The sequence below is a fragment of the Mesorhizobium sp. P2_E7 genome (assembly GCF_056403855.1).
Genome location: NZ_JBFUER010000005.1, coordinates 1 through 57,671, shown reverse-complemented (window position 1 = coordinate 57,671; position 57,671 = coordinate 1). Strand labels below are relative to the sequence as shown.

General features: G+C 62.9%; 50 protein-coding genes (1 of these 50 running past the window's edge). 27 read left to right on the top strand and 23 right to left on the bottom strand.

All coding sequences use genetic code 11. The features are described from left to right. The 3 genes in view from AC1DYC_RS23285 to AC1DYC_RS23275 are tightly spaced (at most 29 nt apart) and all read left to right on the top strand, a layout consistent with a single transcriptional unit that may run on beyond the window. Positions 1–488 carry the 3' portion of a class I SAM-dependent methyltransferase gene (locus AC1DYC_RS23285; RefSeq protein WP_477410160.1) on the top strand. 394 nt of this gene lie to the left of the window's left edge, so 488 of the gene's 882 nt are visible here — the last part of the coding sequence; the start codon falls outside the window, past its left edge; the stop codon is at positions 486–488. Positions 489–517: 29 nt separating this feature from the next. Continuing rightward, a complete protein-coding gene (locus AC1DYC_RS23280) occupies positions 518–2,125 on the top strand; it encodes a glycosyltransferase (protein ID WP_477410159.1) in 1,608 nt (535 codons plus the stop codon). Between the two features lie 5 nt (positions 2,126–2,130). Next, a complete protein-coding gene (locus AC1DYC_RS23275) occupies positions 2,131–3,600 on the top strand; it encodes a glycosyltransferase (RefSeq protein WP_477410158.1) in 1,470 nt (489 codons plus the stop codon). A 26-nt stretch (positions 3,601–3,626) separates the two neighbouring features. Here the strand turns inward: AC1DYC_RS23275 and AC1DYC_RS23270 are convergent, their stop codons facing one another. The 3 genes from AC1DYC_RS23270 to AC1DYC_RS23260 form a co-directional block, all read right to left on the bottom strand. Then, positions 3,627–4,094, bottom strand: a complete 468-nt coding sequence (locus tag AC1DYC_RS23270; RefSeq protein WP_477410157.1) for a VOC family protein — start codon at positions 4,092–4,094, stop codon at positions 3,627–3,629. A 38-nt stretch (positions 4,095–4,132) separates the two neighbouring features. Further along, on the bottom strand, positions 4,133–4,660 hold the full coding sequence (locus AC1DYC_RS23265) for an SRPBCC family protein (protein WP_477410156.1): 528 nt from the start codon (positions 4,658–4,660) through the stop codon (positions 4,133–4,135). 114 nt (positions 4,661–4,774) lie between these two features. After that, the gene (locus AC1DYC_RS23260; protein ID WP_477410155.1) at positions 4,775–5,119 is read right to left on the bottom strand and encodes an ArsR/SmtB family transcription factor; all 345 of its coding nucleotides are present in this window, start codon (positions 5,117–5,119) and stop codon (positions 4,775–4,777) included. Between the two features lie 199 nt (positions 5,120–5,318). Between AC1DYC_RS23260 and ilvD the strand changes: the two genes are divergently transcribed. Next, positions 5,319–7,163 carry a dihydroxy-acid dehydratase gene (ilvD, locus tag AC1DYC_RS23255; protein WP_477410154.1) on the top strand — a complete coding sequence of 615 codons (1,845 nt, stop codon included), beginning with the start codon at positions 5,319–5,321 and terminating at the stop codon, positions 7,161–7,163. Between the two features lie 163 nt (positions 7,164–7,326). Here ilvD and AC1DYC_RS23250 read toward each other — a convergent pair whose 3' ends face one another. Continuing rightward, the gene (locus AC1DYC_RS23250; protein ID WP_477410153.1) at positions 7,327–9,084 is read right to left on the bottom strand and encodes an ABC transporter ATP-binding protein; all 1,758 of its coding nucleotides are present in this window, start codon (positions 9,082–9,084) and stop codon (positions 7,327–7,329) included. A gap of 177 nt (positions 9,085–9,261) precedes the next feature. Between AC1DYC_RS23250 and AC1DYC_RS23245 the strand changes: the two genes are divergently transcribed. Then, positions 9,262–10,557, top strand: coding sequence for an amidohydrolase family protein (locus AC1DYC_RS23245; RefSeq protein WP_477410152.1), 1,296 nt, complete (start codon positions 9,262–9,264; stop codon positions 10,555–10,557). 110 nt (positions 10,558–10,667) lie between these two features. Continuing rightward, the gene (locus tag AC1DYC_RS23240; RefSeq protein WP_477410151.1) at positions 10,668–10,922 is read left to right on the top strand and encodes a hypothetical protein; all 255 of its coding nucleotides are present in this window, start codon (positions 10,668–10,670) and stop codon (positions 10,920–10,922) included. Positions 10,923–10,967: 45 nt separating this feature from the next. Here AC1DYC_RS23240 and AC1DYC_RS23235 read toward each other — a convergent pair whose 3' ends face one another. Further along, entirely contained in the window at positions 10,968–11,516 is a 549-nt protein-coding gene (locus AC1DYC_RS23235; RefSeq protein WP_477410150.1) for a hypothetical protein, read from the bottom strand. A 226-nt stretch (positions 11,517–11,742) separates the two neighbouring features. Here AC1DYC_RS23235 and AC1DYC_RS23230 point away from each other — a divergent pair, with 226 nt between their 5' ends. After that, entirely contained in the window at positions 11,743–12,660 is a 918-nt protein-coding gene (locus AC1DYC_RS23230) for a DMT family transporter (RefSeq protein WP_477410149.1), read from the top strand. 63 nt (positions 12,661–12,723) lie between these two features. Here the strand turns inward: AC1DYC_RS23230 and AC1DYC_RS23225 are convergent, their stop codons facing one another. Beyond that, on the bottom strand, positions 12,724–13,626 hold the full coding sequence (locus AC1DYC_RS23225) for a phosphotransferase (RefSeq protein WP_477410148.1): 903 nt from the start codon (positions 13,624–13,626) through the stop codon (positions 12,724–12,726). 107 nt (positions 13,627–13,733) lie between these two features. Between AC1DYC_RS23225 and AC1DYC_RS23220 the strand changes: the two genes are divergently transcribed. Continuing rightward, positions 13,734–14,366 carry a class I SAM-dependent DNA methyltransferase gene (locus tag AC1DYC_RS23220; RefSeq protein ID WP_477410147.1) on the top strand — a complete coding sequence of 211 codons (633 nt, stop codon included), beginning with the start codon at positions 13,734–13,736 and terminating at the stop codon, positions 14,364–14,366. Positions 14,367–14,378: 12 nt separating this feature from the next. Here the strand turns inward: AC1DYC_RS23220 and AC1DYC_RS23215 are convergent, their stop codons facing one another. Both AC1DYC_RS23215 and AC1DYC_RS23210 read right to left on the bottom strand, forming a co-directional pair. Next, positions 14,379–16,832, bottom strand: a complete 2,454-nt coding sequence (locus tag AC1DYC_RS23215; protein WP_477410146.1) for a GcvT family protein — start codon at positions 16,830–16,832, stop codon at positions 14,379–14,381. Further along, entirely contained in the window at positions 16,829–17,713 is an 885-nt protein-coding gene (locus tag AC1DYC_RS23210) for a phosphotransferase (protein WP_477410145.1), read from the bottom strand. Before AC1DYC_RS23210 ends, AC1DYC_RS23215 begins: the two co-directional genes overlap by 4 nt. A 422-nt stretch (positions 17,714–18,135) precedes the next feature. Here AC1DYC_RS23210 and AC1DYC_RS23205 point away from each other — a divergent pair, with 422 nt between their 5' ends. From AC1DYC_RS23205 to AC1DYC_RS23160, 10 genes are all read left to right on the top strand, one after another. Further along, a complete protein-coding gene (locus AC1DYC_RS23205) occupies positions 18,136–18,900 on the top strand; it encodes a DeoR/GlpR family DNA-binding transcription regulator (protein ID WP_477410144.1) in 765 nt (254 codons plus the stop codon). Positions 18,901–19,054: 154 nt separating this feature from the next. Beyond that, positions 19,055–19,654, top strand: a complete 600-nt coding sequence (locus AC1DYC_RS23200) for a class I SAM-dependent methyltransferase (protein ID WP_477410143.1) — start codon at positions 19,055–19,057, stop codon at positions 19,652–19,654. Next, positions 19,651–20,268 carry a DedA family protein gene (locus AC1DYC_RS23195; protein ID WP_477410142.1) on the top strand — a complete coding sequence of 206 codons (618 nt, stop codon included), beginning with the start codon at positions 19,651–19,653 and terminating at the stop codon, positions 20,266–20,268. The genes AC1DYC_RS23200 and AC1DYC_RS23195 overlap by 4 nt, the downstream gene beginning before the upstream one ends. 84 nt (positions 20,269–20,352) lie before the next feature. After that, positions 20,353–21,264 (top strand): LysR family transcriptional regulator, encoded by a 912-nt coding sequence (locus tag AC1DYC_RS23190; protein ID WP_181056415.1) that lies wholly within the window; start codon positions 20,353–20,355, stop codon positions 21,262–21,264. 269 nt (positions 21,265–21,533) lie between these two features. Then, positions 21,534–22,688, top strand: coding sequence for an ABC transporter substrate-binding protein (locus AC1DYC_RS23185; RefSeq protein WP_477410141.1), 1,155 nt, complete (start codon positions 21,534–21,536; stop codon positions 22,686–22,688). A gap of 172 nt (positions 22,689–22,860) precedes the next feature. After that, on the top strand, positions 22,861–23,859 hold the full coding sequence (locus AC1DYC_RS23180; RefSeq protein ID WP_477410140.1) for an ABC transporter ATP-binding protein: 999 nt from the start codon (positions 22,861–22,863) through the stop codon (positions 23,857–23,859). Next, a complete protein-coding gene (locus AC1DYC_RS23175; protein WP_477410139.1) occupies positions 23,856–24,824 on the top strand; it encodes an ABC transporter permease in 969 nt (322 codons plus the stop codon). The genes AC1DYC_RS23180 and AC1DYC_RS23175 overlap by 4 nt, the downstream gene beginning before the upstream one ends. Next, positions 24,814–25,629, top strand: coding sequence for an ABC transporter permease (locus AC1DYC_RS23170; protein WP_477410138.1), 816 nt, complete (start codon positions 24,814–24,816; stop codon positions 25,627–25,629). Before AC1DYC_RS23175 ends, AC1DYC_RS23170 begins: the two co-directional genes overlap by 11 nt. 20 nt (positions 25,630–25,649) lie before the next feature. Beyond that, positions 25,650–27,077, top strand: a complete 1,428-nt coding sequence (locus AC1DYC_RS23165) for a gamma-aminobutyraldehyde dehydrogenase (protein WP_477410137.1) — start codon at positions 25,650–25,652, stop codon at positions 27,075–27,077. Between the two features lie 155 nt (positions 27,078–27,232). Further along, on the top strand, positions 27,233–27,931 hold the full coding sequence (locus AC1DYC_RS23160; RefSeq protein WP_477410136.1) for a hypothetical protein: 699 nt from the start codon (positions 27,233–27,235) through the stop codon (positions 27,929–27,931). Positions 27,932–27,950: 19 nt separating this feature from the next. Here AC1DYC_RS23160 and AC1DYC_RS23155 read toward each other — a convergent pair whose 3' ends face one another. The 10 genes from AC1DYC_RS23155 to AC1DYC_RS23110 form a co-directional block, all read right to left on the bottom strand. Next, entirely contained in the window at positions 27,951–28,265 is a 315-nt protein-coding gene (locus tag AC1DYC_RS23155) for a hypothetical protein (protein ID WP_477279241.1), read from the bottom strand. A gap of 11 nt (positions 28,266–28,276) precedes the next feature. Continuing rightward, positions 28,277–28,639, bottom strand: a complete 363-nt coding sequence (locus AC1DYC_RS23150; protein ID WP_023688799.1) for a nuclear transport factor 2 family protein — start codon at positions 28,637–28,639, stop codon at positions 28,277–28,279. Positions 28,640–28,716: 77 nt separating this feature from the next. Continuing rightward, positions 28,717–29,196 (bottom strand): carboxymuconolactone decarboxylase family protein, encoded by a 480-nt coding sequence (locus AC1DYC_RS23145; RefSeq protein WP_477410135.1) that lies wholly within the window; start codon positions 29,194–29,196, stop codon positions 28,717–28,719. A 109-nt stretch (positions 29,197–29,305) separates the two neighbouring features. Next, positions 29,306–30,859, bottom strand: coding sequence for an alpha/beta fold hydrolase (locus AC1DYC_RS23140; RefSeq protein ID WP_477410134.1), 1,554 nt, complete (start codon positions 30,857–30,859; stop codon positions 29,306–29,308). 134 nt (positions 30,860–30,993) lie between these two features. Next, a complete protein-coding gene (locus AC1DYC_RS23135) occupies positions 30,994–31,308 on the bottom strand; it encodes a formate dehydrogenase subunit delta (protein ID WP_477410133.1) in 315 nt (104 codons plus the stop codon). Next, positions 31,298–32,128, bottom strand: coding sequence for a formate dehydrogenase accessory sulfurtransferase FdhD (fdhD, locus tag AC1DYC_RS23130; RefSeq protein ID WP_477410132.1), 831 nt, complete (start codon positions 32,126–32,128; stop codon positions 31,298–31,300). Before fdhD ends, AC1DYC_RS23135 begins: the two co-directional genes overlap by 11 nt. Positions 32,129–32,130: 2 nt before the next feature. Beyond that, positions 32,131–35,043, bottom strand: a complete 2,913-nt coding sequence (fdhF, locus tag AC1DYC_RS23125; protein ID WP_477410131.1) for a formate dehydrogenase subunit alpha — start codon at positions 35,041–35,043, stop codon at positions 32,131–32,133. Positions 35,044–35,053: 10 nt separating this feature from the next. Further along, positions 35,054–36,610, bottom strand: coding sequence for a formate dehydrogenase beta subunit (locus AC1DYC_RS23120; RefSeq protein ID WP_477410130.1), 1,557 nt, complete (start codon positions 36,608–36,610; stop codon positions 35,054–35,056). After that, positions 36,607–37,086, bottom strand: a complete 480-nt coding sequence (locus tag AC1DYC_RS23115; protein ID WP_477300416.1) for a formate dehydrogenase subunit gamma — start codon at positions 37,084–37,086, stop codon at positions 36,607–36,609. The genes AC1DYC_RS23120 and AC1DYC_RS23115 overlap by 4 nt, the downstream gene beginning before the upstream one ends. 134 nt (positions 37,087–37,220) lie before the next feature. Then, positions 37,221–38,120 (bottom strand): LysR family transcriptional regulator, encoded by a 900-nt coding sequence (locus tag AC1DYC_RS23110; protein WP_477410129.1) that lies wholly within the window; start codon positions 38,118–38,120, stop codon positions 37,221–37,223. A 157-nt stretch (positions 38,121–38,277) separates the two neighbouring features. Between AC1DYC_RS23110 and AC1DYC_RS23105 the strand changes: the two genes are divergently transcribed. Further along, positions 38,278–39,456 carry an Mrp/NBP35 family ATP-binding protein gene (locus tag AC1DYC_RS23105; RefSeq protein WP_477410540.1) on the top strand — a complete coding sequence of 393 codons (1,179 nt, stop codon included), beginning with the start codon at positions 38,278–38,280 and terminating at the stop codon, positions 39,454–39,456. A 176-nt stretch (positions 39,457–39,632) separates the two neighbouring features. Here the strand turns inward: AC1DYC_RS23105 and AC1DYC_RS23100 are convergent, their stop codons facing one another. Continuing rightward, positions 39,633–40,082, bottom strand: coding sequence for an SRPBCC family protein (locus AC1DYC_RS23100; RefSeq protein ID WP_477410128.1), 450 nt, complete (start codon positions 40,080–40,082; stop codon positions 39,633–39,635). A gap of 145 nt (positions 40,083–40,227) precedes the next feature. On the opposite strand from AC1DYC_RS23100, the gene AC1DYC_RS23095 reads away from it, so the two are divergent. Continuing rightward, the gene (locus AC1DYC_RS23095) at positions 40,228–42,033 is read left to right on the top strand and encodes an IlvD/Edd family dehydratase (RefSeq protein ID WP_477410127.1); all 1,806 of its coding nucleotides are present in this window, start codon (positions 40,228–40,230) and stop codon (positions 42,031–42,033) included. Positions 42,034–42,171: 138 nt separating this feature from the next. Next, complete coding sequence (locus tag AC1DYC_RS23090) at positions 42,172–42,579, top strand: hypothetical protein (RefSeq protein ID WP_477410126.1); 408 nt, start codon at positions 42,172–42,174, stop codon at positions 42,577–42,579. A 17-nt stretch (positions 42,580–42,596) separates the two neighbouring features. Here the strand turns inward: AC1DYC_RS23090 and AC1DYC_RS23085 are convergent, their stop codons facing one another. Next, a complete protein-coding gene (locus AC1DYC_RS23085) occupies positions 42,597–44,219 on the bottom strand; it encodes a trimethylamine methyltransferase family protein (protein WP_477410125.1) in 1,623 nt (540 codons plus the stop codon). Positions 44,220–44,427: 208 nt separating this feature from the next. Further along, positions 44,428–45,921 carry a MocR-like pyridoxine biosynthesis transcription factor PdxR gene (gene pdxR / locus AC1DYC_RS23080; protein ID WP_352496882.1) on the bottom strand — a complete coding sequence of 498 codons (1,494 nt, stop codon included), beginning with the start codon at positions 45,919–45,921 and terminating at the stop codon, positions 44,428–44,430. Positions 45,922–46,284: 363 nt separating this feature from the next. Here pdxR and pgi point away from each other — a divergent pair, with 363 nt between their 5' ends. From pgi to AC1DYC_RS23050, 6 genes are all read left to right on the top strand, one after another. Then, on the top strand, positions 46,285–47,928 hold the full coding sequence (gene pgi / locus AC1DYC_RS23075; protein ID WP_477410124.1) for a glucose-6-phosphate isomerase: 1,644 nt from the start codon (positions 46,285–46,287) through the stop codon (positions 47,926–47,928). Next, positions 47,925–48,656 (top strand): HAD family hydrolase, encoded by a 732-nt coding sequence (locus AC1DYC_RS23070; RefSeq protein ID WP_477410123.1) that lies wholly within the window; start codon positions 47,925–47,927, stop codon positions 48,654–48,656. The genes pgi and AC1DYC_RS23070 overlap by 4 nt, the downstream gene beginning before the upstream one ends. Before the next feature lie 182 nt (positions 48,657–48,838). Next, positions 48,839–48,982, top strand: a complete 144-nt coding sequence (locus tag AC1DYC_RS23065; protein WP_477410122.1) for a hypothetical protein — start codon at positions 48,839–48,841, stop codon at positions 48,980–48,982. A 487-nt stretch (positions 48,983–49,469) separates the two neighbouring features. After that, positions 49,470–53,024, top strand: a complete 3,555-nt coding sequence (locus AC1DYC_RS23060; RefSeq protein WP_477410121.1) for an adenylate/guanylate cyclase domain-containing protein — start codon at positions 49,470–49,472, stop codon at positions 53,022–53,024. Between the two features lie 52 nt (positions 53,025–53,076). Then, the gene (locus AC1DYC_RS23055) at positions 53,077–53,337 is read left to right on the top strand and encodes a DUF4242 domain-containing protein (RefSeq protein WP_477410120.1); all 261 of its coding nucleotides are present in this window, start codon (positions 53,077–53,079) and stop codon (positions 53,335–53,337) included. Positions 53,338–53,786: 449 nt separating this feature from the next. Beyond that, positions 53,787–55,976, top strand: a complete 2,190-nt coding sequence (locus AC1DYC_RS23050) for a FlgO family outer membrane protein (protein WP_477410119.1) — start codon at positions 53,787–53,789, stop codon at positions 55,974–55,976. Positions 55,977–56,021: 45 nt separating this feature from the next. On the opposite strand, the gene AC1DYC_RS23045 is transcribed toward AC1DYC_RS23050, so the two are convergent. Beyond that, positions 56,022–56,534: a YHS domain-containing (seleno)protein gene (locus AC1DYC_RS23045; RefSeq protein WP_477410118.1), complete on the bottom strand. Its 513-nt coding sequence runs from the start codon at positions 56,532–56,534 to the stop codon at positions 56,022–56,024. Between the two features lie 25 nt (positions 56,535–56,559). Beyond that, the gene (locus AC1DYC_RS23040; RefSeq protein ID WP_477410117.1) at positions 56,560–57,213 is read right to left on the bottom strand and encodes an ankyrin repeat domain-containing protein; all 654 of its coding nucleotides are present in this window, start codon (positions 57,211–57,213) and stop codon (positions 56,560–56,562) included. Positions 57,214–57,671: the final 458 nt, after the last annotated feature.

Here is a 57,671-nt window from a genome sequence, read left to right as displayed (position 1 = left end):
AAATCGACGCCGAGGCGATTGAATGGGTTTCGGCGAATATGCCATGGGTTGAAACGAGCCTTACCGAGGGCAAGCCGCCGCTGCCCTACAGCGATGGCTCATTCGACTTGATCTTCAATCACAGCGTGATGTCCCACTTGGATGAGGACTATCAGGATGCCTGGCTTGCTGAGCTGGCGCGTGTCCTTCGCCCCGGCGGCGTCGTTACGCTCACGGTCCACGGACAGAATGCCTTCGATCAGTACTTCAATGCGATCCCGGCCGAAGCCCCTCTCAAAAAGCAGGTCGCTGATAGTTTCTACGGCCGGGGGTTGTACTACACCAAGGACGATCAATGGGGTCCCGATTTTCCGGACTTCTACCACTCCGCCTTTCACAGCACCCGCTATGTCTTCGACCATTGGTCGAAATTCTTGCGAGTGGCCCAGTACATCCCGCGCGGCGCGCTCGACTATCAGGACATGGTCGTCCTAAGGAAGCTGGAATAACAATCGTCCTTGGAGAAGGGCTGGACGGCATGAATGAAGGGGAAGCCCTGCTGGCGGGCTATAGCGATTGGCGTCAGTCCAGGCTTGCCGAGAGGATGGGATCGTCTGGCGAGCGGCCCGTATGGCACCATCTGATCACGGTTCTGGTCTACGCTGGAGTGTCAACGAACGCCGATGCCATGGCCCGCACGCTCTCGACATTGCTTGGCCAGACCCATCGCAACATCGAGATCGTGGTTGCAGGCGTCAGTGAGACGGAATTGCCGGATTCGGGTGACTTTGTCACGCTGCGCGGCCTGTTTGCAGAGCCTGCGCTAGATCCTCTGCACGTGTTGTCCGATCCCACCGTTGATCGCCTATGGCGCGGCACCCACATCGTCTTCGCGCCTGCCGGCACCACTTTCGATCCCGACGCCTTTGCACTTCTAAATCGCATGCTTTCGCCTTCGCGCGGCGCGTCTGCGCCGGATCTGATCATCTGTGATCACGATCGCTCATCCGAAACCGGGACATCCGCGCAGCCCTGTTTCCTACCGGGTTGGGATCCCGACCTGATCGTCGCAATGGACTACGTCGGCACCGCCTTCATGGCGTCGCGAAAGCTTCTTCACGATCAGCGTTCGGGGCGGCGGCCGGACTCCCTGCATGGCTGGCTGTGCAACCTGGCTGAGACACCGTTTGCGGTGGGTCATCTCACCGAGACCGTCATGCACCTTCCCATCGGTCTGCCGCGTCCTTTGACAACAAGTGCTGCCGTCACTCAGTCCCCGCGATCGGTGGCCATCGTCATCCCCAATCGTGACCAGCCGCAACTTCTTGAACGTTGCGTGCGGTTGATGAATTTCCTCGACGATCCCGCGCCGGAGCTGGTGATCGTGGATCATGCCAGCACCGACCTCGCGACATTGGCGCTCTATGCGCAACTTGAGGAGCGACACGGCGCTCGCATCGTCAAGGTCGGCGGCCGGTTCAACTTCTCGCGTATGGTCAATCTGGGCGTGGCGGCCACGAGTGCGGAAGTTGTGGTGCTGGTCAACAATGACGTCGAGGTTACGGATCCCAGCCAAGTGAAAATGATGCTCGGACATGCGATTCGGCCGGAAGTTGGTGTCGTGGGAGCGCGCCTGTTGTATCCGGACGGCACGGTGCAGCATGCCGGAATCGTCTTGGGAGCCGGCACTCCAAGTGAGCATCCCGTGGTGGCGGCGCTGCACATGTTGCGAGGCGCTCCGGGAGATGAGAACGGCTATCTCCATGTGCAGCGTACCTTGCGCAACTATCAGGCTGTGACAGGTGCCATCATTGCCACGCGACGGGCCGTGTTTGAGCAGATCGGCGGTTTCGACGAGGTCAGCCTGCCTGTCGAATACAACGATATCGACTATTGTTTGCGCGCGCGCGCAATGGGCCTTCGGGTTATTGCAGTGCCGACCGATGGGATCATCCATCGCGAGTCTGCGACGCGAGGATTCGCGCAGACGCCGGAGGTGCAACGGATGCGCAGCGCAGCCATGCGCCTCATTGCCGAGCGTTGGGGCGAGGCGGTGAAACACGATCCCTTTCGCAATCCGCATGTCGATATGGGCGAGCAGCCGCAAGCTCTGTTTCCCTGGACAGATAGGGCAAGCATTCCGTGACGATAATGGGTTTGATTAGGCGGCTTGCTCGGCGCATTCGGCGGCTCATCCCGTGGCGCAAGCAATTGCGGGCCGTACTCGGCCTTGAACTCAAACAGAACAACCTTCGCACACTGGCTGAATCGGCCGGGATCTTCGATGCTCAATGGTACCTGAACACTCACAGGGACGTCGCCGCCAGCGGCATTGATCCCTTCGCCCACTATATGAGCGATGGCTGGCGAGAAAAGCGGAAGCCTGCGGACGGGATCGACATCGAAAGCTACGCCGCGATGGTTCCCGGTTTTCGGCCCGGCCACGACAATCCGATGTCCTGCCTGCTTCAAAGCGGCGTGCAGCTCAACGCCATACGGGTGAAGCTGTCCGGACACGACCCTGTTCCACGTCCTCGCAATCTGGAGGATGGTTTGTGCGTAAGCGGATACCTGTGTTCGGAGATCGGACTCGGCCAGGCGGCGCGCAACATCGTATATGCTTGCGACGCAGCGCGTCTGCCGGTTTCTTCCCGTTCCCTTGCTTTGCCCGGGCGTGAAAACGAGGCGGAGTTCACAAGCAAGTGCAATCAGCTGGTTGATCGCAAGGCCCAGCTGGTCGTTACCGGCCTGGCTGCCACCGATCATTATCGCCAGGATATTGCCCCGGGTCGGTTGAACGTCCTCTATCCCTTTTGGGAGCTTGGACGCGTCCCTCGGGAGTGGCATGGCGCAATCCGTGACTTCGACGAGGTCTGGGCTCCTTCGCGGTTTGTCGCCTCTGCCCTTGCGGACGTTTCCGGCGTAACCTTGCACCATGTGCCGCAGCCCGTGCGCCTTCCCCTCCAGCAGCCGGCGCCGCGCACGGACCGCACAACCCTGCGCTTCTTCACCTATCTGGATTTTGACTCCTACGTCGCGCGGAAGAATCCGCAGGCCGCCGTCAATGCCTTTCGGGCCGCCTTTCCCGCGGCGAAACGTGACGTCGAACTCATCGTCAAGACGCGTGGTGAGCGCGACGATGGGTTGCGGAACTGGCTTGGTGAGATCGCGGCGAAGGATGATCGTATCCAGATTGTCGACCGCACCGTGGATCGCATCGGCATAGATGCGCTGATGGCGGGATGTGACGCGTTCATCTCGCTGCATCGGTCCGAGGGGTTTGGGTTCGGCGCCGCCGAGGCTCTGGCGGCGGGCAAGGCCGTCGTCGCCACGGACTATGGGGGCACGACCGATTTCATCGATGAGCTGACTGGCTACCCCGTGGCCTACAGGCTGGAGCCGGTTCGCCGCGGCGAGTACGTTCAGACCAAAAATCAGGTCTGGGCGACCGCAAACGCGGACGCCGCAGTTGATGCCTTGCGCGCCATCCACGCTTCTCCCGGTGAAGCCGAGGCACGCGCCCGGCGCGGTTTTGCCTTGCTCCGGCAACAAAATGCGCTGGCCGTCGTAGGCCAGCGCATTGCGCATATCCTTGGCGAGCACGGCCTGATCCAGCGATAGAGCCGGCCGCAGCAGGCGAGAGCAGCCTATCCCTTCGCCGCCGCTTCGATCTTCGCGATATCGATCTTGCCCATCTGCATCATCGCATTCATCGCCCGGCTTGCCTTGGCCTGGTCCGGATCCTGCAGCAGGCGCGGCAGCTGTTCCGGCACGACCTGCCAGGAAACGCCGAACTTGTCCTTCAGCCAGCTGCAACGCCCGGGTTCGCCGCCTTCGGTTAGCCTGTCCCAGAAATGGTCGACCTCTTCCTGGTTCTTGCAGTCGATCGAAAGCGAGATCGCCTCGGTGAATTTGTATTGCGGGCCGCCGTTGAGCGCCAGGAACGGGACGCCGTCGAGCTCGAACGAGGCCACCAGCACTTTGCCTTCGAGAGCGTGGCCCTTGGGCCAGCGCGTCACGCTCAGCTGCTTGGAATTCTTGAAGATGGAAATGTAGTGGTTCATCGCTTCTTCAGCCTGGTCGTCGAACCACAGGAAGGTGGTGATCTTTTGCATAAGTCTGTCCTCGTTTTCTCTGGGGGATGATGGGAGGGTCAGGCCGCGCCCTTGGCGGCGTCCCGCACGGAAGCAAGATAGGCGTCGAGCTGGGCGTAGCTTTCGGCCATGCCGCTGGTCATGCCGGTGCCGAGCGCGCCGTCACGGGCTGCCTGCGAGGCGTAAAGCACCGTCTGCGTCAAAAGGGTCTTGCCGGTCTGCTCGGCAAAGGTCACCGTTCCGATCGTCTCGCCACCGGTCCAGTCCTTGTCGAACAGTTCGGTGGCGACGATCCGGCTTGGCCGCACGATCTCGCGATAGGCGCCGCTCATGCCCATGCTGCGACCGTCGCGATGCTGCCAGACATAGCGTGTCGCACCACCCACTCTGAGGTCGATTTCGCACACAGCCAGCCGCCAGCCGTCCGGCCCGTGCAGCCAGCCTTTCAAAAGCTCCGGTACGGTCCAGCAATCGAACACCATCGGCCGCGGCGCGTCGAAGATGCGGGTGATCTGGACTTCACGGTCGCTCGGCGTGGTCACGGTCAATGTCGCAACGGTCGAGCCGGGCAAGGTGGTGGTGCTCAAGATGGTCCTCCTGCGTTTGTCTGTTTGCCCAAGGACGTCCGGCCGACTGGCGATCCGACACGGGCTTCTGATCTTTTCGGCGAGCGTTCGAGCGCTCGCCCCACCCGCCTCCGGCTATTGGTCCGCCGCGTCGGGGTTCTTCTCGGCCTGCAGGGCACCCAGCAGCGCGTCGAGGCGCTGAAAATTGGCTTCCCAGATCTTTCGGTAGCGTTCCAGCCAGTCATTGGCTTCGGCCAGTGGCCGCGCTTCCAGCCGGCACGGCCGGCGCTGTGCGTCGCGGCCGCGCGAAATCAACCCGGCGGCTTCCAGCACTTTCAGATGCTTGGAGATCGACGGCTGGCTCATCGCGAACGGCTCGGCCAGTTCCATCACCGAGGCCTCCCCCTGGATGAGGCGGGCAAGGATGGCGCGCCGCGTCGGATCGGCAAGCGCGGCAAAGGTGGCGTCGAGCTGGTTCATTTCGCGTCCATAGCCAATAAGGTATATACCCATTTGGCTATATACAGCGGAGTGACGCTCGTCAACCCGCTTGCGCCTAGCGTTCTGGCGCATTGCAAAAATCTGGCCAGACCATACTTGCCGGTCTATAAACCCTGCGATCCAAATTCAGCGCCGCCACGCTCCGCACTGGGCGAAGCCAGCCACCTAAGGAAAGTTCATGCCCGCCTACCGTTCCCGCACCACCACCCATGGCCGTAATATGGCCGGCGCACGCGGCCTGTGGCGCGCCACCGGCATGAAGGACTCGGATTTCGGCAAGCCGATCATCGCGGTGGTCAACTCCTTCACCCAGTTCGTGCCCGGCCATGTGCATCTGAAGGACCTCGGCCAACTGGTGGCGCGCGAGATCGAGAAGGCCGGCGGCGTCGCCAAGGAGTTCAACACCATCGCCGTCGATGACGGCATCGCCATGGGCCATGACGGCATGCTCTATTCGCTGCCGTCGCGCGAGCTGATCGCCGATTCCGTCGAGTACATGGTCAATGCGCATTGCGCCGACGCCATGGTCTGCATCTCCAACTGCGACAAGATCACGCCTGGCATGCTGATGGCCTCGTTGCGTCTCAACATCCCGACCGTCTTCGTCTCCGGCGGCCCGATGGAAGCCGGCAAGGTGGTGCTTGCCGGCAAGACGCAGGCGCTCGACCTCGTCGACGCCATGGTTGCCGCCGCCGACGACAAGATCTCCGACGAGGACGTCAAGGTCATCGAACGCTCGGCCTGCCCGACCTGCGGTTCGTGCTCCGGCATGTTCACCGCCAATTCGATGAACTGCCTGACCGAGGCCCTCGGCCTGTCGCTGCCCGGCAACGGCTCGACGCTGGCCACGCATGCCGACCGCAAGCGGCTGTTCGTCGAGGCGGGCCATCTCATCGTCGATCTCGCCCAGCGCTATTACGAACAGGATGATGAGAGCGCGCTGCCGCGCAGCATCGCCTCGAAGGGCGCCTTCGAGAACGCCATGACGCTCGACATCGCCATGGGCGGCTCGACCAACACCGTGCTGCACATCCTGGCTGCCGCCCATGAAGGCGAGGTCGATTTCACTATGGAAGACATCGACCGGCTGTCGCGGCGGGTGCCGGTGCTCTGCAAGGTGGCGCCGGCCAAGTCGGACGTGCATATGGAAGACGTCCACCGCGCCGGCGGCATCATGGCCATCCTGGGCCAGCTCGACAATGCGGGGCTGCTCAACCGCGACCTGCCGACGGTGCACACGGCAAGCCTTGGCGAAGCGCTCGACCATTGGGACATTTCCCGCACCACGAGCCAGAACGTTCGCGATTTCTTCCTCGCCGCCCCCGGCGGCGTGCCGACGCAAGTGGCCTTCAGCCAGGACCGTCGCTGGGACGATCTCGATCTCGATCGTGAAAAGGGCGTCATCCGCTCGGCCGAGACGCCGTTCTCCAAGGATGGTGGCCTTGCCGTGCTGAAAGGCAATCTGGCGCTCGATGGCTGCATCGTGAAGACGGCGGGCGTCGATGAATCGATCCTGAAGTTCACCGGCCCGGCACGGGTGTTTGAAAGCCAGGACGCTTCGGTCAAGGCGATCCTGTCCAACGAAATCAAGGCCGGCGACGTCGTCGTCATCCGCTATGAAGGACCGCGCGGCGGCCCCGGCATGCAGGAGATGCTCTATCCCACGAGCTATCTGAAGTCGAAGGGGCTGGGCAAGGCCTGCGCGCTGGTCACCGACGGCCGCTTCTCCGGCGGCACATCCGGCCTGTCGATCGGCCATGCCTCGCCGGAGGCCGCGGAAGGCGGCATGATCGGACTGGTTCAGGAGGGCGACACGATCGAGATCGACATCCCCAACCGCACCATCCGCCTGGCGGTCAGCGATGCTGAACTCGACGCACGGCGTGCGGCGATGGAGGCCAAGGGCGCCTTGGCTTGGAAGCCCGAGGAAAAGCGCAAGCGCAAGGTGACGACGGCCCTGCGCGCCTACGCCGCCTTCGCCACCAGCGCCGACAAGGGCGCGGTGCGGCACGTGCCGGAGTAGCGCAGTTCTTCCCTTCTCCCCTTGTGGGAGAAGGTGTCGCCGCAGGCGACGGATGAGGGGTGTTCCAGCGGAGTGAGGCGTCGGTGTTTCCTGGAACACCCCTCATCCGTCTCGGCGCTGCGCGCCGATCCACCTTCTCCCACAAGGGGAGAAGGGAGGAGCGCTACGGCATCAACTGATATTCATAAAGCTTCTGATACAGCCCGCCCTGGTTGAGCAGCGTGTGATGCGCGCCGCTTTCAACCACCTTGCCGGCTTCCAGCACCACGATCGTGTCGGCCTGGTGCACGGTCGACAGGCGGTGGGCGATGACGATGGTGGTGCGTCCGACCGTTAGCTGCTGCAGCGCGTCGCGGAACAGCGCTTCCGACTCGGCGTCGAGCGCGCTGGTCGCCTCGTCGAGCAGCAGAATCTCGGCATTGCGCAGCATGGCGCGGGCGATCGAGATGCGCTGGCGCTGGCCGCCTGAAAGCAGCGCGCCGTTCTCGCCGACATCCGTGTCGTAGCCTTTCACCTGGGCGCTGATGAAGTCATGCGCATTGGCGGCCCTTGCGGCGGCCGTTACTTCCTCGTCGGTGGCGCCCTCGCGTCCGAGCCGGATGTTGTGCATGATAGTGCCGGCAAACAGGAACGTGTCCTGGCTGACATAGGCGATCTTTTCCCTCACCGAGGCGAGCGTGGCGTCGGAGATGTCCTGGCCATCGAACAGCACTTTGCCGCCCTGCGGGTCGTACATGCGCATGATCAGGTTCAGGATGGTCGACTTGCCGCTGCCCGAAGGGCCGACCAGCGCCGTCATCCGGCCGGCCGCGAGCGTCAGGTCCAGTCCCTGGAACACCGGCTGGCTGTCTGGATGATAGGCGAAAGTAACATTGTCGAAATGGATCTCGCCCGGCCCTGCCTGCAGCGGCTTGGCATCGGGCTTTTCGGCCAGCGTCAAGGGCCGGTCCGCGAGCTCAAACATCATCCGCACGCCGACAATGCCGCTTTCGAGCGAGATGCGTACGCGCGCAACACGCTTTGCCGGCTCATAGGCCAAAAGCAGCGCCCCGATGAAGGCCATGATGTTTCCCGGCATCTGGCCACCCTGCAGCACCAGGAAGCCGCTGATGAAGACGGCCCCGGCGATCGCCAGTCCGGCCAGCGTTTCCATCACCGGGCTGGTGGCGGCCTCCAGCGTGGCGATGTTGTTGGCGCGGCTCTCCACGTCCGACACGGCCTTGTACATACGCTTGCGCATCGCCCCTTCGAGACCGAAGGATTTGACGACGCGCACGCCAATTGCCGTTTCCTGCATCACGTGCACGATCTGGCCGAGCGAGCGGAATTCCTGCTTGGAGATCTGACGCACGCGCTTCAGGATGCGGTTGACACCGTAGATCGCCACCGGCCCGATGACGAAGCAGATGACGGACAGCGCCGGCTGCTTCCAAACCATGACCGCCAACAGGGCAATCAAGGTCACCAGATCACGCACATAGGATGTGACGATCTGGTCGAGCACGTTGCGTGCCGCCTGCGCATTGTTGGTCATGCGGGTGATCAGGTCGGACGACGAGGTGGCGTGGTAAAACTCGATGCCCTGCGCCAGGATGCGGTCATAGATTTTGCGCTGCCGGTCGGCGATGATGGCGTTGCCAACGCGGCTCATGAAATAGGCCTGGATGAAATTGGCGATACCCTTGGCGATGAAGATCCCGGCGACCGCCAAGGCAATCCAGTTGACGCGCTCGACCCTCTTGTAGATCACGAACTCATTGGTGATTACGCTCAGGATCCAGGCGCTGCCGGCTGTGGTGGCAGCCACCACGAGCATCGACAGGATCGCGGCGCCATAGCCGAATTTGTGCTGGTGAAAGGATTCCCTGAGTAGCCTTGCGATAAGGCGCTGGTTTTCCGTCGAACGGAAGAAGCGAAACAAATGGCCGATCCCATGCCTGACTGAGACGAATTTCGGATTCGCCACGGGGGCGAAAGGCGGCTTATAGAGCGAGTTGTGGTCGGATGGAACCTTTCGCTGTCGCGGCGACAAACCGCTGCGGCACGGTGTCTTTTGCGCCACGATTGTGACGATTGATCTGCAGGGAGATGACGACAGATGGATTTCGACCTTGTTGTGCGCGGCGGAACGCTGCCCGACGGCACCGTCGCCGATCTCGGCATTGTCGGCGAGACGATCATTGCCATCGAGCCCGAACTGCATGTCAGCGCCGGCTCGGCGATCGATGCCTACGGCAATTTGATCTCGCCGCCCTTCGTCGATCCGCATTTCCATATGGACGCCACGCTGTCCTACGGCATTCCGCGCATTAACGCCTCGGGCACGCTGCTCGAGGGCATTTCGTTGTGGGGCGAGCTGAAGCCGCTGCTGACGCATGAAGCGGTGCGGGAGCGCGCGCTCGCCTATTGCGACTGGGCGGTCTCAATGGGCCTGCTTGCCATCCGCACCCATGTCGATGTCTGCGACGACCGGCTGCTGGCGGTCGAGGCGCTGCTCGACGTCAAGAAGATTGTCGCGCCCTATATCGACCTGCAACTGGTCGCCTTCCCGCAGGACGGCTTCTACCGCTCGCCGACGGCGCGGCAGAACACGCTGCGCGCGCTCGACATGGGCGTCGACATCGTCGGCGGCATCCCGCATTTCGAACGCACCATGGCCGACGGCACGCGCTCGGTGACCGAACTGTGCGAAATCGCGGCGAAGCGCGGGCTGATGGTCGACCTGCATTGCGATGAGACCGACGATCCGCTGTCGCGCCATATCGAGCAGCTTGCCTATGAGACGCAGCGCCTTGGCCTGCAGGGCAAGGTGGTGGGGTCGCATCTCACCTCCATGCATTCCATGGACAATTACTACGTCTCCAAGCTCTTGCCGCTGATTGCCGAGGCCGGGGTGTCGGCCATCCCCAATCCGCTGATCAACATCATGCTGCAGGGCCGCCACGATACGTTTCCCAAGCGCCGCGGCCTGACGCGGGTGAAAGAGATGCTGGCGCTCGGCATCCGTGTCGGCTGGGGCCAAGATTGTGTGCTCGACCCCTGGTATTCGCTGGGCACCGCCGACATGCTCGACGTCGCCTTCATGGGGCTGCACGTCGCGCAGATGTCGAGCCCGGCCGACATGGCGCGCTGCTTCGACATGGTGACCAATGTCAACGCCGCCATCATGGGCCTCGATCATCTCGGCCTTGCCGTGGGCAAGCGGGCCAGCTTCGTCATCCTCGACGCCGGTAACCCGATTGAGGCCCTGAGGCTGCGCGCCGAACGGCTCTACGTTGTCGCCAGGGGCAAGGTGGTGGCCGAGCGCACGAAGCAGGAGACCCGGCTGTCGATTGCCGGGCGGCCGCGCGAGGTCAACCGGCGGCACAACGCGGCAAGTGCGTCGGCGTCCTAGGCAAGCCAGGCAGGCCCAACAGGCCATTGCATCTGCATCAAGTTTCCATGCTTCGTCCGGCGATGATTAAGTCTACAATAGGCCTCCACTTTTTGTTTGAGGAGGATGGCATGTGGCAAAAGACAGTGATGGCGCTGGGATTGGCGGCGGTTTGCGCGGGCTGCACGACCGTAGAAGACCGCCGTGCCGCCGATGAGGCGAAATGCCGGTCCTATGGCTTCACCAAGAAGAACGACGCCTTTGCCGAGTGCCTGCAGCGCATCGACCTCGATCGGCGCGCCGAACTTCGAAGGGTTTCTGCTTTCGATCCCTGGGACAGGCCGATCATCTATCGCCCGATCATCATCCGGCCGCGGCCCAAATAGTCCAAAGTCAGGCCAACACAGCCGAACTAGTGGTACCATATTACGTCAGTCCGGCAGCGCGGCTAATAGGCGCTCAAGATTAACCCCCTGGCCTCCTTGGGCTGTGTCTGCCGAAGTCGTCTTACTGCGCCCGACTTCCTTTTGAGCTAACGAAACAAATTGCCTGACGTTCTCGTAGGCGAGTCGCCTCAGCCGATCTCGCCTCTGGGCGTCAGATTTGAACCAATCTTTGGAGATTTCATGCGCGACCACCAGTGGGTCTAGAATCTTTGGGCGGTAACCTCTGTAGGCTGGTGGCTTTGCGGCCCCGTGTTCGTTAAGAATCTGATTCTTAAAGAAAATCCTTCCTTGTTCGGTCAAAATAGATGAATTAAAGCACAACTCAGTCAATCGCTCTCTTTTTTGTTTTTCGCTAATAATGTCGGTGGATGTAGAAATAACTAGATAGACCTCTTGAAGGTTTGCAATAACGTCATTGCTCCATGTCGTAACATGGTCGATCCTGTACTCGCCCTTTTTGAACTGACTCCAAGCAACGAATATCGCCAGCGCAGATAGAACTGCTGAGGCCACTGCAGCGTAGGCTTCCATCATTAATCCCCCCAAAATAGCAACGCACTGTTAGCATATTTCTTCACAAACGAGACCATGACGTTTTCAGACATGCCAACTTTGCGTGTTCGAATTCGATGAATCGCAGGTCGGTCGAATTCGCGGAGCTGGTCCTGTCGGGTCGTTTGATTCCGCTCGCCACGCTGCCGCTGCAGCTGTACCAACCGCCTTACCCGCCCACCATCGCCGAAGGGAACTGATATCGGTCATGGCAGTCACCGAGAAACTTACGATCAGGAACGTGCTTCTGGCCGGCATTCTCTTGATGCTGGCCGGCGACTTCATGTTCGCGCTGAACGACGCGATGGGCAAATGGCTGGTTGCCAGCTTCTCGGTGGGGCAGGTGGTGCTGATCCGCTCGATCGGCGCCTTCATCGTGCTCGGCCCGATGATCGCCAACCAGGGCACCGCAAAACTGTTCCAGATGGAGCGACCGGTCCTCCAGCTTCTGCGCGTTCTGGCGACGACGGTCGACACCGCTCTGTTCTACGCCGCCGTGGTCTACCTGCCGCTCGCCGATGTGATGAGTTTCTACATGGCCGGGCCGATCTATGTGGCCGCACTGTCGCATTTTCTGCTCGGCGAAAAGGTCGGCTGGCGCCGCTGGGCAGCCATCCTGGTCGGTTTCTGCGGCGTGCTGATCATACTGAAGCCGTCCTCGGCGGCGTTCTCGCAGTCCTCGCTATTCGCGCTGGTCGGCAGCATTGCCTTCGCCTTCGCCATCATCCTCAGCCGCCGCCTGCGCGGCACCAGCGACACCACATTGGTCACCTGGCAGACCATCGGCACGCTACTGGTCGGCGCCGTGATGACCATCGGCGCCTGGAAGACCCCCTCGGCGCTCGATTTCGGCGCCATGCTCCTGCTCGGCATCGTCTCCTGCAGCGCCCATCTGATGATCACAAGAGCGCTGAAGCTGGCGCCGGCCTCGACGCTGGCGCCGCTGCACTACTCCCTGCTTCTATGGGCCGTGATTTTCGGCCTGGCCTTCTTCGGCGACGTGCCGGGACCGCGCATCCTGATCGGCTCGGCCATCGTCGTGCTCGCCGGCCTGTTCATCTTCCACCGCCAGAAGGTGGTCGAGACAGTGGTGCCGCCGGAGAACGTGCCGAAAGGCGTGAACTGACCATCTTCTTGTTTTGACGCAATTCCGGACGGAAAACCGCTTCGCACTTTTCCTGGAATTGCTCTAACCCTTTCGCACAGCCGCCAGGTGCCGTGAAAACTCCGGTGTCTCCATCAGCGCCTTGCAGCGGGCGAAACGGCCGTCGGCATAGGCGCGGAAATCCTCGACCGGATTGTTGTTGGCAAGCTGGATCAACCCCCAGAGCGTCCACAACAGGTCGCACATTGCCTTGTAGATGACGATACGGCCGCGCTCGGCCGGTTTCGCCTCGCCGCCGAAATAGGCGCGCATCATCTCTTCCTCTTGCGCTGTGTCGAACCTGCCTTCGACCGAGAGGTCGCCGAGATCCCAGAGCGGATCGTTCATCCCCGAATATTCCCAGTCGACGATCCACATCCGCTCGCCCGTATCGAGAAAATTCTCGCACAGCGGATCGCAATGGCATGCGGCAATCGGCAAAGGGTGGGCGGCAAGCGCGGCCCGCACCGTCTCGGATTCGCGCACAACGTCGTGGTAGCCGGGCGGCAAGGCCACGTCCTTGGTCGATAAAACCTTGAGATAGTCGTCGATCATCGCAAACAGTTCGAAGTGGAACGGAAACACCGCGCCGGAGGAATGCAGCTTGCGGAAGGCTTCGCCGGCGCGGGCCGGGCTGCCGGCGCGCAGCTTGAACTTCTCCGGCGACATCGTCTCGGCGCCGGCAACGAAGCGGCTCGCCATCACGCCCGTCTTGGGGTCGACATACAGAACTTCTGGACTGACGCCGGCTTTGGCTGCCTCGCTCGCGGCGACGGCTTCGTTGGCGCGGTTGATGTACTCCTCGGTGCCTTTGCCGGGGATGCGCAGGCAGATATCGCCGGCCCGGAAAACGAGATTGGTCATCCCGCCCAATCGCTCTAGCGGTCCGCCATAGCCGGCCAGTGCCGGAATCGCCGCAAGTGTTGCGCGTGCCTCGTCCGTCCCCATGCCTGTTGCCCCTGGCGGTGTTATTTCTTGCGACAACGGTTCCACAGTTTTCGCCGTTTGGCTATCATCCGATCGACAGTGAGCAGCGAGCTGGCGGAGAAACAGCGATGGCGGGGAACAAGGATCATGGCGGGCTCGGCGCCGCCTATGCGGCGCAACGGCCCGAGGACGTGGCCGCGATCTATGACAACTGGTCGGAAACCTACGATGCGGACATGTCGGCCGCCGGCTACCGCCATCCGACGATCTGCCTGGCCCTGCTTGCCCGCCATCTGCCGCGTGGCGCTGCCCCGCTGCTCGATGCCGGCGCCGGCACCGGGCTGATCGGCGAATGGCTGGCCATTACCGGCTATCCCCAGGTTGAGGCGCTCGATATTTCGCAGGGCATGCTGGCCAAGGCGGCGGCAAAGGGCGTTTATTCGGCGCTGCATTGCCTGGCGCTTGGTGGGTCGCTGCCCTTTGCCGACAATGCCTATGCCGGCATCATCTCGGCCGGCGTCTTTACCTCCGGCCATGTCGGCGCCGAGGGGCTGGACGAACTGATCCGCATCTGCCGGCCGGACGGCGTCATCGTGCTGACGGTCAAGAACACGCTGTGGAACGCCGGCTTTGCCGAACGCATCGCAGCATTGGAGGCCGAGGGCAGGGTCGTTCGCGCCGAGGAGACTGTGCCCTATGTCTCGATGCCCGGCGAAGCCGACACGGTGCCCAGTCGCGGCCTTGTGTTGCGCGTGAGGTGATCCAGGGTTCGTCTAAGCTTTGATCGTGCTCATCGACGGATCATACATCGGCTCGAGATGGATCTTGGCCGGCGTCCGCTCCATCGCCACCACCAGCTCATAGTCGCCCGAGATGAGGAAGTCGTCGCTGACGCCATCGGCGTTGCGCACATAGCCATAGCCGATGTTCTTAGCCACCGTGTAGCCATAGCCGCCGCTGGTGAGGTAGCCGACCTGTTCGCCATTGCGCAAAATAGTCTCGCGTCCGACCAGCACGATATCGGGATCGTCGACGGTGAAGCCGGCAAAGCGTTTCTTCAGGTCGGCACCGCTGATCTTTTCAAGTGCCCTTCGGCCGACGAAATCGGTGTTCTTCCTGAGTTTCACGGCCCAACCGAGGCCTGCCTCCTGCGGCGTATCGTTGGGCGTGATGTCGGAACCCCAGGCGCGATAGCCTTTCTCCAGCCGCAACGATTCCAGGGCCCGGTAGCCGATCGGACGGATGTCGTGTTTCGCGCCCGCAGCCATCAGCGCATCGAAGATTTCGCCGGTGGCGGCGATCGGCACATGCAGTTCCCAGCCGAGCTCGCCGACATAGGTGACGCGCAACGCCCTTACCGTGTGACCGGCGATCTTGATCTCGCGCACATGGCCGAATGGGAAGGCGGCATTCGAGACATCTGCCTCGGTGACCGCTGCCAGCACATCCCGGGCCCGCGGGCCCATCAGCGACAGCGTGCCGAACTCCTCGGTGACATCTTTCAGCGTCACGTCGAGGTCCTCGCCGACATGGTCGCCGATCCAGGACAGATCATGCGTGCGGAAGCCGGTGCCGGTGACGATGTAGAATTTGTCTTCGGCGAGCTTGGCCACGGTCAGGTCGGCTTCGATGCCGCCGCGCGTGTTGAGAAGCTGCGTGTAGGTCAACCGTCCCACAGGCTTGGCGACATCGTTGGCGCAGATCCAGTCCAGCGCCTTCGCGGCATCGGCGCCCGTCATCTCGTATTTGGCAAAGGAGGATTGGTCGAAGATGCCGACCTTTTCGCGCACATGCCGGTGCTCGTCACCGACGGCTGAGAACCAGTTCTGCCGGCCCATCGAATAGATATCTTCAGGCTTGGTGCCCTCGGCCGCAAACCAGTTCGGCCGCTCCCAGCCGAGTTTCGAACCGAACACGGCGCGGTGAAGCTTCAACCGGTCATAGAGTGGCGAGACGATGCGCGGCCGGCCCGAGACGTACTCCTCATGCGGGAAGCCGATCGTGTAGTGCTTGCCATAGGCTTCCAGCGTGCGGTCGCTGACCCATTGCCGGTCGCGATGCAGTCCGGAAAAGCGCCTGATGTCGACCACCCAGAGGTCGAGCGGCGCCTCGCCATCGACCACCCATTGCGCCAGCACCCATCCGGCGCCGCCACCCGACGCAATGCCGAAGGCGTTGAAGCCGGCGCCGACGAACATGTTGGCGCATTCGGGCGCGACGCCGAGGATGAAATTGCCATCCGGGGTGAAGCTCTCGGGCCCGTTGATCATCTGCTTGACGCCGGCCCGCTCCAGCGCCGGCACGCGCGCGATCGCCTGGCTCATATGCTGTTCGAAATGATCGTAGTCGTCGTCGAACAGCCGGAACTCCCACTCGTCGGGGACATCGCCGCCGGGCAGGCCGGTCGCCCAGGCCTGCGGGTTCGGCTCATAGCCGCCCATCACCAGCCCGCCGACCTCCTCCTTGAAATAGGTGCGGCGGTCGGGATCGCGGATGGTCGGCGCGTCGGTCGCCAGCCCGTCGATCTTTTCGGTGATGATGTATTGGTGCTTGACCGGCTGCAACGGCACGGAAATGCCGGCCATCGCGCCGACCTGGCGCGCCCATTGCCCGGCGCAGTTCACTACCTTGTCGCAGGCGATGTCGCCCTTGTTGGTCTTCACCGCGGTGATGCGCCCGTCCTTCATGTCGAAGCCGCTGACGCGGACGTCCTCGAACAGTTTGGCGCCATGCATGCGCGCCCCCTTGGCCAGCGACTGCGTGATGTCGGAGGGGCTGGCCTGGCCGTCGGTCGGCAGCCAACTCGCGCCGACGAGATCGCTGGTTTCCAGCAGCGGCCACATTCTTTTCACCTCGTCCGGCGACAGCAACTGCATGTCCATGCCGAAGCTTTTTGCCGTCGTCGCCAGTCTTTTGTATTCGGTCCAGCGGTCGCCGTTGGTGGCAAGCCTGAGGCACCCGGTCATCTTCCAGCCGGTGGCGAGCCCGGTTTCGGCCTCCAGCCCCTTATAGAGCTCGACCGAATATTTGAGCACGCGGGTGATCGAGGCCGACGAGCGCAACTGGCCGACCAGCCCGGCCGCATGCCAGGTCGAACCGGAGGTCAGCTTGCCCTGCTCCAGCAGCACGACATCGGCCTTGTGGTCGCGCGCCAGATGATAGGCTGTCGAACAGCCGATAATGCCACCGCCGATGACGACGATGCCGGCATGGTTGGGCAAGGTCATGGCTGTGTCCCGTATTTCGTGCGGTAATTGTCGAGCGCCGCGTCGAGCCGCGTCAGATTCTCTGCGGTGTAAGCGACGTAATCGATGCCCGGCGCATCGAGATAAAGCTCGGAAACCATGCTCCACATCGCCTCGCGCAGCAGCGACGCGCATTGCATGGCGGCGTGCGAGCGGCGGATCGCCTCATCCGGCTCGCGCATGAAATAGGCGGTGAGGAAGGCGAAGGACTCGGCGTCGCTCATCTCGGCATTGGAGGCAACGCCGGCAAGATCGAACATCGCGGTGTTGAAGCCGGCATATTCGAAGTCGATCAGCCACAGCCTCTCACCGTCGTCAAGAATATTTGCCGGCAAAAGATCATTGTGGCCGAACACGATCGGCAGCAGTTTTTGCGCCCGCTCCAGCTCGTCGGCCAGCGCCAGCAACCGTGGCAGCTCGTCTCGCTTGCGGCTGCCGCCTTCGCTCAGTGTGCGCGCATAGTCGCGGATGACATGGAAGACCCAGAACATGAAGCCGGCGCCGGAGATGTGATTGGGCATCTCGCGATGGAACCCGCGCATAAGGGCGGCGACGCGGCCGATATTGGCGCGCACGTCTGCGGCGACATAGGTTTTTGCGCCGAGAAACTCGGTGACCATGATGCCGGGCTCGGAATATCGGACCGCCGGCGCGAAGCCCGCTTCATGCGCAGCCCGCGATGTCATCACCTCGCGGTCGCGAAAGACGTGGTGGAACGGATAATCCTGGCCGAACCGCACGACGTGCCGCCCGGCCGCGTCCTTGACCAGATAGTTGGCGTTGCTGAGGCCGCCCGGTAGCGGTGCAATGTCGACGCTGCCGTTCCAGCAGGGCAAGGCCCGGATGCGATCTTCAGCAGTCACGGGGCACCCCTGATTTGGCGGAGACACAACAAGACGGAGGGAACAGCGCAATCAGGGCGGAGGAAACACAAAAACCTCGTCGGTGCGGCTCGCCGGAATTTCTATCCAGCGCCGCACCGACGAGCCCCTTTGGCCAGGTTTTGATACCCGGTCTCCGCCCCCGCGGATTTGAAAAACCTTTGTGCCAGATCAATCCTAGACGGTCTGGCCAGACGGTCCGGTCCGTGAATTGCGGCTCTGCCATCACCCTCCCGTGGCAGTTCCGAAGCCTGTCACGCCATCAATGTCACGCCAGTGCCGCCCGGGTGTCAATCAAATGTTGTGACTTTTTTTGGGTGTTTTGCCCGAAACCACCTGCAATTCCTTTAAAAACGTCTGTATTGCCCTAAAACCGGGCAGATCGTAAAAATTCAGGAAGCCACATGATCCATTCGAAACGGCATGGCGAGATCCTCCGTCTCCTGAAGGAAGAGGGCACCGTCACCATTGCCAGCCTGGCGGACCGGCTGGGGGTCTCGCTTGAAACCGTGCGCCGTGATGTCAAGCCGCTCACCGGCAACGGCTCGGTACTGAAGATGCACGGCGCCATCGGCCTGCCGTCGATGACCGGTGAAGCGCCGTTCGAGCGGCGCATGCGCGACAATGCCGATGCCAAGCGGCTGATTGCCCGCATGGTCGCCGCCACCATCCGCGACGGCGAGTCAGTGATGCTGGATACCGGCACCACAACCTCGTTCCTGGCCCGCGAACTGCTCGGCCACCGGCGGCTGACGGTGGTCACCAACTCGTCCGACATCGCCCGCACGCTGGCCACCGTCAACGGCAACAAGGTCTATATGGCAGGGGGCGAACTGCGCAGCGATTCCGGTGCAGCCTTCGGCGCCTCGGCGATCGACTTCGTCAGCCGCTTCTCGGTCAGCCACGCTGTGATCTCCATCGGTGCTGTCGATGCCGCCGCGGGCCTTGCGGACTATGATCTGGACGAAGCGGAGTTCGCCCGCATGGTGCTGTCGCGCGGCCAGCGCTCGCTGGTCATAACCGACCACACAAAATTCGGCCGCCAGGGTCTGGTTCAGGTTTGCGGCTTCGACGGCTTTTCCGAACTCGCCACAGACCAGCCGCCGCCGCGCGACATTGCTGCTGCCCTGGCAGAGGCTGGTGCACGCCTCAGCATCGCAGCCGCTTAGCGAATTCTGATCCTCCGAGCACCGGTGCGCGGTTCCCGACAAATCTTTCGCTCAAGCCTGCGCCTCGCAATGTTCATGCAATCCGGTCGCCGCAAACAGCGCCTCATCGAAATGCGGGCCCAAGCGAATCGCCCGTATCAGCAGTGAGGTCACCATGCCTGCAAGCGACGCCTTGTCTTTCCTCATGGCCTGGACGCTGGCGCCGCTCCGGATCGGCTCGGTCACGTCCTCCAGTTCCAGCCTCGCGGCTCTGATCACGCGCGAGATCGGTGCCGAGACCGGTCCGGTGCCGGAACTTGGACCGGGCACCGGCCCGTTCACGCGGGCGCTGCTGGAACGCGGCGTCAGGGAGCAGGATCTGACCCTGATCGAGGCCGACCCCGACTTTGCCTCGCTGCTGACGCGCCGCTTTCCCGCCGCGCGCCTCGTCGAAATGGATGCGGTCGGTTTGCGTCATCCGCCGCTGTTCGACGGTCCGGTGGTGGGGGCCGCCATCAGCAGCTTGCCGTTTCGGTTGATGTCACCGCGCAAGGCTTTCGCTATACTGGAAGGCGTGTTCGACGCTCTGCGGCCGGGCGCGGCCCTCTATCAATACACATTGGGCGGCCGCTGCCCTTTCGGCCAGACATTGCTCGACAGGCTCGACCTGGAAGCGACCCGGCTTGGCCGTACCTTCCGCAACTTCCCGCCGGCGACGGTGTATAAGGTGTCCAGGATCAAGAACCTCAAGACCTACGACTGGCGCTTCTCATGACCGATCCGCTGTCGGCGATCCTTGGCCTCGGCCTGCTCGGCGTCGCCTGCCTCGCCTTTACCGAAAAGATCCTGCCGTTGCCGCCTTCGCATGTGCTGCTGCTCTTTCTCGGCATGACGGCAGCGCCGGATCTATCGCGGCTGGCGATCCTGCTTCTGGTGACGACGCTGTCCGCCATCACAGGCTGCCTTGTCTGGTATTCCGTGGGACGGCGGATTGGACCCGATCGCGCCGACAGGCTGGTCGAGCGTTTCGGCAAATATGTCTGCCTGCGCTATGCGACCTACAGCAGGCTTGCCGAGGCCTATCGCCGCCATCATGTCAGGGTGTCCTTGCTGGCGCAGTTCATCCCGACGGTGCGCAACTATCTGCCGATCGCCGCCGGTGCGCTGTGTCTGCCGCCCTTGCCCTTCGCGGCGGCGACGCTGCTCGGTGCCACGCTTTGGAACACGGGCTTTCTGGTCACCGGTTATCTCATGCGCGGCAGCGGCCGGGATTCCTATGCCATCGGCTTTCGCATCATCGTCATCGTCGTGGCGCTGGAAGCGACCTTCATGCTTGCCTTGCGTTATGGTCCGGAGTGGCGGCGGCGCATCAGGCTGTTGTTCGGCTGAGCGCGAGGCGCGCGCCAGCTATCGTGCCAGGGATAAGCCAGCCGCCTACTTTCCTTCCCTGCCGCGCCGGTGTTTAGTCCGGCCATGGCCTTCACCATCCGCCAGCTGCAGTTCTTCATTGCCGTCGCCGAGCAAGGCACGGTGTCGGGCGCGGCCCAGAACCTCTCCATCTCGCAATCCTCGGTCACTGAGGCGATCAAGGAACTGGAAAGCGATCTCGGCGTCGAATTGTTCGAACGCCATCCGCGCGGCCTTAACATCACCCACAAAGGCCACCAGTTCCTGCGCCATGCCACCAAGATCCTGGCCGACGTCTCCGATGCGCGTCGCGCTTTCTCCGATGATCAGGTGGTGGCCGGCGGACGCCTGCAACTCGGCGTCACCTCGCTGGTCGCCGGCTATGTGCTGTCCGATCTTCTGGCGCGCTACCGCCGCGCCTATCCCGGCGTCGATGTCTCGGCCATCGAGGACAATGGCGACTATCTCGAGCACCTGCTGATCGGCGGTAAGCTCGACATCGCCGTCATGGTCACCTCGAACCTGCGTGACCGCACAGCGCTGCAGTCGGAAATCCTCGAAGTCTCGGCCTACCGGCTGTGGGTGCCGCTCAGCCACAAGCTGGCCAGCGCCGACATTATCGGCATTGGCGACATCGCCGGCGAACCGCTCATCATGCTCACCGTCGACGAGATCGAGGAAAGCACCGGCAAGCTTCTGGCGGCGATCGGCGCCAAGCCCTATGTCGCCTTTCGCACACGTTCTGTGGAAGCGGTTCGCAGCCTGGTCGCCACCGGTGCGGGCGTGGCGCTGCTGCCCGACCTCGTCTACCGGCCATGGTCGCTGGAAGGCGACCGCATCGAATCGCGTGATATCTCAGGCACTTTGCCGGTGGTCCAGGTCGGCATGGTCTGGCGCCGCGGCTCCGGCCTGCCGCAAGCGGCGCGCGACTTCATCGGCCTCGCCCAGTCGCAGCGCACAGTGCGCCAGCAGCGCTGATAGTCTTTGCTTTTTTGCATGTCGTTCTCTCAAAACCGGGACCACTTTTGAGCGACATGCATTCGGTATCTATCTATCGGAAAAACCGATATCGTGTTTCTGATAAATGAATTTGCGAAACCGGAGTTTTCCAAGCACTTTTCGTTTCAGGGACGAAAGCCGCCATCAGAGCGGCGACATGTCCATCGGACGAACTGATGCTTTTCAGCCTGCGGCTGACCGCAGCGAAGACCGGCTTCGCAGTCAGGCGCCAAAATGGGAGATTGACGATGAATTCATTTCTGAAGACGTGCACGGCTTTGACGGTAGCGCTGACCTTTTCCGGTCAGGCCGTCGCCCAGGTCAAGGAGCTTGGCAAGGGCGAAGGCGAGGTCAGCATCGTCGCCTGGCCCGGCTATATCGAGCGCGGCGAAACCGACAAGGGCTATGACTGGGTGACCTCCTTCGAGAAGGAGAGCGGCTGCAAGGTCAACGTCAAGACCGCCAACACGTCCGACGAGATGGTCTCGCTGATGAATGAGGGCGGCTTCGACCTCGTCACCGCCTCGGGTGACGCCTCGCTGCGCCTCGTCGCCGGCAAGCGCGTGCAGCCGATCAACACCGATCTGATCCCGAGCTGGAAGAGCGTCGACGACCGCCTGAAGGACGCGCCCTGGTTCACCGTCGACAAGGTGCATTACGGCGTCCCCTATCAGTGGGGTCCGAACGTCCTGATGTACAACACCGATGTCTTCAAGGAAGCGCCCAAGAGCTGGAACATCGTCTTCGAGGAAATGAACCTGCCGGACGGCAAGTCCAACAAGGGCCGCGTCCAGGCCTATGACGGTCCGATCCACATTGCCGACGCCGCCAACTATCTGATGTTCCACAAGCCGGAACTCGGCATCAAGGATCCCTACGAGCTCAACGAAGACCAGTACAAGGCAGCGCTCGACCTGCTGCGCGTCCAGCGCACGCTGGTCGGCCGCTACTGGCATGACGCCGCCATCCAGGTCGACGACTTCCAGAACGAAGGCGTCGTCGCCTCGGGTTCATGGCCCTACCAGGTCAACACGCTGGTCGCCGCCAAGAAGCCGGTCGCCTCGACGGTGCCGGAAGAAGGCGTCACCGGCTGGGCCGACACCACAATGATGGAGGCCGACGCCGCGCACCCGAACTGCGCCTATATGTGGCTCGAACATTCGCTGTCGCCCAAGGTCCAGGGCGATGTCTCGGCCTGGTTTGGTTCGTTGCCGGTCGTGCCCGCCGCCTGCAAGGGCAACGAGCTTCTGACCGACGAAGGCTGCAAGACCAACGGCTACGACAATTTCGACAAGATCAAGTTCTGGAAGACGCCGGTCTCGAAGTGCGCCACCCAGAACGACCAGTGCGTGCCCTATTACCGCTGGGTGTCGGACTATATCGGCGTCATCGGGGGGCGGTAATCGCTCTCACCCTCCCCTTGTAGGGAGGGTCGACGCGCAGCGTCGGGGTGGGGGGCGCGGCGGTTCGTGCCAAGCACCCCCACCCGCGGCTTGGCCGCGACCTCCCCCATCTGGGGGGAGGGCGGGTTACGCACGACATCAGAAGATCAACCAGGCAACAGACTGACAGCCCATGACCTCGGCCGTTTCCTTCCAGAAAGTGTCTCGCCATTTCGGCAGCGTGCGCGCCGTCGATGCGGTTGACCTCGACATCGTGCCCGGCGAATTCTTCGCCATGCTCGGCCCCTCAGGCTCCGGCAAGACGACATGCCTGCGCCTCATTGCCGGCTTCGAGCAGCCGACCTCGGGTTCGATCTCGATCTTCGGCGAGCGCGCTGAAGGCGTGCCGCCCTATCGCCGCAACGTCAACACCGTGTTCCAGGACTACGCGCTGTTCCCGCATCTGAACGTGCTCGACAACGTCGGTTACGGGCTGATGGTCAAGGGCGTCGGCAAGGCCGAACGGCAGAAGGCGGCGGAAGAGGCGCTGTCGCTGGTGCGCCTGCCCGGCTATGGCGCCCGCCGTCCCGGCCAACTCTCCGGCGGCCAGCGCCAGCGCGTCGCGCTTGCCCGTGCGCTGGTCAACCAGCCCAAGGTGCTTCTGCTCGACGAGCCGCTCGGCGCGCTCGACCTCAAGCTGCGCGAAAACATGCAGGAAGAGCTGAAGTCGCTGCAGAAGGCGCTCGGCATCACCTTCGTCTTCGTCACCCACGACCAGGGCGAAGCGCTGTCGATGGCCGACCGCGTCGCCGTCTTCAATGACGGCAAGATCATGCAGATCGGCACGCCGGAAGACATCTACCAGCGGCCGAAGACCCGCTTCGTCGCCGATTTCGTCGGCTCGTCCAACGTGCTGCCGCCGGATTTCGTCCAGCGTTACTCTGGCCAGCACCGCTGGGGCAGCTTGCGCCCTGAATCCATTCGCATAGGCCGCGCTGCGAAAGGCGATGGCGTTGCCGCCCGCCTGGTCGGGACCAACTATCTCGGCGCCACCACGAGACTGGCGCTCGACGCCGATGGCTTGAGGCTGCACGCCATCGTGCCGGCCGGCACAAAACTGCCGGCGGAAGGCGAAGCGGTGGTGCTCACCTTCAACCGCGAGCATCTGCATCTGATGGACGAGCCGGCATGAGCCTCGACGCCGCCATGCCGCGCGCCACAGCCCCCGCCATCCTGCCCGGCAGCGGCGGCATGCGCGGTGCGCTCGCTGACCTGTTCTGGCGTCGGCCACAACTCCTGCTGTTCCTTATGCTGCTGCCGCCGGTTCTGTGGCTGGGCGTCGTCTATATCGGCTCGCTGTTCGCGCTGCTGGCGCAGAGCTTTTTCTCGATCGACGAATTCTCCGGCCTCATCAACCATGAGTTCACGCTGAAGACCTATGGCGACCTGTTCCAGGCCGCCAATCTCGACATCATCCTGCGCACCGTGACGATGGCGGCGCTGGTCACGCTGGCCTCGGCCGTCATCGCCTTCCCCATCGCCTACTACGCGGCGCGCTATGCCCGTGGCCGCTGGAAGGCGCTGTTCTATCTCGGCGTCATGCTGCCGCTGTGGTCGAGCTACCTGGTCAAGATCTACGCCTGGAAACTGATCCTTGCCAAGGAAGGCATCCTGACCTGGCTCCTCGCCAAACTGCATCTGCTCTGGATACTCGATGGCTGGCTGTCGCTGCCGGTCGTCGGCGGCAATTCGCTGTCGGTCTCCGCCACCGGCACCTTCATTGCCTTCGTCTATGTCTGGCTGCCCTTCATGATCCTGCCGGTGCAGGCAGCATTGGAGCGCGTGCCTGGCAATTTGGTCGAGGCGTCCTCCGACCTCGGCGCGTCGCCGGGCCAGACCTTCCGCAACGTGCTGTTCCCGCTGGCGCTGCCCGGCATCGTCGCCGGCTCGATCTTCACCTTCTCGCTGACGCTGGGCGACTACATCATCCCGCAGATCATCGGCACATCTAGGCTCTTCATCGGCCAGGCCGTCTATTCGCAGCAAGGTACCGCCGGCAACATCCCACTCGCCGCCGCTTTCACCGTGGTGCCCATCGTCATCATGGGCTTCTACCTCTGGGGCGCCAAGCGCATGGGGGCATTCGATGCGCTCTGACGGTTCGCAGTCCGCCCCGCTCGGCCTCAAGATAGCAGCCGCCTGCGGCCTGCTGTTCCTGCATCTGCCGATCCTGCTGATCTTCGTCTACGCCTTCACCACCGAGGAAAAGAGCTTCGTCTGGCCGCCGCCGGGGCTGACCACGCAATGGTTCGCCGTCACCTGGAACCGGCCGGATGTGTGGGAGGCGCTGTCGCTCTCGGTCCGCGTCGCCGCCATCTCGACGGCGATCGCACTGATCCTGGGCACGCTGTGCGCCGCCGCCGTATCGCGAACGAAATTCTTCGGCCGCGAGACCATCTCGCTGCTGGTCATCCTGCCGATCGCGCTGCCCGGCATCATCACCGGCATCGCGCTGCGCTCGGCCTTCTCGCTCGCCGATATCCCGTTCTCGTTCTGGACGATCGTGCTCGGCCACGCCACCTTCTGCGTGGTCGTCGTCTACAACAATGCGGTTGCCCGTTTCCGCCGCTCCTCGGGCTCGATGATCGAGGCCTCGATGGATCTCGGCGCCGACGGCTTTCAGACCTTCCGGCATGTCGTGCTGCCCAACATCGCGACCGCATTGCTGGCCGGCGGCATGCTGGCCTTCGCGCTGTCCTTCGACGAGGTAATCGTCACCACCTTCACCGCCGGCCAGCAGCAGACCGTTCCGATCTGGATGCTGGAGGAGCTGATCCGGCCGCGCCAGCGTCCGGTCACCAATGTCGTCGCCATGGTTGTGGTTCTGGTGACGCTGCTGCCCATCCTGTTTGCCTATTACCTGACCCGCGACGGCGACCAGATCGCCGGCTCGGGCAAATAACCGATAAGGGAGAGATGTCCATGGACACCCAGATGCTGATCGGCTCGACCTTCGACAAGGGCACCGAGACCGAGGAACCGATCCTCAATCCAAAGACCGGGGCGACCATTCTCAACCTGCCCGAAGCAAGCCCGGCGCAGATCGAGGCTGCTGTCGCGGCGGCGGAAAAGGCGTTCGTCACATGGTCGCGGACCACGCCGGCACAGCGCTCGGGCTACCTTCTCAAGATCGCCGACCGCATCGAAGCTCAGGCCAAGGAATTTGCAGCGCTCGAGGCGCTGAACTGCGGCAAGCCGATCAATGCCGTGCTCAATGACGAAATCCCGGCGATCGTCGACTGCTATCGCTTCTTTGCCGGCGCGGTGCGTTCCATGCCTGGCGTGGTCGCCGGCGAATATTTGCCCGGCCACACTTCGATGGTGCGGCGTGATCCGATCGGCATCGTCGCTTCGATCGCGCCCTGGAACTATCCGCTGATGATGATGGCCTGGAAGCTGGCGCCGGCGATTGCCGGCGGCAACACCGTCGTCTTCAAGCCGTCGGAACAGACGCCGCTTACGGCGCTGAAACTGGCGAAAATCCTGGCCGAGGTGCTGCCCGAAGGCGTCGTCAACGTCGTGCTCGGCCGCGGCGACAGCGTCGGCAACACGCTGATCAACAACGCCAAGGTCAATATGATCTCGATCACCGGCGACGTCGCCACCGGCAAGAAGGTGCTGCAGGCCGCTGCCAAGTCGGTCAAGCGCACGCATCTGGAGCTTGGCGGCAAGGCGCCGGTCATCGTCTTCGACGACGCCGACCTTGGCGCCGTGGTCAACGGCTTGCGCGCCTTCGGCTACTACAATGCCGGCCAGGACTGCACGGCTGCTTGCCGCATCTATGCCGGCAAGAAGATCTACGACAAGCTCGTCGCCGACCTGTCCTCGGCGGTCTCGACCATCAAGTACAACCAGCCCGACGACACCGAAAACGAGATCGGCCCGCTGATCTCGCGCCGCCAGCGCGACCGCGTCTCAAGCTTCGTCGAGCGCGCTTCGGAACTGAAGCACATCGAGATCACCACCGGCGGCAAGCCGGGCGAGGGCTCCGGCTTCTACTACCAGCCGACCGTGGTTGCCGGCGCGTTGCAGGAGGACGAGATCGTGCGCCGCGAAGTGTTCGGCCCGGTCGTGTCGATCACCCGCTTCTCCGAGGTCGACGAAGCCGTGACCTGGGCCAATGACAGCGACTATGGCCTGGCGTCCTCGGTGTGGACCAAGGACGTCTCGCGCGCCATGGCGACGGCCGCACGTCTTCAGTACGGTTGTACCTGGATCAACACCCATTTCATGCTGACCAACGAGATGCCGCATGGCGGACTGAAACAGTCCGGCTACGGCAAGGACATGTCGCTCTACGCGCTGGAGGACTATACGGCTGTAAGGCATGTGATGGTGGCCCACGGGTAGAGGTTGCCACTATCCATAAAATATTCGCCGTGCCGTTCTCTGTATATTAAGCGTAAGTTACTTTCGCCGCCCGACCAAAGTTCATGATTTACTGAATATTCAACCTGAACGAGCAGCCTCCTTGCCGAGAAACCGCGCGGCGAGGGGGTTTGCGCATGAATACGACCAAGATCAAGCTGGTCATGATTGGTGGGTTCTGCCTGGTGATGGCCTTCTTCGGCGGCAAGGACATGCTGAAGAAAGGCGGTTGGCCGGAAGTGCCGGCCGAGGTCATTGCGGTCAACGTCGAATGCGACATGGAATCGACTGCCCACAAGGTCGTCTACAAGACTGTCAGCACCGCCACGATCCCCTGCGAATTGGTTGAGGCGTTCAAGACGGTGCACGCGGACAAAGAGTGGAAGGTGAAACAGAAATTCACCGGCACCTTGCGCGTCGGCACCGGTTCCGATGCCGTCGAGACGACGATGGAGCTGAACAAGGACGGCGGCCGTGAGCCGCAGGTCGGCGACAAGCTCACCGTCGTCCAGAACCCCGCCAACCCGACCCAGATCGAGCGCACCGGCATGACCGGCGCGCGTCTGACGATCGTCATCGGCGGCGGATTGCTCGGCGCGCTGCTTCTCTATCTTGCTTTCAAACCCCGACGGCGGGCAGAGGCCTACGCTGCGGCCGGCAACCTTGGCGGTAATGCAGGCGCGGACCAGCGCGCCCGCCAGGCCGACGCCCTGATAGCGGCCGCCCTGGCCAAGCAAGCCACGCTGCCAAATCAGCCGGCACGTGTGGCGGCGGCCGGATTGGCCAGGGAAGGCCGCTTCGCCGGGCAGAAAACGAATTTCGGCCGCCGCAACTGACGGCCGAAACGCGCAGTTCCTACTCCACGATGCGGTAGATGTTCCAAAGGCTGGTGCCCGACACGACGAAGGGCTCAATCTCCTTGCCCCATTTGGCGTGGGCGTCGATCTTGCCGATCCTGGCAAAGAAACTCTCCAACTGGGCAAGGCTTTCGACCTGATGATGCGATTCCACCGTCGCTTCCCGGGCGCCGATCGAACCCGTCATGATCTGGAACTTGAGGTCGGCAATGCCGACCTGAGAGCCGATCTCGCGCTCCCATTTCTTGAGCAGTTCAAGCACGGTCTGCTTGTGCCCGAATTTGGCGTCGATCTGCCATCTGGCGCTGAACATGTCTCTCCTCCTCACTCGTCCCAGGCCTGCACGACGGTCTGTCGTGCAATCCGCCCATTCTTCAACTCCAGCATCGCCGCGCAGAACACTTTCGTTCCGTCCGGATAGGCGCAGGCCTGGGTGAAGGCGAGGTTGTCGCCATCGGCGATGGTGGTGTCGACCTTGTGGGTCATTGCCCGGCTGCAGATATCGTCCCAGAACGTGCTGATCGCCGCCCGGCCGCGGATCTCGCGCGGCTTGCTCGGCGGGTTGTTGCGATCGATCACCCGCACCAGCGCATCGTCGGCATAGAAGCTCGCCAGCATCCTGCCGTCCCGCCCTTCGATCGCTTTCTTGATCGCCGCGCCGTCCACGCTTTGCGTCTTGGTCAGCATTTTCTCCTCCATGGCCCGTCGGTCGGGCGGTTGATGATCACGAGCACTGCCCGGCGCCCATCGCCGGGCAGGGTTGTTCACTGCGACTTCGCTTTGACGGCCGCGAACACGCCGTCGGTCTGCTGCTTGAAGGTCGCGAAATCGACCTGGCTGCCGTTGAGCATCGTCGACCAGTGGCGCACGATGGCTGCCATCGCGATCGCCTCCTTGATCTCCTCATCGGTCGCGCCATTGAGCTTGGCGGCCTCGGTGTGGAAATAGATGCAGTACTGGCACGGGATCTGCGAGGCGACGGCGAGCCCCATCAGCTCCTTGGTCTTGCCGTCGAGCGCGGTCTTGGGGTTGAGCTGCACGCCCTTGATCTCGGCCCAGGCGCCGGCAACCGCAACGTCGGGCAGCGTCTTGAACATGTCCGGCACCGAGCCGAGCGTCGCCTCGATATCCTTGTAGGCGGCGGCCGCCGAGGCATCCTCGGCCTTGGCAGGGGCGATGGTGAACAGCGCGCCAACGCTTGCCGCTATCATCAGCGATTTGATCGATCTGTTTGACTTCAGCATTGCATCCTCCGTTCGCAGCGCCTTCCCGGCGACATCCGCCTGGGCTGCATGGAGAGAATTGGTAGCGCCGAGGCCACCTTGCCCGCTTCGCCCGAAAGCGCCATGGCTCCTATGGCCCGTCCGGGCCAGTGTGCCTGGCGGAAAATGCCGCTGCCGCTGCCCGCGACGGCAGGTCGAGCTTCAGCAATATGTTGGCGACATGACGCTTGACCGTATGCTCGCTCAGCCTCAGCTCGGCAGCGATTGCGGCATTGCTCTTGCCGTCGGCGATCAGGCCCACTACCTCGCTTTCGCGCGCCGTCAGTTGAGCCTGCTCGGCAGGCTTGGCCTTGGGACGGCAGGCCGGCTCGAGATGCTGTTCCGACGTCGCCTGGACCAGCGCCAGCGGCTCGTCCAGCTCATCCACCGTGACGCGCCCGGCATCGATGAAATGCAGGCCCGAACCGGCCGCCAGGTCAGCGACCAGCCGCGACGCCAGAATATCGCCGCGCCCGGCATGGGCGGCGATCTGCATCGTCACCCGTGCCATCAGCCCGACCGGCGGCCCGCGCATCTCGACCTCGCCGACATGCGCGCCCTGCGCGCATGCAATGCCCATATGTTGCGCCGCATCGCGCAGCGCCGCCGCGCAGCGTATGGCCCGCGCTGGCCCGTCGAAGCGCGAGATCATCAATTCGCCATGGATGCCGGCGACGCGTCCGCCATGACGGCCGACCAGCTGCCGCCAGCTCTCCTGGAAGCGCTGGCTGCGTTCGCTCCACATGCGGTCGCCCACCCGCGCCGTGTCGTAGATGCGTGTCGCCAGAAGAGCGGCAAGCACGCGATCCGCTTCGGCCACGGCACGCTCGCCGGTAAGGAATTCCTCGAGCAGGTCTGCTACCCGGTCGACGTCGCCGGTCCAGATCGGGTGATCGCGGCCGGGGATTTCGACCAGCCGCGCATTCGCGATCTTTTTCGCCAGGAAGCGGCTGGCGTCGGGGTCGACCCGCACATCGTTGCGGCGATGGAGGAGCAGCGTCGGTGCGCTGATCGCCGAGAGCACATCGCGCACGTCGATGTCGGCATTCATCCGGGCCAGCGCCGCCGCTGCCGTCGGGCTGGCCGACAGCCGTTCGAAGCGCGCCCACCACTGGGTGAAATGCGGGTCATCGACGCGGCCCGGCGCGAAGTTGGGCAAAGTTGCGCCGGTGCCCCATTCCGTGCCGACGGTCGCGATGAAGGCCTCGAGGCGGTCCGGCGGCATCACCCATTTGTGGAAATGCGCATAGCCGCCATAAAGCGCCAACGCCCGTGTCCTCTCCGGATAGGTGGCGGCAAACAGCATTGCCAGCGGCGCGCCTTCCGAGGCGCCGAGCAGGGCTGCGCGGCCGCTGCCGGTGGCATCCATCACCGCGCGCACATCGTCCATGCGGGTCTCTAGGCTGGGCAGATGGCGTGGGTCGACGCGGTCGGACAGGCCGGTGCCGCGCTTATCGAACAGGATTAGCCGCGAGAAGGCCGAGAGCCGTTTCAACAGCCTGGTATAGCCTTCGTCTTCCCAATGAAGGTCGAGATTGGAAATGAAGCCCGGCACGAAAACCAGGTCGAACGATCCCTGGCCGACCACCTGATAGGCGATCCGCACGTCGCCACTGAGGGCATATCGCGTCTCGATCGGCCTCACGACTGCATCCCGCCCGGCCAGACGACTTCTGATCGTCGACCATAGCAGACGCCTGCCGGATGCGGCAGTCAAACTTTAGAAGACGGGAATATAGCCTGGCGACCCGAACCGCGTTCGTCCGGCTATTCTTGGGGCTATTTCTGGGGAGCGGCGCTCTCTGCACCCGTGGGTTGGACGTAGCCGATGCTCACATCGGCCTGCTCCTCGGTCTTCGGCCGCTTGATCCGGGCCGAGGCCACGACGACGAGCTCGTCGAAATCTTCGCCGCCGCTGTCCAGCATCTCGAAGAACTGGCGACGCATCCTGGGCTCCCAGAACTTGTTGATGTGCTCGGCTACGCCAGCCACACCTTCCTCGCGCGGCCTCGAATGGAAGAAGGCGGCAATCTGGTTGGCCATCCGCACCAGCTTTTCCCTGGTGCTCGTGATGTGGTCTTCGTCATGCGACATGCTGGGCAACTCCCAAGACCACCCGTTCCGGGTGGGTGAAAACATCGAAATCGTCGCCGCGCACCAGCGCCACCAGTGTCATACCGGCTTCTTCGGCAGTGCGGATGGCAAGTGCTGTCGGCGCCGAGACGGCCATGATGAAGGCCGAGCCGATGGCCGCCGTCTTCTGCACCATCTCTACCGAGACGCGGCTGGTCACGACGACAGCACCTGTAGCGCCGTCGATCCCGGCCTTGGCCAGCGCGCCGGCCAGCTTGTCCAGCGCATTGTGGCGGCCGACATCCTCACGGGCCATGACAATGCCCTTGCCCGGTACATAGAAGCCCGCGGCGTGCACCGCGCCGGTTTCCGAATGCAGAGGCTGCACCTTCGAAAGAAGCTTCACCGAACGGGCGATGTCATCGGAATCAAGCGTAAGCTTGGACGCACCGACCTTGTCGACCGAGCGCATCGCTTCCTCGATGGATTCGATGCCGCACAGCCCGCAGCCGACCGGTCCGGCCAAGCGCCGCCGCCGCGCCTCGAAGCGTGTGTTGGCCTGGTCCTTCAGCCGGATCTGGATGTCGATCCCGGCGCCATGGTCCTCGACCTCGATCGCCTCGATTTCGTCGGGCAACCTGATGATGCCTTCGGTCAGCGAGAAGCCGAGCGCAAAATCCTCGAAATCGGCCGGGCTCGCCATCATCACCGCATGGGTGGTACCGGCAAACGAGAAGGCCACCGGCGTCTCCTCCGGCACCATGCGGTTGGCCGCCGCAGTGCCGCTGGCACGGTGCGCCAGCCGCGATATCTGCGTCGTTGCTTTGCGGCGCGCGGCCAAGACTACTCCGCCGCCTGCAGCGGAGCGATGCGGCGGCTGTTGCGCGCCTGCTCGTCATAGTCGCGCTGCCAGTCCGAAGGCCCGTTGGAGGCGCCGACCTGCACTGCAGTCACCTTGTACTCCGGACAATTGGTCGCCCAGTCGGAGAAGTCGGTGGTGATGACGTTGGCCTGCGTGTCCGGATGGTGGAACGTCGTGTAGACCACACCCGGCGACACCCGGTCGGTGATCAGCGCACGCAGCGTCGTCTCGCCCGAGCGGCTGGTCAGCCGCACCCAGTCGCCATCGCGCACGCCGCGGTTCTCGGCATCGTGCGGATGGATCTCCAGCCGGTCTTCCGAGTGCCACATGACGTTTTCGGTGCGCCTCGTCTGTGCACCGACATTGTACTGGCTGAGGATGCGGCCGGTGGTCAGCAGCAACGGGAAACGCGGCCCGGTCCGCTCGTCGGTTGCCACATATTCGGTGCGGATGAACTTGCCCTTGCCGCGCACGAATCCGTCGATATGCATGATCGGCGTGCCGAGCGGGGCCTTCTCGTTGCAGGGCCATTGCACCGATCCGACACGGTCGAGCAGATCGAAGGAGACGCCGGCGAAGCTTGGCGTCGTCTTGGCGATCTCGTCCATGATCTCGGAGGGATGCTGGTAGTTCCAGTCAAGCCCGATCGCACGGGCAAGCTCCTGCGTCGCCTCCCAGTCGGCGTAGCGCGCCTTCGGCTCCAGCACCTTGCGCACCATGTTGATGCGGCGCTCGGCATTGGTGAAGGTGCCGTCCTTCTCCAGGAAGGTCGAGCCCGGCAGGAAGACATGCGCGTAGTTAGCTGTCTCGTTGAGGAACAGGTCGTGCACGACCACGCATTCCATCGCCGCCAGGCCGGCCGCGACATGCTTGGTGTCAGGGTCGGACTGCAGGATGTCCTCGCCCTGGATGTAGATGCCTTTGAAGGAACCGTCGACAGCGGCATCCAGCATGTTGGGGATGCGCAGGCCGGGTTCGTCGTCGAGCTTCACGCCCCACAAAGTCTCATAGATGTCGCGCACCGCCTCGCCGGAGATGTGGCGGTAGCCCGGCAGTTCATGCGGGAACGAGCCCATGTCGCATGAGCCCTGCACATTGTTCTGGCCGCGCAGCGGATTCACGCCGACGCCTGGGCGGCCGATATTGCCGGTCGCCATGGCAAGGTTGGCGATAGCCATAACCGTGGTCGAACCCTGGCTGTGTTCGGTGACGCCGAGGCCGTAGTAAATCGCGCCGTTGCCGCCCTTGGCATAGAGCCGCGCAGCACCCCGGATCAGCTCCGGGTCGACGCCGGAAAGCTTGCCGACGGTCTCGGGGCTGTTCTCCGGCAAAGCGACGAAGGAGGCCCAGTCCTGGAACTCCGTCCAGTCGCAGCGTTCGCGGATGAAGGCTTCGTCGAAAAGTCCTTCGGTGACGATGACATGCGCGAGCGACGTCAGCACCGCCACGTTGGTGCCGGGCTTCAGCGGCAGGTGGTAGTCGGCCTCGACATGCGCCGACTTGACCATTTCGGTGCGGCGCGGATCGAGCACGATCAGCTTGGCGCCCTGGCGCAGCCGCTTCTTCAGCCGCGAAGCAAACACAGGATGGGCGGAAACCGGATTGGCGCCGATGATGACGGCGACATCGGTGAATTCGACGGAATCGAAATCCTGGGTGCCGGCCGAGGTGCCATAGGTCTGGCCGAGGCCGTAGCCGGTCGGCGAGTGGCAGACGCGGGCGCAGGTGTCGACATTGTTGTTGCGGAAGCCCTGGCGCACCAGCTTCTGCACCAGATAGGTCTCCTCATTCGTGCAGCGCGAGGAGGTGATACCGCCGATCGAGGTGCGTCCGTATTGATACTGGATACGGCGGAATTCCTTGGCCGTATGGGCGATCGCCTCTTCCCAGCTTACCTCGCGCCAGGGATCGCTGACCTTTTCCCTAATCATCGGCGACAGGATGCGGTCCTTGTGGGTCGCGTAGCCATAGGCGAAACGGCCCTTCACGCAGGAGTGGCCGTGGTTCGCCTTACCGTCCTTGTAGGGCATCATGCGAATGACTTCGTCGCCCTTCACCTCGGCCTTGAAAGAGCAGCCGACGCCGCAATAGGCACAGGTGGTGACCGCGGAGCGCTCGGGCAAGCCTTTCTCAAGCACGGTCTTTTCACGCAGCGCATCGGTCGGGCAGGCCTGCACGCAGGCGCCGCAGGACACGCATTCGGAGGCGATGAAATCCTCATGCATGCCGGCGACCATGCGCGATTCGAAACCGCGGCCCTCGATCGTCAGCGCGAATGTGCCTTGCACCTCTTCGCAGGCCCGCACGCAGCGCGAGCAGACGATGCATTGCGCCGGATCATAGGTGAAATAGGGGTTTGACTCATCGCGGGCGATGTAGTCGACCGCCAGCAAGCCATGGCCGGGCGCGACACCGTTCTCTTCCTTGACGTGGTTGCGGCCCTCGACGCCATAGCGGTTCTCGGTCAGGCCGACCGACTTCGCCACAACGTCGAACTCGCTTGCGCCGGTTCCGGCCTTCTCGTTCCAGCCGGTCGGATGGTCGGAGACGTAAAGCTCCATGACACCGCGGCGGATGGCGTCGAGCCGGTCGGATTGCGTGCGCACCACCATGCCTTCGCCGACCGGCGTCGTGCAGGATGCCGGCGTGCCGCCGCGCCCTTCGATCTCAACGAGGCAGACGCGGCAGGAGCCGAACGAGTCCAGCATGTCGGTGGCGCAGAGCTTTGGGATCTCGACCCCGCCTTCCATCGCCGCGCGCATGATCGACGTACCCTCCGGCACGCTGATGCTGCGGCCGTCGACGATCAGCGTGACCTGCTTTTGCGCCTTCGATTCCGGGGTTCCGTAGTCGAGTTCTTCGATGAGCGTCGGGAAGTCGGCCTTGATGTTCATCTGCCAGCTCCTATTCAGCAGCCACGCGCGCCGGCGCGGGCTTGAAATCTTCGGGGAAATGGGTGATCGAGCTCATCACCGGGTAGGGCGTGAAGCCGCCCAGCGCGCAGAGCGATCCGAACTTCATCGTGTTGCAGAGATCGGTGACCAGAGCCAGGTTCTTTTCCGGCTCGATGCCGGCGGCAAGCCTGTCGATGGTCTCCACCCCGCGTGTCGAGCCGATGCGGCAGGGCGTGCACTTGCCGCAGCTCTCGATGGCACAGAATTCCATGGCGAAGCGCGCCTGCTTCAGCATGTCGGCGGTATCGTCGAACACAGTGATGCCGGCATGGCCGATCAGGCCGTCACGCTTGGCAAACTCTTCGTAGTCGAACGGCGTGTCGAACAGGCCGCGCGGGAAATAGGCGCCGAGCGGCCCGCCGACCTGCACTGCCTTCACCGGCCGGCCAGTCGCTGTGCCGCCGCCGATGTCGTCGACGATTTCGCCGAGCGTCAGGCCGAAGGCCGTCTCGAACAGGCCGCCATGCTTGACGTTGCCGGCGATCTGGATCGGGATCGTGCCGCGCGAGCGGCCCATGCCGAAATCCTTGTAGAAGGCAGCACCCTTGTCCATGATGATCGGCACGGAAGCCAGCGAGATGACATTATTGATCACCGTCGGCTTGCCGAACAAGCCCTGGATCGCCGGCAGCGGTGGCTTGGCGCGCACCACACCGCGCTTGCCTTCAAGGCTGTTCAGCAGCGACGTTTCCTCACCGCAGACATAGGCGCCGGCGCCGACCCGGATTTCCATGTCGAAGGCGTTCGGCGAACCCAGCACGTTGAGGCCGAGCACGCCTGCCTTGCGGGCGACCTCGACAGCCTTGTTCATGACAGCCACCGCATGCGGATACTCCGAGCGGATATAGACGAAGCCCTTGGTCGCGCCGGTGGCGATGCCGGCGATCGCCATGCCCTCTATCAGCACGAAGGGGTCACCCTCCATGATCATGCGGTCGGCGAAGGTGGCGCTGTCGCCCTCATCGGCGTTGCAGACGATGTATTTGCGCTCGGACGTCGTATCAAGCACGGTCTTCCACTTGATGCCGGTCGGGAAGCCAGCGCCGCCACGACCGCGCAAGCCCGATTCCGTGACTTGCTTGACGATGTCGAGCGGCGCCATGGCCACCGCGTTCTGCAGGCCCTTCAGTCCGCCCAGTGACTTGTAGGCGTCGAGCGACAGCGGGTCGTTGATGCCGCAACGCGCGAAGGTCAGGCGAGTCTGCCTGGCCAGGAACGGGATTTTGTCAGGCGCGCCCAGCCAGCGCTTGTGATAGCCGCCGGTGAGGAAGCCGCCGTCGAACAGGCTCTTGACGTCGGATGACTTGACCGGCCCGTAGGCGACGCGCCCCTTTTCGGTCGCAACTTCGACCATGGGTTCGAGGAAATAGGCGCCGCGCGAGCCGTTGCGCACGATCTTGGCCTCAATGCCCCGTTCGGCCAGTTCTGCACGAATAGCCTTCGCGACCTTTTCGGCGCCGAGCGCCAGCGCGCCGGAATCGGCGGGAATGTAGATGCGCGGGATCATGAGCGTACCTCCGCGACGATCTCTTCGATCTTCTCGTCATCGAGCCGCCCGATCACCTCACCATCCAGCATCGCCGACGGTGAACAGGCGCAAAGCCCGAGGCAATAGACCGGCTCAAGTGTAACCGATCCGTCGCGGGTGGTCTCATGGAAATCGATGCCGAGCAACTGCTTGACCTTTGCGGCGACCGCATCCGAACCCATCGACTGGCAGGCTTCCGCCTGGCAGAGCTTGAGCACGTGCCGGCCGGCCGGGCGGGCACGGAAATCATGATAGAAGGTGACGACGCCGTGGACCTCGGCCCTCGACAGGTTCAGCCCATCGGCGATGACGGGCACCGCGTCCTGCGGTACGTGGCCAAATTCTTCCTGGATCTCGTGCAGGATGGGCAGCAGCGGGCCTTCGAGGCCCTTCAGCTCCTGGATGATCGCTGCCGTGCGCGACTGAATCTCGGTACTTGCAGGCTGCATTGGCATGCAGCGCCCTCCCTGGTCGAAGCGGTTTATCGCTAAGTGGTTACAAAAACAGAGGAAACCCGCGAAATCAATAAAGCTGATCCGTTGCTTGATAGAAATTTTCTATCAAGCACGTCCGGCACCCAGTCTCTAGCCTAGCGGTGGTTGCGGAAATCGTCTGCCAGCGCCATCGCCTCGTCCAGCAGCGCCTGCACCAGCGGCGTGTGCGGTTCGCGCGGTGCGGCCACCAGCCCAACGGTGTGGCTGGCATCGGGCTCGACGATCGGAATGGCCCGGATCGGCTCGGAAAAGCCGAATGTTTCCGCAAGGTTGAGCGGCATGATCGACGACCATTTTCCGGTCCTGATATGCGAAAACAGCACGATCATCGAATTCGATTCCAGCGTCGGCCGAACCTGTGTGCCGGCCTCGGCCAGGTGCTGGTCGATGATGCGGCGGTTCTGCATGTCCGGCGTCAACAGGCAGAGCGGTAACTGGCTGAGCTCGGCCCATGTCACTTTGTCGCGATCCGAATAGGGATTTCCGACCGCGGTGATCAGCTGGTAGCGCTCGTCATAGAGCGGCACGCTGGTCACTCGTCCCAACGGTTCGTTGTCGAGATAGGTGATGCCGGCATCGATGTCGAAATTGCCGAGCAGTGACAGCACCTCGATCGAGGTCCGCGACAGGATCGAAAAGGTGACACCGGGATGCTTGGCCCGAAAGGGCGTCGTCAGCCGCGCCACCATGGCCAGAGCGGTTGGAATGGCGGCGATGCGGATGCGTCCGGACAGGCCGTGGCGCGCCGCACGCATCTCCTCGCGCATGGTCCTGGAGTCGCCGACGATGCGGCGCGCCCACTCCAGCACCTGCTTGCCCTCCGGCGTCAGCCCCTGGAAGCGTGAGCCGCGATTGACCAGCATGACGCCGAGCTGGCCTTCCAGCTGCTTGATACCGGCCGACAGCGTCGGCTGCGTGACCCCGCATGCTTCCGCCGCCCGGCCGAAATGCTCCTCCTTGGCCAGCGCAATGAAGAATTCCAGCTTGTCGATCATTGGCGCAAGCTAACCGGCGCCGGGCGGCGGCGCCAGACGCAGTTGGGCACCTCAGCTATTCCGCCGATTTCCGGGCAGAGCACGCCGGCTGTTGCGCCACGACTTGGTTCCGCCGGGAAACTGCATTATCTCAGGCGCAAGCTTGCATAAGGAAGACCTGATGTCCGTCACCAAGGAAATCGTCACCGAGCGCCTGAAGACGGTCAACGGGCCGGACTTCACCGGCAACATCGTTGATCTCGGCATGGTTTCGGAGATTTTCATCGCCGATTCGAAAGTATTCTTCTCGATCACCGTTCCCGCTGTCCGCGCGCAGGAGATGGAACCGTTGCGCGCCGCCGCCGAGCGCGTCGTCAAGGCGATTCCCGGCGTCGCCGGCGCCGTCGTCGCGCTGACGGCGGAAAAGAAGGGCGGCGGCATGGAGGCGCCGGTTCCGGCGCGTCCTGCACCCAGGCCCGCACCACCGGCTCCGCCTGCCGCGCCGCGCGCGGCTCCGCACGCCCCCGCCTCGCAAAGCTCGGGCAAGCGTGGCGTGCCCGGCATCGAGGCGATCATCGCGGTTGCATCCGGCAAGGGCGGCGTCGGCAAGTCGACCACCGCCGTCAACATCGCGCTCGGGCTCGCCGCCAATGGGTTGCGCGTCGGCGTGCTCGATGCCGACATTTATGGCCCGTCAATGCCCAGGCTGCTCAACATCCATGGCCGGCCGCAGACGGTCGACGGCAAGATCCTGAAACCGATGGAGAATTACGGCCTCAAGGTGATGTCGATGGGCTTCCTCGTTGACGAGGAGACGCCGATGATCTGGCGCGGCCCGATGGTGATGTCGGCGCTGACGCAGATGCTGCGCGAGGTCGAATGGGGCCGGCTCGACGTGCTCGTCGTCGACATGCCGCCCGGCACCGGCGATGCGCAGCTGACCATGGCCCAGCAGGTGCCGCTGGCCGGTGCCGTCATCGTCTCGACGCCGCAGGATCTGGCCCTGATCGACGCCCGCAAGGGATTGAATATGTTCAAGAAGGTCGACGTGCCGCTGCTCGGTATCGTCGAGAACATGAGCTATTTCATCGCTCCCGACACTGGCAAGCGCTACGACATTTTCGGCCATGGCGGCGCACGGCGCGAGGCGGAGCGGCTCGGCGTGACCTTCCTCGGCGAAGTGCCACTGGAAATGGGCATTCGCGAAAGTTCTGATGAAGGCTCGCCCGTGGTGGCGTCGAAGCCCGATAGCGCCGAGGCCAAGATCTACCGCGACATTGCGTCGAAGGTCTGGGAGCGAGTCAACGAAGAGCGTGGCGCCGCAGCAGCGGCGGTGCCGAGCATCGTGTTCGAGTAGCGCTGATATCCCTCCCCCCTTGAGGGGAGGGTGCCGCGCGAAGCGCGGCGGGTGGGGTCGCCTCAGCTGCCTTGACCTGCGTCAAGCTGCCTCGGCCTTGCGAAGAAATAGCGCCATCGCGTCACCGCGGACCCCACCCGGCCCTTCGGGCCACCCTCCCCGCAAGGGGGAGGGAGCTAACCGCCCACTTTCTCGCCAAATGTCGAGAAAAACTGCCCGGCCAGTTTCTTCGAAGTCGATTCGATCAGCCGGCTGCCGAGTTGGGCGATCTTGCCGCCGACATCGGCCTTGGCCGCGTATTTGAGCACCGTCGCATCCGGCCCGTCGGCCGTCAGCGTGACATCGGCGCCGCCCTTGGCAAAACCGGCAATGCCGCCCTTGCCTTCGCCCTGGATGGTGTAGGAATGCGGCGGCTTGAGGTTTTTCAGCGTCACCTCGCCGTTGAAGGTCGCCTTGATCGGCCCGATCTTCACCACCACGGTCGCCGCCATTTCGGTCGGCGATTTCATATCGAGGTTCTGGCAGCCGGGGATGCTTTCCCGCAGCACGTCCGGGTCGTTCAGCGCTTCCCAGACTTTCTGCAAGGGAGCGGCAATGCGTTCCTCGCCTTCGATCACCAAAGCCATCGACACCTCCCGAGCGCTACTCCAGCAGGCCTAACGTACGGTCAGCTGCCTGTCTATCGCACCAAAGTCCGGATGCGACGGTGCGCCCTCTTGCCTGCTTCCACGCGTTGCCATATCGATTTGTCTTACAAATACGGAGACCACGATGGCAGGCGCCCCCACCAGGAAGAAGAAATTTCGCTCGCAGGAGTGGTTCGACAATCCCGACAACCCAGGCATGACCGCGCTCTATCTCGAGCGCTATCTGAACTACGGCCTGACGCGCGCCGAGCTGATGTCGGGCAAGCCACTGATCGGCATCGCGCAGACCGGCTCGGATCTGTCGCCCTGCAACCGCCACCATATCGAACTCGCCAAGCGCGTGCGCGAAGGCATCGTCTCGATGGGCGGCATCCCGTTCGAATTCCCGTGCCATCCGATCCAGGAAACCGGCAAGCGGCCGACCGCAGCACTCGACCGCAACCTTGCCTATCTCGGCCTGGTCGAGGTGCTTTACGGCTATCCGCTCGACGGCGTCGTGCTCACCATCGGTTGCGACAAGACCACGCCGGCGCTTTTGATGGCAGCGGCCACCGTCAACATTCCGGCCATCGCGCTGTCGGTCGGCCCGATGCTCAACGGTTGGCACAAGGGCAAGCGCACGGGGTCCGGCACCATCGTCTGGGAATCGCGCCAACGGCTGTCGGCCGGCGAGATCGACTATGACGAGTTCATGGACATCGTCGCCTCCTCGGCGCCGTCCACCGGCTATTGCAACACCATGGGCACCGCCACCACGATGAACTCGCTGGCCGAGGCGCTTGGCATGCAACTGCCGGGCTCGGCCGCGATCCCCGCACCCTACCGCGAGCGTGGCCAGATTTCCTACGAGACGGGCAAGCGCATCGTCGAGATGGTGCATGAAGACCTGAAGCCGTCGGACATCATGACCCGCAAGGCCTTCGAGAACGCCATTGTCGTCAATTCGGCCATTGGCGGCTCGACCAACGCTCCGATCCACCTCAATGCGATCGCCCGCCATCTCGGCGTGCCGCTGAGCAATGACGACTGGCAAGCGATCGGCCTCAATGTGCCGCTGCTCGTCAATCTGCAGCCGACGGGCGAATATCTCGGCGAGGACTATCACCATGCCGGTGGCGTGCCGGCGGTGGTGGCCGAGCTTTTGAAGGCCGGGCTTTTGCCGCATCCCGACGCCGTGACCGCCAACGGCAAGTCGATCGGCGACAATTGCCGCGGCGTGGCCAACGAGAACCAGGATGTCATCCGCAGCGTCGACAAGCCGCTGAAGACCAATGCCGGTTTCATCAACCTCAGCGGCAATCTCTTCGATTCGGCGATCATGAAGACCAGCGGCATTTCGCCGGAATTCCGCGAGCGCTACCTGTCTAACCCGAAGGATCCGGAAGCTTTCGAAGGCAATGCCATGGTCTTCGACGGGCCGGAGGATTACCACGCCCGCATCGACGATCCGGCGCAGGGCATTGACGAGCACACCATCCTGTTCATGCGCGGTGCCGGCCCGATCGGCTATCCCGGCGGCGCCGAAGTCGTCAACATGCAGCCACCGGCCTATCTCATCAAGAAGGGCATCCACGCGCTGGCCTGCATCGGCGATGGCCGCCAGTCAGGCACGTCGGGCTCGCCGTCGATCCTCAACGCCTCGCCGGAAGCGGCAATAGGCGGCGGCCTGGCGTTGCTCAAGACCGGCGACCGTGTGCGTATCGACTTACGCAAAGGCACCGCCAACATCCTCGTCAGCGACGACGAGATCGCCAAGCGGCGCGCCGCGATGCAAGGCAATGGCGGCTATCACTATCCCCAGCACCAGACGCCGTGGCAGGAGATCCAGCGCGGCATGGTCGACCAGTTCTCCGAAGGCATGGTGCTGAAGCCGGCGGTGAAGTATCAGGACGTCGCGCACACCAAAGGCGTGCCGAGGGACAATCACTGAGCGCGACATCGTTTGCCGAAATCGAAAGGGCGGTCTGCTGAGCGGACCGCCCTTTGTCATGACTGCGCCCTTGTTTTGGCCGGGCCGGACCTACAGATATGCGGGGTCTCGGCAGTGCTCTGATAAGGGAAGACCACCATGACAAAACGGCGCTCTTCCCTCGGCTTCCTCGGCTTCCTCGGCATGTTCGGTCGCTCGGGCGACCTGCGGGAACTCGACAATGCGCTGCGCGGCGCCGACCTTCATCCGGCGCTTGTTCCCGAGGGCGTCAAGCTCACCATCGTCAATCTGATGAAAGACCATTGGCCGGACGAGCCGCCGCCGGACGCCTATCAATCCGTGGCGCAGCTGTTCAGCTATTGCATCGCCGGGCCGCAGACGTTCGAGCAGGCGAACGGCCCGGAGCGGCGGCTGGAAGCGGAGCGCCGGATCGAGGCGGCGCTCGAGACCGGTGACAGTCTCGATGCACAAATCGTGCTGATGGCGCTGCACGGCAAGCTGATCAACGCCGAGGTCGTCGAGCATTTTGGGTTAAGTGCGGGCTGACCTTCGTAAGGATAAGCTTACCCGCCCATGCCGCTGCGCGGCAGCTTGATCATCTCGCCGAAGCGGGCGCGCAGTTTGTCGTCGAGCAGCTTCGGCACATGGCGGGGGAAGCGCTCGGCAAGCACGCGCTTCTTCTCGATGATCGCCCTCTGCAAGATGTCGGGCCGACCCTTCTCGTTCCATTCCTTGGGCGAGAACCGGTCGCCGACGGCCGGGTAGAAATATTCGGTCTGCATCAACCGCAGCGTCTGCTCATTGCCGAGATAGTGGCCCGGGCCATTCATGCAGACTTCAGTGATGGTGTCGATCGACAGCGCCTCGTCGGTCACCTCGATGCCGCGCACGCAGCGCAGGCAGTGGCCCAGCATGTCGTTGTCGATGATCAGGCTTTCAAGGCAAAAGCCGAGCAGCGAGGCATGCATGCCGGCCGATTCATAGACCAGGTTGAGGCCGGCAAGGCCGGCCATCACATCGGTGATGCCCTTTTCATAGCCGGACTGAATGTCGGGCAGTTTCGAATCCGTCATGCCGGCGGCCGAACCGCCCGGCAGGTCGTAGAATTGCGCCATCTGCGCGCAGGCCGACGTCAGCACCGCCTGCTCTGCCGAGCCACCCGACATGGCGCCCGTGCGCAAGTCGGACACGAATGGCCATGTGCCGAAGATCGCCGGATGTCCCGGCTTGATGGCGTTGACATAGATGAGGCCGACGAGCACTTCGGCCACGGCCTGGACCACTGCGCCGGCAATCGCCGCCGGGGCGGTGGCGCCGGCCTGGCCGGCCGACAAAAGCAGGATCGGAATTCCGCCTTCGACGCAGGCTTCAAGCACGCCGCAGGCGTCTTCGGCGAATTTCATTGGCGGCACGACGAAGCAATTGGAGTTCGAGACGAAAGGCCGCGCCCGGAAATTCTCCTCGCCGCCGGCGATCGCATAGAGCATTTCCAGCGCCGGCTGCACGTTCTCACGCACCGTGAACGAAGTGCCGACATGCTTCGACGTCCCCATCACGCAGGCGTAAAGCGTATTGAAGTCCATTTCGAGCGGATCGGGAATGTCGCGCGGCACCATCGGCCGCTGGAAGAAATGGATGTTGTCGAGCCCTTCGACGAGGCGGGCGGCGTCGTAAATGTCCTGCACCAGCGACTCGCGGTATTCGCGCTTTTCGACGTCGACCAGATGCACCGCGGCGCCTGCAGTGCCGTAATGCACGCGTTTGCCCTGGATCAGCATGTCATGCCTGGGGTCCTGGCCGTGCAGCGTGAAATTCCGCGCCGCTTTCTTGATCGTGTCCAGCACCAGGCCGCGCGGGAAGCGAATGCGGCCGTCGTCGCCATAGACGGCGCCGACCCCGGTCAGCGCCTCGATGCAGGAGGGAATGGCATTGGCGAAGCCGACGGTTTCCAGCAGCGTCAGCACCGCTTCATGGATGCGCTCCTGGTCGTTCCTGTTGAGCGGGCCGTAGCTGCCGCCTTCAAGACCGGCGCGCACCGGCCGGATATCGTCAGCCAAAGGCGCGGCCCGCATGGCGCGGCGCGCCTCGCGCCCGCCGGATCGTCGCGAGCGCTGGTCGGCCGACGCATCCTTAACAGCCGCATCCTGCTTAAGAGCCGCATCCTGCTTCTCGACAGCCACTGACATGGGGGCACTCCACCTTTTAGCTTTGCGAACCACGACGCGGTGATTGGTCCACCGTCGGCATGCTTCGTCCCTCTGTCAGCCGACTATGCCGCCGCCATTGGCCCAGCCTATGGGCCAGTGAGTGCAGCCGAGTATGCCAGAGAGCTAGTGCAGAATGCTGGAGATGATGCCAAAGGCCGGGGCCGTTTAGAGCCCCGGCAGCACGAAATCAGGCGGCTGCCGGCCTGCGGCCGGCCGCGGTCGCAAGCTCGCGGATGCCCGGCTCGATGTGCTGCAGCGCGATCGAGGAAATCCCCAAGCGCATGAAACGCGACGGCTTTTCGGTGCGGTCGAAGAAGCGGTCGCCGGGCTCGATAATGACGCTGCGCGACGCCGCGGCCTCGGCCAGTCCACGCGAATCGGTGCCGCGCGGCCCTTCCAGCCAGAGCGATGTGCCGCCGGCTGAATCGGTCGAACGCCATTCCGGCAGGAATGCGGAAATCGCATGGACCAGACGCTTGCGGCGTTCGTCGAAGGCCGACGACAGCCGCCGCACCAGGGCCTCGTGATGGCCAAGCGACAGGAACAGCGCGACGGCACGCTGGTTGTTGGCCGGCGGGTGCCGCAGCATGAAGCGGCGCAGCGCCCTGAGTTCCGAGATTAGTCCAGCCGAAGCCACGATGTAGCCAAGCCTGAGGCCCGGAGCCAGCGTCTTCGACATCGAGCCGACATAGACGACGCGCCCCGAGCGATCGAGGCTCTTCAACGCCTGCTGCGGCGCCTCGTCGAGAAGCTGGCTGTCATAGCCGTCCTCGATGATGATCTGGTTATGGCGGTTGGCGCGCGCCAGAAGGTCCTGCCGCCGCTCCGCCGACAGCGGCACCATGGTCGGGCAATGGTGGCTGGGCGTGACGAAGACAAAGCCGGAATCGTTGGGGATGGACGAGGTTACGATGCCGGACTGGTCGACCGGAACCGGCTGGATTTCGGCGCCGGCAAGCCTGAAGATCGAGCGCGCGTCGGGATAGCCCGGGTCTTCCATCGCCACCTTCGAGCCCTTGGCCATCAAGAGCGTCGCCAGCATATAGAGCGCGTTCTGGGCGCCCAGCGTGACGATGATCTCGTCCGGATTGGCGAAGATGCCGCGCCGCGGCAACAACCGCGCCTGGATCTGCTCGATCAAGAGCGGATCGTCGCGATCGACCATGTCGGATGCCCAGTTGCGGATCTCCAGCACGGCCAGCGCCATGCGGTTGCATTCGCGCCATTCGGCGGTCGGGAACAGCGCCGGGTCGAACTGGCCGTAGACGAAGGGGTAGGACGACTTGATCCAGTTGTCGTGCTTGGCCGGCGGCGGCATGTCGCTGGCGGCGATCTGCCTGCGTGCCTTCCAGTCGATCTCGTTCTGCTGGTCGGGCGCCTTCTGGTGCGGCTTGGCGGGGGTGGCCAGGACATCCGGATTGACGAAATGGCCGCGCCGTTCGCGCGCCACCAGGAAACCCTGGTCTACCAGTTGCTGGAACGCCAGCACCACGGTACCGCGCGCGACGCCGAGTTTTTCGGCCAGGATGCGGCAGGACGGAAGCGGCATCGAAGCGGCAATCTGCCGGTCGAGGATGGCGGCGACGATCGCCTGGCGGATCTGCGCCTGCAGGGTCTGGCCCGATTCCGCCGAAATCCGGAACAGGCCGGACCATATGGCCGTGTCGTTACGCTGTGGCATGGAAGATGTTCCTCGATGGCCAAACTTTTTTGCTTGGCTGGACCAGCGGAAGGTAACCGTGGCACAAGGGGTTGCGCCAATCAATTTTTCTGATCGCTGGGATTTATGCCAGTGATCTATGGCGCGACGCAAAGCGTCGTCGCCCGCGTCCGCGCGACGCAAAGCGTCGTCGCGCAGCATTGTCCCAGGCGTGATGCGCCAGCGTCATCCCCGCGCAACGCATCGCGTCGTCGCGACATGCTGCACTGCGTCATCCCCACGCATTGAAACAAATGGAATTCGGCTCAATAACATCGGCGCGACGACACGCGCCGGAAACATCCGGTCTGATAAGATGTCGTGAAAAAGTATCAGGAGCCGGCATTGGATCATTCGTCCTTCGACAAACAGCTTGTCGCCTTGCGTGCTGCGCGCGCGGCGGCATCGGGCACGATGCGCGAGGCTTTTGCCGCCGACCCCAAGCGTTTCGAGACATTCTCGGCCAGCGACGGCGACCTTCTGCTCGACTGGTCGAAATGCGCGGTTGATGCGCGCACCATGGAACTGCTCGAGAAGCTCGCCGGCGCCGCCGACCTCGAGGGACGCCGCGCCGCGCTGTTTTCCGGCAAGAAGATCAACATCACCGAGGACCGCGCCGTGCTGCACACGGCGCTGCGCAACCTCTCTGGCAAGGGCGTCACCGTCGATGGCCAGGACGTCAAGGCGGATGTGCTTTCCGTGCTCGACGCCATGGGCGCCTTCGCCGACGCCATTCGCTCCGGCAAGGCTGCCGGCGCCACCGGCAAGAAAATCACCGACATCGTCAACATCGGCATTGGCGGCTCCGATCTCGGCCCGGCCATGGCGACGCTGGCGCTGGCGCCTTATCACGACGGCCCGCGCGCGCATTACGTCTCCAACATCGACGGCGCCCATATCCACGACACGCTGAAGGACCTGTCCGCCGAAACCACGTTGTTCATCATCGCTTCGAAGACTTTCACCACGGTCGAGACGATGACCAATGCCGAGACGGCGCGCAAATGGGTGCAGAAGGCGCTCGGCAAGGAAGCTGTCGGCAAGCATTTCGCCGCCGTTTCGACCGCGCTCGACCTGGTGGCCAAGTTCGGCATCGAGGCCGATCGCGTCTTCGGCTTCTGGGACTGGGTCGGCGGCCGCTATTCGCTTTGGGGCGCCATCGGCCTGCCGCTGATGATCGCCATCGGCCCGCGCAATTTCCGCGCCTTCCTCGACGGCGCGCATGAGATGGACGAGCACTTCCGCACCGCACCCTTGCAGAAGAACCTGCCGGCGCTTCTCGGACTGGTAGGCTGGTGGCATCGCGTCATCTGCGGCTATCCCGCCCGCGCCGTCATTCCCTATGACCAGCGCCTGTCCAGGCTGCCGGCCTATCTGCAGCAGCTCGACATGGAATCGAACGGCAAGGGCGTCACCCTTGACGGTACGCCGGTGGCGACGCCGACCGGACCGCTGGTCTGGGGCGAGCCCGGCACCAACGGCCAGCACGCCTTCTTCCAGCTGCTGCACCAGGGTACCGATTTTATCCCGGTCGAGTTCCTAGCCGCCGCCGTTGGCCATGAGCCCGATCTGAAACACCAGCACGATCTCTTGCTTGCCAACTGCCTGGCGCAGTCGGAAGCCTTGATGAAGGGCCGCACGCTTGACGAGGCGCGGGCGCAGATGCTGGCCAAGGGCATGAAGCCGGCCGATGTCGACAAGATCGCGCCGCACCGCGTCTTCTCCGGCAACCGCCCCTCGGTGACCATCCTCTACCGCAAGCTCGACCCGCGCACCTTCGGCCGGCTGATCGCGCTATACGAGCACCGCGTCTTCGTCGAGGGTACCTTGTACAACATCAACTCCTTCGACCAGTGGGGTGTCGAGCTCGGCAAGGAGCTGGCGACCGGCCTGCTGCCTGTCGTCGAGGGAAAGGAGAGCGCCGCCAAGCGTGACGCTTCGACGGCCGGGCTGGTGGCGCGCATCCAGCAGCTGCGGGGTGCGAAATGAAAAACCCGGCCGACATCAAGGGCATCCTGTTCGACAAGGACGGCACGCTTGTCGACTTCAATGCGACATGGCTCAGCATTGCCGATTTCATGGCCATGGACGCAGCCGAGGGCGACCGCTGGAAGGCCGACAGGCTGCTTTCAGCCGCGGGCTTCGATTTCGTCAACAAGCGCTTCAAGCCCGACTCCATCTTTGCCTCCGGCACCAACATGGATGTCGTCGAACTGTGGTTCCCGCGACTGTCCGACGAGGACCAGATGCTCGCCGTCGCCCGCTTCAACGAGATCACCTCTGTGCAGGGTTCGTCGATGGCGGTGGCGCTGCCCGGCATCGTCGGGGCGCTGACGGCGCTACACAAACGCACCTACCGGCTCGGCGTCGCCACCAACGATTCAACCGCCGGCGCGGAGAAGACCATGGTGACACTTGGCGTCGCCCAGCTCTTCGACGCCGCCTATGGCTATGACGCGGTCGCCAATCCCAAACCGGCGCCGGACACCATTCTCGCCTTCTGCGACCTGACCGGGCTGAGGCCGGCCGAGATCGCCATGGTCGGCGACAACCGCCACGACCTGGAGATGGCACGCGCCGGCGGCTGCGGGCTGGCGATCGGCGTGCTCTCCGGCACCGGCACGCGTGAATCGCTATCGGCGATCGCCGATGTCGTCCTGGATTCCGTTGCCGACCTGCCGGACTTTCTGTCGGCGCGGGTCAAGGAGACGGTCTGACGGGGAAAGCTGGGGTAAGCGCAAATCAAGCTGAGCTTTTCCGTCACTGGGCGAAGTGGGTGGCTAGCCGACATCGGGAGACGAAGTGCCGAACGTCCGTTCTTAGGCCGAAAGCTGCCCGTCCGCAATCAGGATGAAGTTAGCGGCAAGCGGTCGTTCCCCTGGTGGGCCATTGGGGGTCGATGGCTGACTACCTCCATAACACCGTCAAACATCTCGAAGGGCTGGCGATAGAAGATCGGCTCCTTTGGCGACTTCAGGAAATGGTTGCCGAGCGGATTGAGGTGGCCACCAGCGCTCGCCAGTATCCGGCTCCGATGATCTAGGGCACATTCTTGACGTCCGCTGCTCCCCGAGGGGCTAGCAAAACTGCAAACTGTGATTGCGGGTTGAATACCCGACGGGGTTCGATGAGACGGTGCGCAATCAACGACTACAGGTTTCGACGCGGCGGCCGGTGCGGGCCTGATCGAAGCGCTGAAGGACGCACGCACGGCGTGACGGGGGCGGTGTGGCCGTAGCCCCCCTAAACAGCGGCCAGCGGCGAGACTAGCCCAGAAGAAGCCACCCGCACCCGCATCGGCGCCAACTGGAACGCCGTGGCTTCAATGTTCGGCCGCCGCCCGCAATTTGCGTACTATCCATTGCAGCCTCCAAGGAAGCCCACCTGAGAGCTGCGAGCGTCACCCGGGGCGTTCGATTTCCCGACCTTTATCTTGCGCCGAAAGCTACGCGTGGTCCAACCGATCTGAAAGGTGGTGCCGCCACGAGATTCGCGCTAGTTTGGATCGCGGTGCCGCTTGAGAAAGCTCGATGCAAACAATTGAGGATTGGCTGAGCCACCTCGGTCTCGGCAAGTACCTGCAGGCGTTCCTCGAAAACGACGTCGACCTTCGAGCGCTTCCCCATATCACGGACGCCGATCTCCAGCAGCTTGGTGTCTCGCTCGGGCACCGGAAGGTCATTCTGGCCGCGATCGATGGACATGGACAGCCCCACCCCAACGGAGTTCGTCCTGCCTCGGTTCCAGTCGGTAGGCCGGAAGCTCAGACCACCGAAGTGCCGCAGGAACCAACTGCCGACCGGCGGCTCCTCAGTGTGCTCTTCTGTGACCTGGTCGGCTCGACAGCGCTATCGGCACAGCTCGACCCGGAAGACATGCACGAGCTCACCCGCCGCTATCAGGACAGCGTCGCTGGCGCAATCACCCGCTTTGGCGGCTATGTCGCCAAATATCTCGGAGACGGCGTGCTTGCCTATTTCGGGTGGCCGATGGCTTACGAGGATCACGCAGAGCGTTCCATTCGGGCAGGCCTCCAGGCACTCGCCGCAGTCGAGGCCTTCCAATCGCCCGACGGCGAGCAACTGAAGGCGCGTATTGGCATCGCATCGGGCCACGTGGTCGTCGGCGACATTGCGGGCAGCAGCGTGAACGAGCGCGCCTCAATTGCAGGGGACACCCCTAATCTCGCGGCGCGCCTGCAAAGCGCTGCCGCTCCCGGTCAGATCGTCGTTGCCGACAGCACGCGTCGGCTCGCCGGGCAGTCCTTCGAGATCGAGAGCCTCGGTGAGCAGGAGTTGAAAGGCTTCAAATCGCCTATTGCCCTCTTCGCGGTTCGTGGCGAGCGGGAGGTGGAAAGCCGGTTCGACGCAGCGCACGACCGCGCTTTATCGAAGTTCGTCGGCCGAACCAGCGAAATCGGCATTCTGCTAGAGCGTTGGGAGTTGGCAAAGGCCTATCAGGGCCAGGCGGTTTTTGTGTCGGGAGAAGCGGGCATCGGGAAATCGCGCCTCGTGGATGCACTGGAGGAACGGTTGCATGGGAGTCAGTATGAGCTAATCCGGTTGCAGTGCTCCCCCTATCACGCCACTTCTGCCTTCTACCCCATCATCCAACGTCTAAGCCGGCTTGCGGGCTTTTCATCCGCCGACGACCAAGCCATGCGCGATGAAAAATTTCGCGCGATTGTTCAACGTTACGGGGAACATCCCTCGGAGGTCGGATCGATCTACGCCGAGCTGCTCTCGCTCGACCTCGGCGAGGCGTTCAAACCGCTCGACCTCTCCGCCCAACACCGGAAGGAACTCAGCGTCCACACATTGGCGAACCGCGTGCTACTCGCGGCGAAGATAGCGCCCGTGCTCTTTGTCGTCGAGGATGCGCACTGGATCGATCCGTCGACTAATGAATTTCTCACAGAGGTCGTGAACCGCACGCATGGTGCGGCCGTCCTTGTCGTTGTGACGCACCGACCGGAATGGACCGCCGGGTGGGCAACCGGACTGGCTCAGGTGTCGACGCTCGCCATTGGCCGGCTGACGAAGCAACAGATGCGAGAGCTGATCGAATCGATGCTTGCGGATATTCCCGACCAGCTTGCCGACCGAATTGCCGAGCGAACAGACGGCGTACCGCTGTTTGTCGAAGAGCTGACGCGCTCAATCATGGAGAGCGGAAAGGCAGCGTCGCTCAACGTCGAGATCCCAGATAGTCTGCAGGGCTCCCTTATGGCGCGACTCGATCGTTTGACAGCGACGGCCAAGGAAGTCGCGCAAATTGCCTCTGTGATAGGCAGGGAATTCGATCGTGGCCTACTCTCGAAAGTTGCCGGACTCGAAGATAAGGGTCTCGACGACGCGTTGCATCAGCTAATGTCCACCCAACTCGTCGTGATTGGAGGCGTTCTGCAGGACGCGCTCGTTTTCCGCCATGCGCTCATCCAGGATACGGCCTACCAATCGCTTCTCAGTCGGCGGCGCCGCCACTATCATGAAGCGATAGCCAGGGTCCTCATCGACGCGTATCCCGATCTCGTCGTCACGCAGCCCGAGCTCATCGCCCAGCACTACGTCAAGGGACAGCAAAACGAGCTTGCCCTCCCGTACTGGATGATGGCCGGCGAACGCGCGCTGGGGCGATCAGCCAACTATGAGGCGGTCGACCATTTTCAGAACGCTCTTGCCATCGCGGAGCAATTGCCGGAAGGACGGGCTCGGCAAAAAGAGGTGCTCGAGGCAACGCTAAAACTCTGCGAAGCACTGAGCGCCGCAGGCCGGTTGTCAGATTCTGTTGCAAAATACAAGCTGACCGCGCGACTGGCTCGCGAGGCTGGCGATACCAAGGCCTTCATCCGCTCTGCGCTTGGTTTTGATGCCGCACAGTTCCTTTCCTCGAAGCCGCTCGCCGAATCGCTCCAGCTACTCAGGGAAGCGATGGGCAAGATCGACCACAACGATCAGAAGTCGCGCTGCCAGCTTCTCACCCGCCTTGCGCGCGCATATGCGTACCTTGGCGACGCTAAGAACAGCGCGAAATACCATAAGGAGGGCGTCAATCTGGCTCGGCAGCTGGGTGACAAACCGTCGCTCTTGGAACTCTCTGTCTTGCCTTTCCTAACCCCGACGACAGTCAAGTCTGACGCAGAGGCAGTCGATCGGACTACTCGCGTAGACGAAATAAAGCGCCTCTCGGCTGATATCAACGACGACGAAATGCTGGGCCGAGCCCTAATACTCGACGTTTACGTCTCCACCGAATTGGGCAATCGTGCTCGAGCCGATCTAGCGATCGATGGATTGGAAGAGCTCGGAACGCTGCGCCAGCGGCTCCACCTCCTGTGGATGGCTCGGCATGCGCGGGCCATGATGGCTATTCTTGAGGGACGTTTCACGACGGCTGAGGCACTTGCAGGAGAAGCGCTGAGCATGGGTAGACAGACGCATGGCGCGGAAGTCGAGGGCGTCTACGGCATGCAGATGTTCGCGATCCGACGTGAACAGAGCCGCCTGTCGGAGGTCGCACCGGTCATGAAGCGTTTGATCGAAGAGAACCCCGATGAAACCACCTGGTTGCCAGGTTTTGCGTTGGTTGCATGTGATTTGGGCTATCGGGACGCAGCGCAGCGTAGGCTGAGCGAGCTGGCTCGCACCGGTTTCGCAATGCCGTTAGATGCGAAGCGAAGCACGTCCCTCTCATTCATGTCGGAAGTCGCGATCGGCCTCGGTGACACGGAGGCGGCGCAAACGATCTACGACCTTATGATCGCCTACAAGGATATGACCATCACGGCGGGAGTGGCAACTGTCTGCTTTGGAGCAGCGAGCCGCTATCTAGGAATGTTGTCCGCCTCGCTAGGTGACTTCGAGAAGGCCGCCGCGCACTTCGACCATGCACTTGAGATGAACGCAGCCAGCGGTTCAAGACCGTGGCTCGCGCATGCACAAGCCGAATATGCGAGCCTGCTTATGAAAATCGGTAGCAAGAAAGCGATCGAGAGAGCAATGTCACTGTCGGAGCAAGCCTCGGCAACCGCGGTCGAACTGGGTATGGTCCGCTTGAAGAAGAGGTTGCAACCGACCCTGCATTAGGGGGCTGGGTCATGCATCGCCGGCATCAACACGGTTCAGAAGGAGCCTTCTCATGCCACGCTACGTCATCGAACGAGATTTTGCCGAACAGCTTAACCTTTCAAAGGACTCGGTCGAAAAGGTCAATTTGATCAATGACGAGGAAGGCGTGCAGTGGATCATCTCCTTCCTCAGCGCCGACAGGAAAAAGACCTATTGCCTTTACGAGGCGGCTAGCCCTGAAGCCATTCGCGCCGCGGCCCGAAGAAACAACCTGCCCGCTGATGTGATCATTGAGATCAGTGGCGAGATTGGGCCGAATATGTTCGCTTAGCGCAATAGGCCGCAAGCCAGCCAAATGGCGACGATTTTTCAAGCTTGGCCCGTCCGTCGCAAGCGCGCCGTCTAGCCTGCTCGCTCGGATGTCCGCTCTTGGGATGCGGCTATGGGTCTACTGAACGACCAACATGGGGCGCATTGCGGTCCGGCAGCCTTTGGAGCCGAGCGCGGACAGTCCGCTTTCGGGATAATTGGGTTAGAGACCCGACCTTGCTTCAAACCTAGGGCGGACTGCTTGGCGCCCAGGAGCCGACATTCCGAACAACGTCGAGCACCTCCTTTTCGGAATTCAAGACGAACGCTCGCAGCCAATTTTGTAACGTACCGCATCGGAGAAGGGACCGTTTGCTGCTACCTCTCGCTAGCCAGTGCGTATGGTCTTGCCACTACGCTTTCCTTATAGTTCTGCCTGAAATGGAACAGGGTCAACATCTGGAACGAAAGTTGGTCGCTATCCTCGCCGCCGACGTGGTGGGGTACAGCCGCCTGATGGGCCTGGACGAGACAGGCACACTTTCTCGGCTCAAAGCATTTCGCCGCGAATTCATCGAACCGTTGATCAATGGGTACCACGGCCGCGTCGTCAAGCTCATGGGCGACGGGGCGTTGGTCGAGTTCACCAGCGTCGTTGATGCCGTGGCATGCGCTGTCGAAATTCAGCAAATTGCCGCGCAGCAGAACCTTAATGTTCCCGAGGACTCCCGGATCGTTTTCCGAATGGGGATAAATCTTGGTGACGTGATCATCGATGGGGATGACTTCTATGGCGATGGCGTCAACATCGCTGCCCGGCTGGAGGGGTTCAGCGATCCAGGCGGCGTAGTCATCTCGGGAGCTGCTTACGATCAAGCCAGGAACAAGCTTGGCTTGGCCTTCAAGTCGTTGGGCGAACAGCACCTCAAGAACATCGCCGAGCCAGTCCGCGTCTATCGGGTCCTGTTGGAGCAGACCGCAGTCCCCAAGAAGCTGCGTTCCCGGCGATGGTTCATGATCCCCGCGGCACTGTTCGTGTTCCTAGCGGTAGGCGGCGTTGTGTTAATCCTTTGGCCGCAGGCAACTGCACTTCTTCCTGGCCACAGTCCCACCGCTGTCGGCGCGGCGGCGGGCAAGCCCTCCATCGCCGTATTGCCGTTCGTTGATATCAGCGACAAATCCGAGCAGGACTATTTCGCCGAAGGGCTCACGGACGATCTCATCACTGATCTATCGAAGATTTCCGGGCTGCTCGTTATCGCTCGCAATTCCGTATTCTCATTCAAGGATCGAACCCTGGACGTCCGGCAGATCGCGGAGCAATTGAACGTCCGTTACGTGCTCGAGGGCAGCGTTCGCCGTGAGGGGGACGCAGTGCGCATCAACGTGCAGCTCATCGATGTGACGACGGGAAGCAACGTTTGGGCAGAGCGGTATGACCGCGACTACTCTAAGATATTCGCGCTGCAGGACGAACTGATCGGACGCATCGTCGAGGCCCTCTCGGTACGGCTGACGGAGGGCGAGAGAACCCAGATTGCACGCCTCCCGACCCGAAATCTGGAAGCCTACGACTTCTATATACGAGCCGAGCAGAAAGTGTATGCACTCGACTATAAGTCTCTCGGGGAGGCTCTCGCCCTTTATCAAAGCGCGATCAAGCTCGATCCTGGGTTCGCAGACGCCTATTCGGGCTACGCCCGGGCTACCGTGGACGTGCTCGGTTTCGACTACCAGCTCATCATGCTGAGCGCCGTCGCTCGCCAGCGCGCCTATGAAGCGGCGGGACGAGCGCTGGAACTCAACCCCCAGTCTTCGCGCGCCTATGCCGTGCTCGGCATCCTGCAGATGCTCGACGGCGAAATGGACGAGGCGATCGTGTCGGTCCAGAAGGCGGTGGCACTCGATCCGAATGGTGCCGAGGCAGAGCTCAACCTGGCGATCGTACTGACCTACGCCGGTCAGAACCCGGAGGCGCTAGCGGCCATGGAACGCGTGCTGCAACTCGATCCCAAGCCGCGGGCGCAGGTCTTCGATTATTATGCCTTCGTGCTCTACATGAACCGGCAATACGAGAAGGCCATCCAGGCGCTGCACGAACTCCAACCGGAAGAGCGGAGCGACCTCGGCCTTGAAACGCTGGCCATGACAAACGCGCGGTTGGGCCGAATGGCGGAAGCGCACAACGCGGTCGCAGCAATGCTGGAAAGGTCCCATGAGCAGAACCTCGCCGGCCTTCGCGTCGTGTACGCCCATCATCGGCGGCAACAGGATCTCGATCACCGGCTGGACGCTCTTCGCGCCGCGGGGATGCCGGAGTGGAGCTACGACTTCCGCGGGCGGGCGGAGGACCGCCTCGACGCCTCTGCTATACAGGCCCTGACAATCAACCACACATGGATCGGGCATCAACATAATGGTGCGCCGTTTGTGATGGAGCTGAATGCAAACGGCGATTTCGCCCTGAGCTCTCAAAACAGCATGATCGCCGGCGCGTTCACTCTAGAGGACAACCTGTTCTGCACGCGATCCTCAGCGACTTTGCTCGGCCGCAAATTCTGCAGCCCGGTCTACCGCAATCCCAACGGGAGCAGCGAAAAGCGCGACGAGTATGTTTTGCCGGACTCTGTCACGGTATGGTATTTCTCAGCGTCACCATGACCCGCGCGGTTCGGCGCGAGATCGCAAGATTCCGCTCGAACCAAGTCAGTTGTCTCCCGCTCTGGCATTGAATTCCTTCGCTTCGATTGCGGGCCATTCGGCGTCGGCCTTGGCAATGACAGCACCGGGGGCAGCATCAAAGTCTTCCTCCAGGCCTTCCTTCCCGGAAAAAAGGAAGAGCTTGCCGTCGACGATACGCCAGGCTTCCGGGTCAATGTTCGCAGATGCCTCTTTGAGTGCCATCCCCCCCGTGCAGAAGCCGCCATACTGAGGGGCATAGCGGACCGGCTGAGAAGCGAACGCGTCGCGATGTTTTGCGCTAGCAAAATACCAGGTCGCCCCGAGCCATTTCTCCGTGATCTCCGGCGAACCCTTGGTCGCGTGACCGTCGGTGAAATACGCCACCGGATCGTAGCCGAGTATGGCGACATTGCCGAAGTATCCCGTGTTCGCTCCGTCGACAGCGTAGGATGCATTCATGCCAATGAATAGGAGGCACGCGGCTGTCATAGCTCCGTAAGGCAAACTGCCAAACGTTCTTGAGCGGTGCGTTGTCATATCAGTGTCTCCAATGATGTGGCGCTTAGTTGCCGGCTGCGACGCACGCCGCGTACGATGCTCCAATTGTTTCCTTGGGTTGACATTTTGCCCCATGCTTCTTGAGCAAAACCATCACTTGCGCGCTCTGAAAGAATGTCGCACGGCTCAGAGGCGTATAGCCGTACTCTTGGATGGCCTCGACCTGGGCACCGTGCGCAATCAACATCTCAGCCACCGCTGCCTGGTTTTCTTCGGCTGCTACGTGCAAGGGGGTGATTTTGTGAGCGCTCAAGGCGTCGACCTCGGCACCGTGGTCGAGCAACATCGAGACTATCTCCACGCTTCCAGAATAGGCGGCGGCGTGCAGTGCCGTGAAGCCCCGGTCATTACGGGCTTCGAGGTCGGCATTGGCCTTGATCAGCACTGCGACAACTTCCGCTTTACCGGAAAGCGCCGCATCGATCAGAGGCGTCTCGCGGTTCTCGTCACGGCTGTTCACGTCGACGCCTTGAGCCAGGATATGGACGACTCCAGCGGCATCGCCTTCCCGCGCAGCTTCATGAAGGGGCCCTGCGGTCGCCGCACCACTAGCAATTCCGAGCCAGGAAATGCACGCAACGACCGCAGCAATGCAGACGAGCCGCTCCGGGCCTATTTCCAGGGGCGTGACACTCAGTATTCGCTTGGTACCGGTCACGGCAGACCTCCGGGCGACGTTCGCTCGCAGACCGATTTATGAGTCCACTCTACTCCATTCGGCGCACGGGGGCTATGGATTCCGTCATTTCGCCAGAGCGCAATTGGCAATGCGCTCTAGGAGATTCTTTGCTCTGGATGGGAAAGGCAGCCCTCGCGCGGTTCTGTTTCCGAACCCAGCGCATTGCGTCCGCGCGCAGCTCCCAAGCGCCACAGCAATGTCCAGATTGGGGTCAAACCCGCACACCACGCCGCCCAATCCGAACGTCTGCTTCAGGAAGTCGCAAAACCGACTTCTACGGCCGACATGAGGCGCAAAGCAGTCGTTCACGTCGGGGTCGGCGCAAATCAGCGTTCGGTCGAACCCGGCTATTCAGCGATAGGGTTTTTTGTAGCGTCAGCGCTCTCCCGACACAAACGAAAGCACCCCGCTCGGCTTGGTCGCCACACTCTTCGCGT

Coding starts and splice junctions, on each gene's coding strand:
- AC1DYC_RS23280 (WP_477410159.1), top strand. CDS start 518: ATGAATGAAGGGGAAGCCCTGCTGGCGGGCTATAGCGATTGGCGTCAG.
- AC1DYC_RS23275 (WP_477410158.1), top strand. CDS start 2,131: ATGGGTTTGATTAGGCGGCTTGCTCGGCGCATTCGGCGGCTCATCCCG.
- AC1DYC_RS23270 (WP_477410157.1), bottom strand. CDS start 4,094: ATGCAAAAGATCACCACCTTCCTGTGGTTCGACGACCAGGCTGAAGAA.
- AC1DYC_RS23260 (WP_477410155.1), bottom strand. CDS start 5,119: ATGAACCAGCTCGACGCCACCTTTGCCGCGCTTGCCGATCCGACGCGG.
- ilvD (WP_477410154.1), top strand. CDS start 5,319: ATGCCCGCCTACCGTTCCCGCACCACCACCCATGGCCGTAATATGGCC.
- AC1DYC_RS23245 (WP_477410152.1), top strand. CDS start 9,262: ATGGATTTCGACCTTGTTGTGCGCGGCGGAACGCTGCCCGACGGCACC.
- AC1DYC_RS23240 (WP_477410151.1), top strand. CDS start 10,668: ATGTGGCAAAAGACAGTGATGGCGCTGGGATTGGCGGCGGTTTGCGCG.
- AC1DYC_RS23235 (WP_477410150.1), bottom strand. CDS start 11,516: ATGATGGAAGCCTACGCTGCAGTGGCCTCAGCAGTTCTATCTGCGCTG.
- AC1DYC_RS23230 (WP_477410149.1), top strand. CDS start 11,743: ATGGCAGTCACCGAGAAACTTACGATCAGGAACGTGCTTCTGGCCGGC.
- AC1DYC_RS23225 (WP_477410148.1), bottom strand. CDS start 13,626: ATGGGGACGGACGAGGCACGCGCAACACTTGCGGCGATTCCGGCACTG.
- AC1DYC_RS23220 (WP_477410147.1), top strand. CDS start 13,734: ATGGCGGGGAACAAGGATCATGGCGGGCTCGGCGCCGCCTATGCGGCG.
- AC1DYC_RS23215 (WP_477410146.1), bottom strand. CDS start 16,832: ATGACCTTGCCCAACCATGCCGGCATCGTCGTCATCGGCGGTGGCATT.
- AC1DYC_RS23205 (WP_477410144.1), top strand. CDS start 18,136: ATGATCCATTCGAAACGGCATGGCGAGATCCTCCGTCTCCTGAAGGAA.
- AC1DYC_RS23200 (WP_477410143.1), top strand. CDS start 19,055: ATGCCTGCAAGCGACGCCTTGTCTTTCCTCATGGCCTGGACGCTGGCG.
- AC1DYC_RS23195 (WP_477410142.1), top strand. CDS start 19,651: ATGACCGATCCGCTGTCGGCGATCCTTGGCCTCGGCCTGCTCGGCGTC.
- AC1DYC_RS23190 (WP_181056415.1), top strand. CDS start 20,353: ATGGCCTTCACCATCCGCCAGCTGCAGTTCTTCATTGCCGTCGCCGAG.
- AC1DYC_RS23185 (WP_477410141.1), top strand. CDS start 21,534: ATGAATTCATTTCTGAAGACGTGCACGGCTTTGACGGTAGCGCTGACC.
- AC1DYC_RS23180 (WP_477410140.1), top strand. CDS start 22,861: ATGACCTCGGCCGTTTCCTTCCAGAAAGTGTCTCGCCATTTCGGCAGC.
- AC1DYC_RS23175 (WP_477410139.1), top strand. CDS start 23,856: ATGAGCCTCGACGCCGCCATGCCGCGCGCCACAGCCCCCGCCATCCTG.
- AC1DYC_RS23170 (WP_477410138.1), top strand. CDS start 24,814: ATGCGCTCTGACGGTTCGCAGTCCGCCCCGCTCGGCCTCAAGATAGCA.
- AC1DYC_RS23165 (WP_477410137.1), top strand. CDS start 25,650: ATGGACACCCAGATGCTGATCGGCTCGACCTTCGACAAGGGCACCGAG.
- AC1DYC_RS23160 (WP_477410136.1), top strand. CDS start 27,233: ATGAATACGACCAAGATCAAGCTGGTCATGATTGGTGGGTTCTGCCTG.
- AC1DYC_RS23155 (WP_477279241.1), bottom strand. CDS start 28,265: ATGTTCAGCGCCAGATGGCAGATCGACGCCAAATTCGGGCACAAGCAG.
- AC1DYC_RS23150 (WP_023688799.1), bottom strand. CDS start 28,639: ATGCTGACCAAGACGCAAAGCGTGGACGGCGCGGCGATCAAGAAAGCG.
- AC1DYC_RS23145 (WP_477410135.1), bottom strand. CDS start 29,196: ATGCTGAAGTCAAACAGATCGATCAAATCGCTGATGATAGCGGCAAGC.
- AC1DYC_RS23135 (WP_477410133.1), bottom strand. CDS start 31,308: ATGTCGCATGACGAAGACCACATCACGAGCACCAGGGAAAAGCTGGTG.
- fdhF (WP_477410131.1), bottom strand. CDS start 35,043: ATGAACATCAAGGCCGACTTCCCGACGCTCATCGAAGAACTCGACTAC.
- AC1DYC_RS23120 (WP_477410130.1), bottom strand. CDS start 36,610: ATGATCCCGCGCATCTACATTCCCGCCGATTCCGGCGCGCTGGCGCTC.
- AC1DYC_RS23115 (WP_477300416.1), bottom strand. CDS start 37,086: ATGCCAATGCAGCCTGCAAGTACCGAGATTCAGTCGCGCACGGCAGCG.
- AC1DYC_RS23110 (WP_477410129.1), bottom strand. CDS start 38,120: ATGATCGACAAGCTGGAATTCTTCATTGCGCTGGCCAAGGAGGAGCAT.
- AC1DYC_RS23100 (WP_477410128.1), bottom strand. CDS start 40,082: ATGGCTTTGGTGATCGAAGGCGAGGAACGCATTGCCGCTCCCTTGCAG.
- AC1DYC_RS23095 (WP_477410127.1), top strand. CDS start 40,228: ATGGCAGGCGCCCCCACCAGGAAGAAGAAATTTCGCTCGCAGGAGTGG.
- AC1DYC_RS23090 (WP_477410126.1), top strand. CDS start 42,172: ATGACAAAACGGCGCTCTTCCCTCGGCTTCCTCGGCTTCCTCGGCATG.
- AC1DYC_RS23085 (WP_477410125.1), bottom strand. CDS start 44,219: ATGTCAGTGGCTGTCGAGAAGCAGGATGCGGCTCTTAAGCAGGATGCG.
- pdxR (WP_352496882.1), bottom strand. CDS start 45,921: ATGCCACAGCGTAACGACACGGCCATATGGTCCGGCCTGTTCCGGATT.
- AC1DYC_RS23070 (WP_477410123.1), top strand. CDS start 47,925: ATGAAAAACCCGGCCGACATCAAGGGCATCCTGTTCGACAAGGACGGC.
- AC1DYC_RS23065 (WP_477410122.1), top strand. CDS start 48,839: ATGGCTGACTACCTCCATAACACCGTCAAACATCTCGAAGGGCTGGCG.
- AC1DYC_RS23060 (WP_477410121.1), top strand. CDS start 49,470: ATGCAAACAATTGAGGATTGGCTGAGCCACCTCGGTCTCGGCAAGTAC.
- AC1DYC_RS23055 (WP_477410120.1), top strand. CDS start 53,077: ATGCCACGCTACGTCATCGAACGAGATTTTGCCGAACAGCTTAACCTT.
- AC1DYC_RS23045 (WP_477410118.1), bottom strand. CDS start 56,534: ATGACAACGCACCGCTCAAGAACGTTTGGCAGTTTGCCTTACGGAGCT.